The 52,167-nt window shown below is 41.4% G+C and carries 40 protein-coding genes and 2 pseudogenes; 25 read left to right on the top strand and 17 right to left on the bottom strand.

Going from position 1 to position 52,167, the window contains the following annotated elements:
- Positions 1 to 88 precede the first annotated feature (88 nt).
- The 8 genes from ACM0OR_RS17560 (at position 89) to ACM0OR_RS17525 (ending at position 7,356) form a co-directional block, all read left to right on the top strand.
- The gene (locus tag ACM0OR_RS17560; protein WP_414577736.1) at positions 89 to 1,732 is read left to right on the top strand and encodes an ABC1 kinase family protein; all 1,644 of its coding nucleotides are present in this window, start codon (positions 89 to 91) and stop codon (positions 1,730 to 1,732) included.
- Positions 1,733 to 1,944: 212 nt separating this feature from the next.
- Positions 1,945 to 2,925: an ATP-binding cassette domain-containing protein gene (locus tag ACM0OR_RS17555; protein ID WP_190696456.1), complete on the top strand. Its 981-nt coding sequence runs from the start codon at positions 1,945 to 1,947 to the stop codon at positions 2,923 to 2,925.
- A 29-nt stretch (positions 2,926 to 2,954) separates the two neighbouring features.
- Positions 2,955 to 3,743 carry an ABC transporter permease gene (locus tag ACM0OR_RS17550; RefSeq protein WP_414577733.1) on the top strand — a complete coding sequence of 263 codons (789 nt, stop codon included), beginning with the start codon at positions 2,955 to 2,957 and terminating at the stop codon, positions 3,741 to 3,743.
- A 276-nt stretch (positions 3,744 to 4,019) separates the two neighbouring features.
- Positions 4,020 to 4,340, top strand: coding sequence for a hypothetical protein (locus tag ACM0OR_RS17545; RefSeq protein WP_190696466.1), 321 nt, complete (start codon positions 4,020 to 4,022; stop codon positions 4,338 to 4,340).
- Between the two features lie 121 nt (positions 4,341 to 4,461).
- Complete coding sequence (locus ACM0OR_RS17540; protein WP_323265565.1) at positions 4,462 to 4,812, top strand: YtxH domain-containing protein; 351 nt, start codon at positions 4,462 to 4,464, stop codon at positions 4,810 to 4,812.
- 138 nt (positions 4,813 to 4,950) lie between these two features.
- Positions 4,951 to 5,493 carry a DUF948 domain-containing protein gene (locus ACM0OR_RS17535; RefSeq protein ID WP_414577732.1) on the top strand — a complete coding sequence of 181 codons (543 nt, stop codon included), beginning with the start codon at positions 4,951 to 4,953 and terminating at the stop codon, positions 5,491 to 5,493.
- 302 nt (positions 5,494 to 5,795) lie between these two features.
- Entirely contained in the window at positions 5,796 to 6,605 is an 810-nt protein-coding gene (locus ACM0OR_RS17530; protein WP_190696476.1) for a TPM domain-containing protein, read from the top strand.
- A 127-nt stretch (positions 6,606 to 6,732) separates the two neighbouring features.
- A complete protein-coding gene (locus ACM0OR_RS17525) occupies positions 6,733 to 7,356 on the top strand; it encodes a precorrin-8X methylmutase (protein WP_190696478.1) in 624 nt (207 codons plus the stop codon).
- Between the two features lie 10 nt (positions 7,357 to 7,366).
- Here ACM0OR_RS17525 and ACM0OR_RS17520 read toward each other — a convergent pair whose 3' ends face one another.
- From ACM0OR_RS17520 to ACM0OR_RS17490, 7 genes and pseudogenes are all read right to left on the bottom strand, one after another.
- Positions 7,367 to 8,173: a pentapeptide repeat-containing protein gene (locus ACM0OR_RS17520; protein WP_414577730.1), complete on the bottom strand. Its 807-nt coding sequence runs from the start codon at positions 8,171 to 8,173 to the stop codon at positions 7,367 to 7,369.
- Between the two features lie 152 nt (positions 8,174 to 8,325).
- Positions 8,326 to 8,967 (bottom strand): hypothetical protein, encoded by a 642-nt coding sequence (locus tag ACM0OR_RS17515; RefSeq protein ID WP_190696482.1) that lies wholly within the window; start codon positions 8,965 to 8,967, stop codon positions 8,326 to 8,328.
- A 386-nt stretch (positions 8,968 to 9,353) separates the two neighbouring features.
- A complete protein-coding gene (locus ACM0OR_RS17510) occupies positions 9,354 to 11,993 on the bottom strand; it encodes an EAL domain-containing protein (protein WP_414577729.1) in 2,640 nt (879 codons plus the stop codon).
- Between the two features lie 507 nt (positions 11,994 to 12,500).
- Positions 12,501 to 13,082, bottom strand: a complete 582-nt coding sequence (locus ACM0OR_RS17505) for a YdeI/OmpD-associated family protein (protein ID WP_414577727.1) — start codon at positions 13,080 to 13,082, stop codon at positions 12,501 to 12,503.
- A gap of 166 nt (positions 13,083 to 13,248) precedes the next feature.
- Positions 13,249 to 18,669, bottom strand: a complete 5,421-nt coding sequence (locus ACM0OR_RS17500) for an AAA family ATPase (protein WP_414577726.1) — start codon at positions 18,667 to 18,669, stop codon at positions 13,249 to 13,251.
- Positions 18,670 to 19,124: 455 nt separating this feature from the next.
- Positions 19,125 to 19,274, bottom strand: a pseudogene (locus ACM0OR_RS17495) (colanic acid biosynthesis glycosyltransferase WcaL); the annotation flags it as partial.
- An 84-nt stretch (positions 19,275 to 19,358) separates the two neighbouring features.
- A complete protein-coding gene (locus ACM0OR_RS17490; RefSeq protein ID WP_414577725.1) occupies positions 19,359 to 20,231 on the bottom strand; it encodes a class I SAM-dependent DNA methyltransferase in 873 nt (290 codons plus the stop codon).
- A gap of 225 nt (positions 20,232 to 20,456) precedes the next feature.
- Here ACM0OR_RS17490 and ACM0OR_RS17485 point away from each other — a divergent pair.
- The 7 genes and pseudogenes from ACM0OR_RS17485 to ACM0OR_RS17455 all read left to right on the top strand — a co-directional run.
- A pseudogene (locus ACM0OR_RS17485) lies at positions 20,457 to 20,804 on the top strand (hypothetical protein); the annotation flags it as partial.
- 849 nt (positions 20,805 to 21,653) lie between these two features.
- Positions 21,654 to 22,946 carry a glycosyltransferase family protein gene (locus ACM0OR_RS17480; RefSeq protein WP_414577723.1) on the top strand — a complete coding sequence of 431 codons (1,293 nt, stop codon included), beginning with the start codon at positions 21,654 to 21,656 and terminating at the stop codon, positions 22,944 to 22,946.
- A gap of 61 nt (positions 22,947 to 23,007) precedes the next feature.
- Positions 23,008 to 24,261: a glycosyltransferase gene (locus tag ACM0OR_RS17475; RefSeq protein WP_414577735.1), complete on the top strand. Its 1,254-nt coding sequence runs from the start codon at positions 23,008 to 23,010 to the stop codon at positions 24,259 to 24,261.
- Between the two features lie 2 nt (positions 24,262 to 24,263).
- The gene (locus tag ACM0OR_RS17470) at positions 24,264 to 25,424 is read left to right on the top strand and encodes a glycosyltransferase family 4 protein (RefSeq protein WP_414577722.1); all 1,161 of its coding nucleotides are present in this window, start codon (positions 24,264 to 24,266) and stop codon (positions 25,422 to 25,424) included.
- Complete coding sequence (locus ACM0OR_RS17465) at positions 25,425 to 27,227, top strand: ABC transporter ATP-binding protein (RefSeq protein WP_414577720.1); 1,803 nt, start codon at positions 25,425 to 25,427, stop codon at positions 27,225 to 27,227.
- Positions 27,228 to 27,294: 67 nt separating this feature from the next.
- Entirely contained in the window at positions 27,295 to 28,275 is a 981-nt protein-coding gene (locus tag ACM0OR_RS17460) for a phosphotransferase (protein WP_414577718.1), read from the top strand.
- Positions 28,276 to 28,446: 171 nt separating this feature from the next.
- Positions 28,447 to 28,989, top strand: coding sequence for an iron uptake porin (locus ACM0OR_RS17455; RefSeq protein WP_414577716.1), 543 nt, complete (start codon positions 28,447 to 28,449; stop codon positions 28,987 to 28,989).
- A gap of 125 nt (positions 28,990 to 29,114) precedes the next feature.
- Here ACM0OR_RS17455 and ACM0OR_RS17450 read toward each other — a convergent pair whose 3' ends face one another.
- From ACM0OR_RS17450 to ACM0OR_RS17425, 6 genes are all read right to left on the bottom strand, one after another.
- Positions 29,115 to 29,588, bottom strand: a complete 474-nt coding sequence (locus ACM0OR_RS17450) for a PepSY-like domain-containing protein (RefSeq protein ID WP_414577714.1) — start codon at positions 29,586 to 29,588, stop codon at positions 29,115 to 29,117.
- Entirely contained in the window at positions 29,588 to 31,198 is a 1,611-nt protein-coding gene (locus ACM0OR_RS17445) for an ATP-binding protein (protein ID WP_414577712.1), read from the bottom strand. The genes ACM0OR_RS17450 and ACM0OR_RS17445 overlap by 1 nt, the downstream gene beginning before the upstream one ends.
- Before the next feature lie 330 nt (positions 31,199 to 31,528).
- Positions 31,529 to 32,197 (bottom strand): response regulator transcription factor, encoded by a 669-nt coding sequence (locus ACM0OR_RS17440; protein WP_414577710.1) that lies wholly within the window; start codon positions 32,195 to 32,197, stop codon positions 31,529 to 31,531.
- Positions 32,198 to 32,359: 162 nt separating this feature from the next.
- A complete protein-coding gene (locus ACM0OR_RS17435; protein WP_414577708.1) occupies positions 32,360 to 33,286 on the bottom strand; it encodes a carbohydrate ABC transporter permease in 927 nt (308 codons plus the stop codon).
- A gap of 79 nt (positions 33,287 to 33,365) precedes the next feature.
- Positions 33,366 to 36,710 (bottom strand): EAL domain-containing protein, encoded by a 3,345-nt coding sequence (locus ACM0OR_RS17430; protein WP_414577706.1) that lies wholly within the window; start codon positions 36,708 to 36,710, stop codon positions 33,366 to 33,368.
- Between the two features lie 78 nt (positions 36,711 to 36,788).
- Positions 36,789 to 37,265 (bottom strand): MarR family transcriptional regulator, encoded by a 477-nt coding sequence (locus ACM0OR_RS17425; protein ID WP_242039451.1) that lies wholly within the window; start codon positions 37,263 to 37,265, stop codon positions 36,789 to 36,791.
- Positions 37,266 to 37,493: 228 nt separating this feature from the next.
- On the opposite strand from ACM0OR_RS17425, the gene ACM0OR_RS17420 reads away from it, so the two are divergent.
- The 5 genes from ACM0OR_RS17420 to ACM0OR_RS17400 all read left to right on the top strand — a co-directional run bounded on the left by ACM0OR_RS17420 (position 37,494) and on the right by ACM0OR_RS17400 (position 44,176).
- The gene (locus ACM0OR_RS17420) at positions 37,494 to 38,729 is read left to right on the top strand and encodes a bifunctional sterol desaturase/short chain dehydrogenase (RefSeq protein WP_414577703.1); all 1,236 of its coding nucleotides are present in this window, start codon (positions 37,494 to 37,496) and stop codon (positions 38,727 to 38,729) included.
- Positions 38,730 to 39,477: 748 nt separating this feature from the next.
- Positions 39,478 to 39,978, top strand: a complete 501-nt coding sequence (locus ACM0OR_RS17415) for a DUF6174 domain-containing protein (protein WP_414577701.1) — start codon at positions 39,478 to 39,480, stop codon at positions 39,976 to 39,978.
- A 166-nt stretch (positions 39,979 to 40,144) separates the two neighbouring features.
- Complete coding sequence (locus ACM0OR_RS17410; protein WP_414577699.1) at positions 40,145 to 41,032, top strand: hypothetical protein; 888 nt, start codon at positions 40,145 to 40,147, stop codon at positions 41,030 to 41,032.
- Between the two features lie 175 nt (positions 41,033 to 41,207).
- Positions 41,208 to 42,680, top strand: a complete 1,473-nt coding sequence (locus ACM0OR_RS17405) for a TldD/PmbA family protein (RefSeq protein ID WP_414577697.1) — start codon at positions 41,208 to 41,210, stop codon at positions 42,678 to 42,680.
- 155 nt (positions 42,681 to 42,835) lie between these two features.
- The gene (locus ACM0OR_RS17400) at positions 42,836 to 44,176 is read left to right on the top strand and encodes a TldD/PmbA family protein (protein WP_414577695.1); all 1,341 of its coding nucleotides are present in this window, start codon (positions 42,836 to 42,838) and stop codon (positions 44,174 to 44,176) included.
- A 33-nt stretch (positions 44,177 to 44,209) separates the two neighbouring features.
- Here ACM0OR_RS17400 and ACM0OR_RS17395 read toward each other — a convergent pair whose 3' ends face one another.
- From ACM0OR_RS17395 to ACM0OR_RS17385, 3 genes are all read right to left on the bottom strand, one after another.
- Complete coding sequence (locus ACM0OR_RS17395) at positions 44,210 to 44,347, bottom strand: hypothetical protein (RefSeq protein WP_323265588.1); 138 nt, start codon at positions 44,345 to 44,347, stop codon at positions 44,210 to 44,212.
- A gap of 323 nt (positions 44,348 to 44,670) precedes the next feature.
- Entirely contained in the window at positions 44,671 to 45,213 is a 543-nt protein-coding gene (locus tag ACM0OR_RS17390) for an AbfB domain-containing protein (RefSeq protein WP_190708060.1), read from the bottom strand.
- A gap of 148 nt (positions 45,214 to 45,361) precedes the next feature.
- Positions 45,362 to 45,865 (bottom strand): RICIN domain-containing protein, encoded by a 504-nt coding sequence (locus ACM0OR_RS17385; RefSeq protein ID WP_414577692.1) that lies wholly within the window; start codon positions 45,863 to 45,865, stop codon positions 45,362 to 45,364.
- Positions 45,866 to 45,902: 37 nt separating this feature from the next.
- On the opposite strand from ACM0OR_RS17385, the gene ACM0OR_RS17380 reads away from it, so the two are divergent.
- The gene (locus ACM0OR_RS17380) at positions 45,903 to 46,109 is read left to right on the top strand and encodes a hypothetical protein (protein WP_414577690.1); all 207 of its coding nucleotides are present in this window, start codon (positions 45,903 to 45,905) and stop codon (positions 46,107 to 46,109) included.
- Positions 46,110 to 46,534: 425 nt separating this feature from the next.
- Positions 46,535 to 47,671, top strand: coding sequence for a glycerophosphodiester phosphodiesterase family protein (locus ACM0OR_RS17375; protein ID WP_414577688.1), 1,137 nt, complete (start codon positions 46,535 to 46,537; stop codon positions 47,669 to 47,671).
- An 87-nt stretch (positions 47,672 to 47,758) separates the two neighbouring features.
- Here the strand turns inward: ACM0OR_RS17375 and ACM0OR_RS17370 are convergent, their stop codons facing one another.
- Entirely contained in the window at positions 47,759 to 48,556 is a 798-nt protein-coding gene (locus ACM0OR_RS17370) for a DUF928 domain-containing protein (RefSeq protein WP_323265591.1), read from the bottom strand.
- 459 nt (positions 48,557 to 49,015) lie between these two features.
- On the opposite strand from ACM0OR_RS17370, the gene ACM0OR_RS17365 reads away from it, so the two are divergent.
- The 3 genes from ACM0OR_RS17365 to ACM0OR_RS17355 all read left to right on the top strand — a co-directional run bounded on the left by ACM0OR_RS17365 (position 49,016) and on the right by ACM0OR_RS17355 (position 51,934).
- Entirely contained in the window at positions 49,016 to 50,704 is a 1,689-nt protein-coding gene (locus tag ACM0OR_RS17365; protein ID WP_414577686.1) for a CHASE2 domain-containing protein, read from the top strand.
- 138 nt (positions 50,705 to 50,842) lie between these two features.
- The gene (locus ACM0OR_RS17360) at positions 50,843 to 51,145 is read left to right on the top strand and encodes a MarR family transcriptional regulator (RefSeq protein WP_414577684.1); all 303 of its coding nucleotides are present in this window, start codon (positions 50,843 to 50,845) and stop codon (positions 51,143 to 51,145) included.
- A 24-nt stretch (positions 51,146 to 51,169) separates the two neighbouring features.
- On the top strand, positions 51,170 to 51,934 hold the full coding sequence (locus ACM0OR_RS17355; protein ID WP_323265594.1) for a MinD/ParA family protein: 765 nt from the start codon (positions 51,170 to 51,172) through the stop codon (positions 51,932 to 51,934).
- Positions 51,935 to 52,167: the final 233 nt, after the last annotated feature.

Below are 52,167 nucleotides of genomic sequence, written 5' to 3'. Positions count from 1 at the left end.
AATCCCAATCCCCAATCCCAATCCCCAATCCCAATCCCCAATCCCAATCCCCAATTCCAATCCCCAATCCCAATCCCCAATCCCCAAAATGTTCCTCACCTATACTGTTCCGCGCCAAAGAGAAATTATTGAAGTTGTTCTCCGCAATGGCTGGGATTATATGCGGCGGCTGTTGACAGGCGGCAAAGCTGATGAACCCCAGCTACCCACCCCGGCTGTATTGAAAAATATTTTGGTGGATTTGGGGCCTGTTTATGTCAAACTCGGTCAGCTACTTTCTACCCGGCCAGATTTACTGAGTGCAGCTTATATTGAAGAACTTTCCACTCTCCAAGATGAAGTACCGCCTGTACCTTGGGCAGAAATTGAAATAGTCATCCGCAAACAACTAAAACAACCCCTGGAAGAAACTTTCAAGCACATTAATAACGTCGCAGTAGCGGCGGGATCAATTGCTCAGACCCATCGCGCTACATTAATGGATGGTCGAGAAGTTGCTTTGAAGGTACAGCGTCCGGGGATTGATGTCACAGTTGTGCAAGATATCGCCTTAATTCAAGGGATTGCTGATTTGGTGGCGCGGACTGATTTTGGGCAAAACTACGAAATCAAATCTATCGCTGAAGAATTTACCAAAGCTTTAGAAGCTGAATTAGATTTTACACGAGAAGCTGGTTTTACAGACCAACTGCGACGTAATTTATCGCACAGTCGTTGGTTTGATCCCCAACAAATTGTCGTTGCGGAAATTTACTGGCAATTAACTACAGAAAAATTAATGGTGATGGAGTGGCTAGACGGAGTGCCAATACTGTCAGCTAATTTAACCAACAGCAATGGTAAAGACCCGATCGCCGAACGCAAAGCTGTCACCACACTACTATTTCGCGCTTTCTTTCAACAGTTATATGTTGATGGCTTTTTTCATGCTGATCCCCATCCTGGTAATATCTTTTATCTGAGCGATGGCCGTGTTGCCTTATTAGATTGTGGGATGGTGGGCAGACTTGATCCCCGGACGCAGCAGATATTGACAGAAATGCTGTTGGCAATTGTGGATTTGGATGCGGGGAGGTGCGCTCAATTGACTCTGCAATTGTCAGATTCTGCACAACCAGTCATTGTGGCGCGGTTAGAAAGTGATTATGACCGGATGCTGCGTAAGTATCATAACGTCAGTTTGACGGAGATGAATTTTAGTCAAATCTTTTATGAAATTTTGCAAGTTGCCCGCAATAATAAAATTCGCTTACCCGGTAACATGGGCTTGTACGCCAAAACCTTGGCGAATTTAGAAGGAGTAGCGCGTACCTTTAATCCAGAGGTAAATTTATTTGAAGAAATACAGCCTTTAATTACAGACTTATTTCGGCGGCAATTACTGGGTGATAATCCAGTGCGATCGCTCCTGAGAACAGCCTTAGATATTAAAAGTCTCTCTTTACAATCTCCCCGGCAAATCGAACTGTTATTAGACCGGGTAACATCGGAAACTCTACGCTGGAATTTCTCACTACACGGTTTAGACGGCGTGCGGCGGACAATGGACGATGCTGCTAACCGTCTTTCTTTTAGTATTCTAGTAGGTTCACTGATTATGGGTGCAGCAATTATTTCCAGCAAAGCCCAAACGACACAGCTATCTTTTGTCAGCAGCGTTTTATTTGCAGCTGCCAGCTTATTAGGATTATGGCTGATTATTAGTATATTGCGATCGGGTCGTTTAAAGTGACAGGTGACAGGTGACAGGGAACACAAAAGAAACTTCTTGAAGTTTTACCTAGTAGTCTGTCAAGAAATAATTAACGAATAGATATTCTGTAGAGACGGCGATAAATCGCGTCTCTCCAACCGTCAAACTAGGTTGGACACACCACTAGCTGCTGAAAAATCAAATAAGATTACTCTCTACCACACCGTGACAAGTGGTTTTAACATTTAGATATGTCAATCATCATTGCCGAAAACCTCAGTAAATCCTATCCAGTGGCGGTAAAAGAACCAGGGATTAAAGGCACAATCAACCACTTTTTCCGCCGCACCTACCGTTCTATCAACGCAGTTCAGGATGTTTCCTTTGAAATTACCCCAGGTGAAGTAGTTGGTTTCTTAGGGCCAAATGGTGCTGGTAAAACCACCACACTTAAAATGCTCACCGGACTTATTCACCCTTCTAGCGGTACAGTGAGGGTAGCTGGCTATGTACCCTTTTTGCGCCAAGCAGCATTTTTGCAAAAAATTACCTTGGTAATGGGGCAAAAACAACAACTACTCTGGGACTTACCCGCACTAGATTCTTTAAAAATTAACGCGGCTGTCTACGATATTCCTGATAAAGAATTCCGTCATCGGGTAGGGGAATTAACAGAAATGCTGGCTTTAGAGGGGAAACTTAACCAGCCTGTGCGAAAACTGTCTTTGGGCGAACGCATGAAAGCAGAATTACTAGCAGCACTTCTACACCGTCCCCATGTATTGTTTTTAGATGAACCTACGCTAGGTTTAGATGTCAATGCTCAGGTAGCAGTACGGGATTTTTTGCGTGAGTACAATCAGCGTTATCAAGCAACTGTGCTGTTAACTAGCCATTACATGGCAGATATCACCGCTTTATGTGAACGAGTGTTGCTGATTCACCAAGGTAAACTCATGTATGACGGTAGCTTAGATAGACTGCTAGAACGTTTTGCTCCCTACCGAGAAGTTTACGTAGAGTTAGCCCAACCTCTATCCCTAGAAAAACTCACAGTCTATGGTGATGTGCAACATTTAGAAGGGCGTGCTGTGTGTTTCATGGTGCAACAAGAGGCACTTACCCGCACGGTGTCTCAGATTTTAACAGAATTGGAAGTCATAGATTTAAAAGTCACTGAACCGCCAGTTGAAGAAGTTATTGGACGCGTTTTTCAGGCGGGAATCGTGTAAAAAATTAACATTTAAACATTAAAATTTAAATGAAAAAAGTTATTAGAAAAGCTCTAACTTTACTTACAGTTTACTACGCCTATATGGTGGAGTATCGGGCAGAACTGATTTTATGGGTTCTATCTGGTTCTTTACCAATTATTCTCATGGGAGTTTGGATAAAAGCTTCGCAAGGTGGGCAGTTTGGTTTATCCTCTATTGATTTTGCCCGCTACTTCCTCACAGTTTTTGTGGTTAGACAAATATCCGTTGTCTGGGTAATTTTTGAATTTGAAAAGGAAGTTGTAGAAGGTAAATTGTCACCTAAATTATTACAACCTTTAGATCCTGTATGGCATCATGTCGCTTCCCATCTTTCTGAAAGGGTGGCTCGCATACCCTTTGCATTAATATTAATATCCCTGTTTTTTTTCCTGTATCCACAGTCATTTTGGTTGCCGAATTTAGTCCAGTTAATTTTATTTACCTTGGCTGTTAGCTTGGCTTTCATTTTAAGGTTTGTTATTCAATACACCTTTGCTATGTTCGCATTTTGGACAGAAAGGGCTAATGCTATTGAAACTTTTTGGTTTCTATTTTATTTATTTTTATCTGGTTTAATTGCACCTTTAGAAGTATTTCCTCAACCTGTGAGGGAAATAGTTTTATTTACACCTTTTCCCTACTTAATTGATTTTCCCGCAAGTATTTTGGTCGGGCTACCTGTAGATTTAGCACGAGGATTTTGGTCACTACTAGGCTGGATATTTATATTTTTAGGTGCAAATCGCTGGTTATGGCGTGCGGGATTGAAAAGATATTCTGGAATGGGCGCATGAGTCAACTGCCCCAGCGAAAAGGCTGACCAAAGAAAAAAAGGATACAAGCCCCTAAATTTATTTATGGACACGAAAAAGTGCAAAGAAACATTAATTCAAGCCCCCGGATTTATCCGTGGGGTCTTCAATTTTTAATTTTTAATTTTTAATTTTTAATTCCCCGCAGGGGTTGACGGGGCTTGTAAGAGTTATCGCTGTTTTCAAACAGTTATTATCAGAGTAGAGCCAAGTCAAGCACACATCTTAATTATTCGCTGACATTGGTGAAGGTCAACAATGGTGACAGTGGTTGTTGTAATGAATACGCTTATTTCATTAATGCTGCTCTACGTAGCTTGGCGAGTGTGGCAACTAAAACAAAAGATAGCATTTATAGGCGATCGCCTCACGGAATACGAACGCTGCACCCATGACTTACTATATAAAGCACCGGAAAATATCTACCTAGGACAAAATAGCATTCAGCAATTACGCCAGAGTAACCAAGTTTTACAGTTGCAAATCCAACAAATAAGGCAAATTATTAGCATACTTTTGCTAGGACGGCAAACTTGGCGGCGTTATTTTCGTAAAATGGATTTCATCTCTAGAAAATAAGAGATGAAAGCAACAGTGATTGCTAAGGTATTGCCACAATAGATAAATTAGATAAAACCATTGAGGTTTTGCAAGGAAAGCAAACCCACCTAAAATGGGTGTAAGGAGAAAAAGAGTAAAAATGTCTAATAACCGTTCTGGAGTATTTATTGGTGGATTGATGTTAGGAGCTACTATCGGTGCTTTAGCAGGATTACTTGCAGCTCCACGCACAGGACGCGAAACTCGTAAAATTTTGAAAAAATCTGCCGATGCGATTCCTGAATTGGCAGAAGATTTATCAACAAGTGTACAAATTCAAGCTGACCGCCTTTCTGCCAGTGCTTTGCGAAATTGGGATGAAACTTTAGATAGGCTGAGAGAAGCCATAGCTGCTGGTGTAGATGCTAGTGAGCGTGAAAGTCAAATCTTAAAACGTCAACAGGCTACCCCAGACTCAGACTCTTTCGCCCAAGACTTGGAACGCTCATAATGGTGATGTTGATATTGGTATAGCATATACAGCAGGTGTCGTTTTCGTTAAGCACAAGAGTAGAGTAGACAAGGTAGCGGTTTTTATCCCAATGCCCAATGCCCATTTTGTATTTTAAATTTTGTATTTTTTATTATTGTGGTTGACCCCCTGTTTTGGTTGGGACTTTCTATTCTTCTAGTCGCTGTCAGTCTGACGGCTGTGTTAGTGGCGGCGTTACCAGCTTTGCAGGAATTAGCAAGGGCAGCTCGCAGTGCCGAAAAGTTATTTGATATGCTATCGAGGGAATTGCCCCCTACCTTAGAAGCTATCCGCACTACAGGGATAGAAATTACAGATTTGACTGACGATGTTAGTCAAGGTGTTAAAAGTGCCGGTCAAGTCGTGAAACAAGTTGACCAAAGCCTAGAGGGCGCGAAAAAACAAGCTCAAAACCTGCAATTAAGTACGCGTAGTATTGTGGTGGGCGTAAAAACTGCCTGGAAAACCTTTACTCGTCAAAAAATCACAAAGCGCACAGTGGAACGGTTATCAATAACTGAACAATCTTCCCTCACAATCAGAGAAAGAGAAACACTCAAGTCAGAAACTCGCCGCTCTAAAGCAGAAGCCTACCGCGTTCATGACGGCTACAACGGTTCTTCTACTAGGCAGAACAGTCTTGATGATGAAGAATACTAAGGGGCTAGAGATGACAGGTGACAGGTGACAGGTGAAAAGAAAGCAGGGGCAGCAGGGGCAGCAGGGGCAGCAGGGGGAGAAAAATACAATGCCCAATAATGCCCACTCACAACTCATCACTCACAACCGGCTAAACGCCGCGCTACCGCTAACAGCACTCATTACTCAGCACTCACAAAGAAGCTTTGCTTTATTGCCTAAGATTAGAGTAAAGTAAACAAGTGTAACAAAGTATCACTTTTCTAATACTCTTTTAAAGCAACTTGTTCACTTCTACTGTTGATATTTGTATAAAAACGTCCATGCAGTCCTGTTTTTGGCGACGAATCTTAGTATCTATTACAGTATTTTTCTTGGCTGGGTCACTGTGGGTTATGCACTCTTCCCCAGCTTTGGCTTACGACAATCCCGAATTGTTACCTAATTATTTCACTCCAGTTGTAGACTTAGCTAAAACTCTTCCTGACCCCCAAGAGGAAAAGCTAGTCGAGGAAATTTCGCAATTTGAGACTGATACTGGTTGGAAACTGCGGGTATTAACTCAATATGACCGCACTCCTGGTAGAGCAGTCATCAATTATTGGGGTTTGGATGATAAAAGTATTCTTTTGGTTGCAGACTCCCGTGGTGGGAACATCCTCAGCTTTAGTGTTGGTGATGCAGTTTATGAACTTCTCCCCCGCACTTTCTGGATAGAACTACAAACCCGCTTTGGTAATTTGTATTTTGTGCGGGATGAAGGGGAAGACCAAGCCATTTTACAAGCTTTAAATTCCGTAAAAGGCTGTTTACTCAAGGGGGGCTGCACCGTTGTTCCTGGTCTACCTAGGGAACAGTGGATTTTAACTTTAATTACTTCGGTTATTGGTGGAATTATTTGTGGATTTGCAGGTCAACCCCGCACCAAAGGACAAGTTTTTGCTTGGCAATGGGCGTTAATTTTCTCGCCATTGTGGGGTATTTTGTTCCTTGCTTTTGGTATTGGCCCAGTGGTAACACGCACTAGTGATTGGTTACCTTTAGTTCGGAATATCTCCGGTTTTCTTATTGGTGTGTTGGTTGCTTACTTGTCACCTGTTTTCAGTCGTCCATCTTCTAGTGCTGAGTCTTGAGAGTGCTGAGTAATGAGTGCTGAGTGAGTAATTCTTTAATTTTGAATTTTGAATTGATTAGTCACCTCTTACCTAGCGATCGCACTAGCTGATAAGCTGAAGGCTAGTTTCTCAGAATTGAATAGCAATGGAATGGCACGTAACCGATGCTCAAAGTCTAGCAATCATTGATGGTGAAATTGGTGATCATGTTTTCTCTCCGGCAGAATATGAAATTGTCCGGCGAGTAATTTATGCTACTGCTGACTTTGAGTACAAATCTTTAATTCGATTTTCTGAGCGGGCTTTGCAAGCTGGGGCTGCTGCATTAGCGGCACGTACTGCTATTGTGGTTGATGTGCCAATGGTGCAAACAGGTATTGCCTACGAAATTCAAAATACCTTTGCTAACCCGGTGTATTCTAGTACGGATACTTCAACCCGTCCCCAAACAGAAAAAACTAGTGCCGCTTGGGGTGTTGAAACTCTAGCCAAACGTTATCCAGAAGGCATATTTATTGTTGGTCAAGCCCAAACAGCATTAACAACACTGGTAGATTTAATTGAAGCCGAAGAAATTAACCCGGCTTTGCTGATTGCTACTCCGGTGGGATTTGTAGATGTAGATGATGCTAAAAGACGCTTGCAAGATTCCCTTGTCCCCAATATCACTATTGATAGCTGTAAAGGTAATGCAGTTGTTGCAGCTGCGATCGCTGATGGGCTGATAGACTTAGCATGGCAAGCCTATGGGCAGAATAGAATTGACTAATGACTAATGATTAATCGTGTTTTCTCCCATCGGGCATAATTGCATTTTGAAAATTCACGCCAATTAGGTTTGCACCAGTCAAATTTGCACCTCTGAGGTTAGCGTCTCTCAGATTCGCACCTGCCAAGTTAGCCTTTTTTAGATTTGCCCATCCCAAATCAGCACCAGTTAAGTCAGCTTCAGCTAAGTTAGCTCTAAATAAGTATGAACTACTCAAATGAGCTTTGTGGAGACGGGCTTTTTCTAGGTTAGCTTTGTAGAGATAAGCTCCTACTAAGTCTGCTGCATACAAGTTGGCTTCACTTAGATTAGTCTCTATTAAGTTAGCTTCAATCAGATTAGCAAAACAAAGATGAGCGCGGTTTAGCTGTGCTGCATCTAAATCAGCATCTCTTAAGTTAGCACCGGTGAAGTCAGTTCCAATCAGGTTAGCATTAATAATAGTAGCCCCCCTCAGATCCGCTTCACTCAAGTTAGAGCCAATGAGGGTAGTATGGCTCAGATTGGCTTGGGTAAGTATAGCCTGGCTCAAGTTCGCCACACTCAAATGAGCCGCACTTAGATTAGCTTCGCTAAGTTTGGCTTGATAAAGATTGGCACTACTGAGATTAGCATAGCTGAGGTTGGCACGCACGAGTAAAGCATGACTTAAATCAACTCTGCTAAAGTTTACCCCTTGGAGGTTTGCCCCTCGGAGGTTATGTTTTTGCAGGTTGGCGGTACTGAGGTCTGGTTCAATTTGGGGATTTGTTGTTCTCCACTCAATCCATCGGACTGCACCAGCTTGCAACAAAGCTAGATGCTCTATATTTGCCATTTGCTCTCCTTTCAGAAACTTCAAAATTTTAACTACAACTATCCTGCATCTAAGACGACTATCCGATTCTTCTCCTTCTACTCCCCCTGCTCCTCCTGCTCACTCAGATCCCCCTGCTCACTCAGCGATTGGTTATTTTTTTGGGAAGTCCCTTATTCCTGGCGACCAATCTGGGAACTATTCCGCCCAGCTACACTTTCAATTGCTGCTTTAGCACCAGCTGCACCAGCAAGGATATCGCGTTCGTATCCACCCAAGTAGAGCCGGCCAAAGCTCCCCACAGCTTGCACTTCCAAGATATTAATCATTGCTGCTTTTTCTGCTTCATTAGCAGCTAGGGCAGCATAAGCAGCAGGTTCAACTTCTAAGACATATAATGTTTGTCCAGCTAATAGTAGCTGTCCTCGGCGCGTCCGATTGATGAGTTGTGCTTGGTAAGCATCTATATTGCGGATAATCTGGCTAGAAACAACACGAGGTTTAAGACATTCCTCTTTTTTGACTCCCAACATCGCCAAAATCGCTTGACCTGCGGCTCGTGTTTCTCCTTGAGAACCGGAATGTATTTCTAATAGACCATATAATCTTTCCACTACCTGCACTCCAGGACGAACGGAGGCAGCTTTGAGAGCTACATCTGTAATCCGATTAATTTCGATGCCAGGAGAGATTTCAATCCATAGAGACGTATCACCTGGTAGTGGTAAGAAACCTGGGGCTACTGTTCCTATATATGCTGCGTGTTGTGGTTGCAGGCTGTCGAGAAATACGAAACTGCGTAGTTCTATTCCCAAGGTGATGCTCTCCAGTCATGAAGGTAAAGTTATATTTCGCATAGGTAACTTTAAATTACCACAAGCCTGGATACTGTCTGAGTTTTTCCGTGATTGATAGCAGGTGACAGGTGACAGGGGAAAGCAAGGGAAAGCAGGGGGAGAAGTTATTCACTGCGTGACGCTAGCGCGTAACTTGCTTTGCTCACTACCGCGCTTCCTTCTCTAAGAGGGGATGCGCCCTAAGCGTAGCTATGCCGCAGGCTTTACGGAACACTGTGTGAACGCGTAGCGTATCCGTAGGGTTCACTCCGGAGGAGTACAGTTTTGAATTTTGACCCTTCACTTCGTTCGAGGGCAAGATTTTGAATTTTGAATTAATTTATATGCCCAATCCAAATTACGAATTACTCGTTTGCTTCGTTTTTACTATGAAGAAGTTCTGTGACTTTTTCCGCAGGTAGGGGTCTGTGGAAAAAGAAGCCCTGGACATCTTCACAGTTGATAGATTTTAAGAAATCCAATTCTTCTTGTTTTTCTACGCCTTCAGCGATGAGCTTTAACCCCAAACTTCTACCTAAAGTGACGATCGCCTTAACAATGTGGGCTACTCTAGTATCGGTTGTCAACTCTCGAATGAAGGAACTGTCAATTTTGAGGTTGTGGAGTGGTAAGAGTTGTAGGCGAGAGAGGGAGGAATGTCCTGTACCAAAGTCATCAATGGAAAGATGAACACCCATCTTTTCCAAATCATACAAAACCTTTTTAGTGAAATCTATATCCTCAATAGCTGTTGATTCTGTAATTTCTAACTCTAAAAATTGTGGTTCTAATCCAGTTTCTGACAAGGTGCGAGCAACAGTTGATACTAATCCAGGCTGGCGAAATTGCTTAGGAGATAAATTCACTGCAATTGTTAAATGAGGTAATCCTGCGTCTTGCCAAGCTCGATTTTGAAGGCAAGCTGTCCGTAATACCCATTCGCCAAGAGGAATAATTAATCCACTTTCTTCTGCTAAGGGAATAAAAACACTCGGTGCTACTACCCCCATATCTGGATGTTCCCAACGCAACAGTGCTTCCATCCCAGTAATTTTGTTGGTGTGAATGTTTACTTGGGGCTGATAGTAAACTGTAAATTCTTGCCGTTCTAGAGCATAGCGTAAGTTTTTTTCTAGATTTAAAATATCGGGAGTTTTTGAACTTAAGGATGTTGTGTAATACTGATAATTATTTCGCCCTTCATCTTTGGCATGATATAAAGCTGCATCTGCGTGTTGAATCAGAGTTTCAGCATCAGGACTATGCTCATCTAGCAAGGCGATGCCTAAGCTAGCACTTACGTAAAGTTCATGTCCTTCCAGATAAAAAACGCTCTCGAAAGAGTTTAAAATTCTCCAAGCTACCTGAGTCACTTCTTCTAGATAATTAATCCGGGGTAGCAGGATCGTAAATTCATCTCCTCCCCAACGGGCAACAGTGTCTCCACTTCTGAGGGATATTTCTAATCTTTGCGCTACACTTTGGAGCAGGCGATCGCCTAATGTATGACCTAATGTGTCATTAATCATTTTAAAGCGGTCAAGATCCAAAAACATCACTGCTAGACTTTCGCTATTACGTGTGGCGTTGGCTAGGGCTTTAGCCAGTAGTTGATCGAATAGCAAGCGGTTGGGTAATCCCGTTAATAAATCATGGAGGGCTTGGTAGCGAATTTGTTCTTCTACCTGCTGACGATGCCAAGCACCACTGATACTAGCTGCCATTGTCAATAGTGTAGATTCTTCATGCTTAGACCAAATACGCTCTTGGGTACAATCTGCCAAGCCGAGATAGCCCCAAAACTTTTCTTCTAAACGCAGGGGTACTAATAGCAGGGATTGAATTCCATCTCGCATCAGAAGTTCGCTTTCACTGGGGAAAAAGTCTCTAGTAATTCCATTAATTGACTGCCCGTTAGACAGGATGGTGTACCAACGTGATAGAGCAGGCGAGTTATAAGGCTGATTTTGCCAGTGATGCCGAGAAGATTCCAGGGGGGAGCGAGTCCATTCACATTGCAGACTCACAGCTATTTCCCCTGTCAGGGGATGAAAATGGTTTTTAAATAAATAAGCGCGATCTGCATCGGCTGCTATACCTAACACAGCCAAAGCTTTTTCAATTCCTGTTTCATAATCCATTTCTACGAGTAAGTAATTAGCTGCTTCTGCTACTGCTTGTAGCAAGCGATCGCGTTGGTAAAGTTCCAATTCAGCTTTTTTTTGCTCAGTAATATCTCTAGTAATGTAAGTTCTAATTAAATCGCTTTCTGGCAGAAAATGTACTGATTGTTCAAAAACTTCTTGACCAAATTTGATTTCCCGCACAAAAGAGTTAACTTTCTGTTTTTTTATCTCTGTTAGTATGCCTTCCAGAATAGGATGATGCTTTCCTAGTTCTCTTAATCGAGGAAATTTTAAAGTGGCGGCTGGATTCAGATAAATTAAATTACCCTCTAAATCTGTCTCAATAATGGGATTAGGAATGAGTTCTGGAAAAGAGGCTAGGCGAGCTAGTGCAGTGTCACTCGCTCCTTCAAAATCAGGATCTACTACTAAGGTTTGAAAAGGAGAAACAGGATGAGATTGGTCAGTCAGAAAATCAGATAGGTTTTCCGCATTGGCTGATTCATAAAAGGCTTGTTCGGAAAGGTTAGATATAGCGTAATACTTGGCCTGAGCTTGATTACTGCCGAAATGGATGATATCTCCATGTCTGAGATTATGGGAGATACATCTTTCTCCATTCACAATCAAACCATTAGTGCTTCCTTGTCCCTTGAAGTTACCATCAATAATCCGAAAGCCATATTGTTCAGTTCCAGGAACTGTTACCCGCAATAAAATTGCATGTTGTCTTGATACTGAGCGAGAAATAAGGACAATAGCATTGCCCTTATGCCGTCCTACAGAATATGTAGCTTCTTGCAGTAGGATAGTACGTTGTCCTTGCAAATCATGGACAACCAATAGGTGGCGTATTTTTTCTCGCTCGTTACTAGTCATGGCCAGTCCTCACACTCTGATGTCTTTGAATCTTGAAACCTAAAAAATATGACGATTTCAACAAGTTTTAACTTTCAAATTTTAGAAAAGCTATTTGCTCAAAGCAACGACAATTTGTGAGGAAACCAGTATTTTTTCAATAGGCTACCGTATAGAAATTAAGATGCTCATTTGCTAGCTAGTCTTAATCATTATAAATCCTGATAAATCTTGTTAATTTTTTCCCTTGACAACAGCAATAAGGGGAAACTTAATTTTAAATTTTTCCTAACCATTCATGATACTATATAATGAAATAAATTATACACAGTATATTTACTGCTTTTTAAGAATGAGTGTGATGATTCAACTACAAGTGTAGCCCCTGGCTGCAAGATTTTTTTAATATCACTGCGATGATATAAAATACAAATTTAGTTAGGTTTAATGTCAAAGCTTTTTCAGAAAAAAATTGGCATAGATAAATTTGGGTTGCCTAGCTTAAGAGAAAATAATTAACCAAGACATTTATAACTTAGGATTTTTATTTTGTGTTGCTGAATTTATAGTTTGCTCAATTCGCTTCATCCTTGTCTCTGGACGTTTAGCATTGGCAATCCAAGAGAGAATATTTTTTTTAGTTGAGTTGCTGAAGGCTGTAAAATATTGATTAGCGTCTGCATTTGCGGCTAATGCTTGCTGTAAATCATCTGGTATGATTAACGCTTCTATGGCATCTAAACTAGTCCATGAACCGTCTTGTTTGGCTGCTGTAATTTTTGCCAAACCAGCTTCAGTCATCAAACTTTGCTCGATGAGTTCTGCGATATATTGCTTATTTAATTTTGACCAGACACTTTTCGGTTTACGAGGCGTAAATATTTGCAGATAACGGTCTGCATCTAAGGATTTAACTTTACTGTCAATCCAACCAAAACATAATGCTTCTTTAACGGCTTCACTATATTTAATGCTGGGTTTACCACTTTTTACTTTGTAATAAATTAGCCATATACCAATATAATTTTGATGGTTATTCTCCAACCATTCCCGCCATGTTTGGCGATTTGGGGCATGAAAAGTTTCTAGTTGGTTATCGAAGTTTGGCATAAAGTTTCCCACAGTCTTTGCACCCCACAGGTCAGTTCGCTCTTCTGACGGAGACGCTACACAAACAAGTCGGAAAAACCGCCCATGTTCAGTTGTGGGGAAATTGCGTCTTCAAAACTGGATTAAGATCATTGCGATCGCCTCTAGACTACCCAAGGGCAATTCCCTAAGCAATTGGCAATGTTAATAAAAACTCAGTTCCCATACCTAGTGTAGAGTTAACCGCGATCGCTCCTCCATGTTTTTCCACGATAATTTGCTGGGCGATCGCTAATCCTAAACCTGTTCCTTTGCCTACTCCTTTGGTGGTAAACAGGTGATCGAAAATTCGTGCTTTGACTTCTTCTGGTATTCCGTTCCCATTATCACTGATGGCAATTTTTACCTGTTCACCTGCAACCGTTGTCTGAATTGTAATTCGATTGGGGTTGGCTTCAATCTCAGCAACACTACATCCCTGATTCGATTCATCCAACGCATCGATCGCATTGGCCAAAATATTCATAAATACCTGATTTAATTGACCGGGAAAACATTTCACGTGGGGGATCTTGCCGTAGTCGGTGATAACTTCAATGGCTGGGCGGTGTTCGTTGGCTTTGAGGCGATGACGTAAAATCAGTAGGGTACTATCGATACCGTCATGCAGGTTAAAGGGCTGTTTTTGGTCGCTGTCGGCGCGGGAGAAAGTACGCAAACTCTTGCTGATAGCTTTGATGCGATCGCCTCCGTCTTTCATCGCCTTGATTAATTTGGGCAAATCTTCCCGCAGATATTCCAAGTCAATCGCCTCTAGTTCATCTTCAATTTCACTACCGGGGTGGGGAAATTTATCGAGGTAGAGGTCAATCACTCCCAACAGGTCGTTAATATATTCTTGGGCTGCACCAATATTACCGACAATGCAGCCAACGGGATTATTGATTTCGTGAGCAACGCCTGCAACTAAGTTACCTAAAGCAGACATTTTTTCGTTCTGCACCATTTGCACTTGCGCTTGCTGAAGATCCTCTAAGGTATGTTGCACCTGTTGATAGAGACGAGCATTTTCGAGGGCGATTACGGCTTGGCTAGAGAGGAATTTGAGAACGAGGAGGCGATCGCTCGTAAACACGTTACTCGTAACTTGATTTTCGAGGTACAAAATGCCGATTAAATTACCCTGATTAATTAACGGCAAACATAGCACGCTCTTGGGCTGATGCTGATGGAAATAATTGCTGATCACACCCGGTAGATCAGTTTTTAAATCATGGATGACGACTGTTTCTAAAGTATTTTTAACGTAGTGAATCAGCTTTACGGGAACGGTAGGGTTGTTTTCAAGCGGAGTGGATTGTAAGGTAGTTTGCTCGAAGTTAGCTATCACTCGTACTTGCCATTCGCCTTTATGAAACAGTATCAAACCACAGTAATCAGCCCCAGAATTTTCCAGCATTGTCTGAGTCAATGTTTGCAGTAACTTATCTAATTGAATGGTGCTGGAGAGTGCCTGAGATACTTGCAGAAGCGCAGTAAAATCGAGCATATGGTTGATGTTAGTGCTAGAGGAACTCTGGTTACGGGTGGAGTGGCTGTCGTAACCAGAAGTAGAAATGCTAGTGAAGGTATCTAAAATGCTAAAGGGCTGAATAACTGGTTGTAGTATGGGGCGCAGTAGTTGAGGATAACGGGTTTCTAAATCATCAGTTTTGGCTAGGCTACCCCAATGAGCGTAGCAGTAATAGGCTTCCTGCATATAGCCTGCGGCGACTTTTTCCTTGCCCCAGTTGAGGTAGAATTTAGCAGCAAGTTCGTTAGCTAGAGCCGCGTCTTGGATGTAACCGTTGGTTTTGGCAAGGGCGATCGCTTGGTCATATAATTCTATTGCAGGTATTTTCTCCTCTAAAACTCGATGTTTTTCAGCTGCAACTAAATAGAATTTATGTTGATAATTTATGGGAGCATGACCTGCCCATTTTTGCATCTTTTGTTGATTGTTTGTAATCTTCTCTAAGTAATTAGATTGTTGATGGCTATCTAGTTTTTGATACACAGAAAGCATACTCAGGGATTGATAAAAATTCTTTAATGGCACAATCAATAAACCAGCCGCACCCTGTTCATACTCTTCAAATAGACTGGCGTATTCAACAGCTTGTTGGTCTGCGCCAAACAAATAAGCTAAAAATGATTTAGCTAGATAAACGTAACAAATGCCATTGGTGTTGCGACTTTGAATTAAAGAAGGAAGCGTGACTGTTTCGTCAAAAGATTCACCAACTAGCATTTGAGGATCATCAGCCTTAGCTCTTAAATTCATGACAGTTTGTCGCCATGTATTACCCCAAATCAAAGATACATCTTGTTTGATATCCTGCATCAAAGAGCAATACTTATTAGCTTCAGCTTCGGCAGATTCTAGATTTTCGCCTGTCCAAAATAAAAATTGAGCATAACAATTGGCACAATAACCAACATATTCTAAATCACCAGTTTCTAATCCACTCTTAAGACCTTCTAAGAATATGCCTAAAGTGGAGTTAATGTCATCTTGCCAATGTTTAATAAATAGCCCGAAAGTCAGATAAACTTTACTTTTCAATTCTTTGGCATTAAATTTATCCAAAATTGTCATAGCTAGCTGGCCGAATTGATAGCCATCTATAATTTCTGCCGATGCACACAAAAATAATCCATAAAGACTGTAGGCGATCGCAGATTGAGGAGAGTTACCATATTGAATACAGATATTCACCATCGTGAATATCTTTAAAGGTAACAGCATAGGTTTGGCAAGATAAATCGGGGCAAACAAACCACATAAAATTCTTAAAGCTGCACCTTGCTGTAAATCACTCAGTTCGGGTAAATTCACTAAGTCTTCAATCAAACGTTCCCCAAATAGCGACTTCAATCGACCATGTTCAGCGATGATGGTTTCCATATCGCCATCTTCGGGAAAATCAATACCTAGTAACCCTAAAACTTCTCTACCGATATTAATTGCTTCTATGAGTTTGTTTTGAGCAGTATAAGCTTGAATTTGAATTTCGTAAGCTTTAATTTTATCTAAGGTATGTTTGGCGTTTATAAGTATTTCTTTAACTAGAAATTCGGAAGTAGGAAAATTCGTGTTTAAATATGCCGATTCTGCTACCAAATTATACAAACTCAGGGTGAGTTCATATTGATTTTGCCAACTATCAGATTCTAGGAGCTTTATTGCCGTATTTAAATAATCGACAGCAACGACATAAGCAGTAGCAACTTTAGCTTTACGTCCAGCTATTAAATTTAACTTAACTAGCTGCTCTTTTTGCTCTGCTTCAGTGAAATAATCAATACCTACATTTAACTGATTAACAATATCAAAAATACGATTTTCTAATTCTGCTTCCGGAGTGGAATTTAAAAGTAGCTGACCAATTCTTAAATGAGTTGCTTTTTTTTGCTCTTGGGGAATTAGGGAATAAGCCGCTTGTTGGACACGATCATGTAAAAACTGATAACTGACTGTAACGTGGCGATGACCGACCGACGATCGGAGACTATCGCCTGGTATTTGATGTGAGCTAGATTGAAAAAACTTATATGTTTCACCAATGGGCAGAATTAACTCTTCTTGCAATGCCTTCCACAAGATTGTAGCCGTTTCTGCCTGAGATAGTTCAGACACGATCGCCAACGTATTTAAATCAAATTGATTACCAATACAAGCTGCTAACTTCAAGATATCCTGAGTATCTGGCGGCAGTTTTTGTAACTGCAATGCCATAAACTCGACTACATCATCTGTCAACGCCGCTTCTTGCACCTGGACAATATTACACTGCCAATGTCCGGCTGCTAAGTGAAAATAAATCAGTCCATCCTGATGCAATGCCTTAAGAAATTGCGTGGCAAAAAAGGGATTACCCTGGGTTTTTTGATCCACCAATTTTGTCAAAGGTTGCGCTAATGTTTCTGTACAATTGAGGGTATCGGCAATCAGTTGATTGAGACTGGTTTGGCTCAATGGTTGTAGAGTGATTGTGTTCAACTTTGCGCCTGTTTTCTGAATTGCCTCCAGGGTCAACATCAACGGATGTGCAGCAAATACTTCATGATCACGATATGCCCCAATCAGTAGTAAATAGCCTGTTTTTGACTCCGCCATTAATCCTTGTATGAAGTTAAGGGAGGCGGAGTCTGCCCATTGTAAATCATCCAAGAATATGACTAAAGGATGCTCAGGTGTCGTGAAAATGTGAATAAACTTCTGGAATAGCAATTTAAACCGATTTTGTGCCGCATTCCCAGATAACTCTAGTGCGGGGGGTTGTTGCCCAATCACCCGTTCTAATTCGGGAATCACGTCAATGATGACTTGTCCATTTTCGCCTACAGCCTCTAAAAGCTGGGTTTTCCAAGTCTGCAATTGCTCATCACTTTCACTCAACAATTGCCCCATCAAATCGCGGAATGCTTGCACAAAAGCCGAGAAGGGAGTGCTGCGATTAAATTGGTCAAACTTGCCTTTGACGAAATAGCCCCGTTTCTCGACGATGGGCTTATGAACTTCATTAACTACAGCAGTTTTCCCAATCCCAGAGAAACCAGCAACTAGCATTAGTTCTGATGTACCGTTGCTGACGCGATCAAATGCTTGGAGTAGTGTAGTAACTTCCTCCTCCCGACCATAGAGTTTTTCAGGTATCAAGAAGCGATCGCACACATCCCGCGTTGCAATCTCAAATTTCTCAATTATGCCTGTTTTTTGCAGTTGATGGAGACAAGTTACCAAATCATGCTGCAAACCCAATGCACTTTGATAACGATCCTCGGCGTTCTTGGCCATTAATTTCGCCACGATTTGTCCCATCACCAAGGGAAGTTCTGGCTGCAATTCACACACCGAGGGTGCAGGTTTAGCAATGTGACAATGCACTAGTTCCAAGGGATCATCTGATGGAAATGGTAACTTTCCTGTTAACAGTTCAAACAACGTCACACCCAAAGCATAAAAATCACTGCGATAATCTATCCCTCGGTTCATCCGTCCGGTTTGTTCGGGTGCAAGATAGGCGAGTGTCCCTTCTAAGACATTAGGGTGTTTAACTGCTTCAGTTTCCTTGGGTAGCAGTGAGGCGATGCTGAAATCAATCAGCTTAATTTCTTTGGTATGAGGATGAATGAGCAGGTTGGCGGGTTTGATGTCTTTGTGGATGACGCGGTGTTGATAGAGATCATGGAGAATATTTGTCAGTTGGATGGCGATCGCTAATATGTCTCCCAAAGACAAAGGGTGGGCTTGACTATATGCTCGCAGTGATACACCACCAAAATCTTCCATCACCAAGGCGTAGCTGTTACCATAGGTTTCTAGAGAAGTTGGGCGGACAATACCGGGAATATACAGATTTTTAGCGATCGTGTATTGATTGCGAAACTGCAATAGTTCACTGAAGCTAGGATAGTCCCGCCGGAGTAGCTTAATCACCACAGGTTGCTCTGAATTCTCTGCCAGTCGTATTCCACGATAGACAAGCGTTTTAGAGCCGTGATAAAGCTGCTCAATCAACTGATATCCAGACAGCAAAACGGTTGTATCTACGGTTGTATTCATGGACAACGACCTCATCTTACAGGTTAAACTGCATAGGATATATTAATGCTTAGTATGCCCATAATTTGATTAGGTCTAACGTTGTCTATCATCAAACAAGGCGAAGCAAAGAATGGTGTTCCTAATTAATAGGACGATTTTTACCTCACGTATACTGCTTCGCAGAATCCGCAGGATATAGGCAAAGAATAAAAGAATGATCCGCAGAAAGAGGATGAACACAGCGCAAAGTTTACTGTGAAACCTGGGTCAATTCTTGTAGTAGTGAATCTGCTTTTTTGATAGATGGTAAATCAAGTTTGTGTTGTGGTAACATCTGGGCATAGCGGTTATTCAGAAAGTTATTGAGTTTTCTATCCCACTTTTTTAATAATCTTTTTAATGGCTTATTTTCATTGCCAAAGCTGAGTTGACGAACTAAAGGTTTAATAATCGTTGGATTAAATAGGATAACTCGGATGAACCTTACCTGTATAATTCTTAGGTAAACCATTCACAGGATAAATATAAACCTCATGTCCACGGTCAATCAAACCCGTAATTTGATGAAGAATAAAAGCCTCAGATAAAACAGGAAACCGCCAAACAATAAAAACCACCTTCATAGTAAAACCTCCGCGTCAATCCGCGTCAGCTAAACTCTTATGTATGAGTCATTTTGCTATTTTTGCCAAAATTTTTGTAGGTTCTTATTTTGGCAAAGGTGTTGCCTGAGATAACTGCCAAAGTTGGATGGAATAACACAGATGGTTTTCAAAAATAGCTCGTGCTGCTAATCCCTCAGCAATTGGCTTTTCTAGCCAACGGTTAAACGCCCAACGACCGAGTGCGTGTAATGGTGGGAGTGCGATCGCCACAACATCAGCAATATATTTAACTGTAGTCAGCCCAAAAGTACGGAAATTATCAACACACAAGTCAATCGTTGGTGCAATATGGGTTGAAATGTCTTCAGTCTTGATTAACTTGAATCCAGACTGTTCTAACGCCGCTTGGAGTTCGCTGGCGACATGACAATTAGAAAAAATACCTTCTCGGTATTCGGCATCAAAACGCATCATATCTGCAAGCAGCAGGTAGCCACCACTATCCAATAAACGAGCCGCACCTTGAGCTAAATCGAGAGCAGCAATATATTGACTGCTTTCGCTAAATAAGATGAGGTCGTAGGAGTTTGAGGTGTGAAAATCTTCAAATCTCGTTAAGTAGAAAGGTACTTGGCCATTGGTATTTTGAATAAATATCTCTTGCTGGACTGCATCAGGTGCTAATCCCTCAACAATAAAACCGCGATCGCACAAATACGCTGCATTACCACCAATCCCACAGCCGACATCCAGCACAGTTTTTACACCCTCTGGGATAAAACTCAAAAGTTTAGCTGTATATGCTAACTGCGCCACACGCAGGCGAGTCAGAGTTAATTCTTCACCGCTTCTAGGTAGTGGCTCCCAATACCCGTAATGAAGATAGGAAGAACCTGTAAGCCCCATATAGTAATCTATCGCTGCATTTTGGTAGCGAGTCGCTTTTGGAATATTGATGAGTTTTGGTTTTTGCATTTATAAATTGGTAGAAACAGTTACACATTCATGCTTAATATTCCAAGCGATATCAGTTTGTTAATTTTGTCGTTTGATTAACTAACGTATTACTGGAAATTTCTGCGTAATACTAAATTTGGCGTTGCATAAATGCGGGATGAATCAGTTAAACACAGGTATTTCTCTATACTTCAAGTAATGAAGTAATAATCTAATGTAGTAGATCCTAATTCATCCCTCTATTATGCAACGCCTTACCCCGATACTAGGCTTAACTTTGAATTTGGCATCGACAAGCTTTTAGATTATCAAAATAATTGGACAGAATTAGAAGCCAATGATAACCCATTTGCAACTGTAGTCATGGCGCATTTAAAAACGCAGCAAACAAGTAAAAAGCTAGGAGAACGTAAAACTTGGAAATTTAGCTTAATTCGCAGATTGTATGAATTAGGATTACAGGAGAGGGATATTCTTAACCTGTACCGATTTATTGATTGGGTTATGATTTTACCAAAAGCTTTGGAAGGAGAATTTCGGCAAGAGTTAAAGCAATTTGAGCAGGAGCGGACTATGAGCTACATTACCACAGACTGAGGTAGTTTTTGATGGAAATAAAGAATTGTATTAGCTAACTCGTTTTTAACACCGTATGGTTTTTATCTACTAAAAACAGGTCAGGTTGAAAGTTAATTGCGGCTGAGAGAATTAATTGCGATCGCAATTTCACTATCTCTTCAATGCCCATGCCCAGGTACTTTACCAGTGAAGTTGGAATACATATGCCAGAAACATCCGGTTGATGTTCTGTTGCTGATACATATAATTACTGATTTACATAAGTTCTTTATGAAACTTGTATGAGAAACTTTTCATCAAGCTGTTAAGCATACTTAACAGTATTTTCCCAGTTCAAACCAGGGGTAATCACTATTTGTCTATGAAGCGAATAGGCGAGATTAGACCTCTGGTGCTGGTTTCATGAGAAATTTCTCATATTTTCTTAATTACCTTCTCATAAAGATTTGATTAAACTTGATTTAAGTCAAAGTTAAATAAGACTCAGTATTAATTCACTCGTACCCAGGAGATAAGCCGATTAAAAGAGTAAAAAGATTAAAAATGAAGTTAAATAGATATTAACCTAATAATCTTATGTTTAACACGCAATTTAATCGATTTTTGCCATATTTCTGATACTCAAGCCGTTGATTAATCAAATCACTATTGCTACTCCTCTTCACATTTGTATCCACAAACTAAGTATTTATACTAAGTGGCTGATAGCAATTCCCACTGAGGTGAGGTACACCAACAAACAATTAACCGCCGATAGAAGAGGATAAACGCAGCGAAAAGTATGATTAGGGTTTTCTTAGAGTCGTTAGTTTATTGGCAAAATTTTGAATTTTCTCAACTCCATAAATATGGTATGTTCTGATGAACAACTTGTTACCCCATTCTGGAGAAATCACCAGAACATCGGCTAGTATCGTGTCTTCGGAGGCTAGTAGTTTATCTAGTAATACTCGTAAGTGGCGCATTGCTTTATATTCCCACGACACAATGGGGCTAGGACACAAACGCCGTAATTTGTTGATTGCTCAAACTTTAGGATTTTCACCCCTACAAACCGATATTTTAATGATTAGTGGCATTCAAGATGCCAGCAATCTACCAACACCCCCAGGTGTAGATTGTTTGACTCTTCCGGCTTTGCATAAAAACATTGATGGGCAATATCAGGCACGAAAATTGAATCTATCATTGCAGGAAATTATTACACTGCGATCGCAAGTTATCCTCACCACCATCAAAACATTTAAACCTGATATTTTCATTGTGGATAATGTACCGCGAGGAGCAGTCAGAGAGCTAGATCCCACCTTAGATTACTTGCGTAGGGAAGGGAAAACTCACTGCATTCTAGGTTTGCGGGATATCTTAGATGAACCTGCTTCCGTGCGTCGAGATTGGAAACGAGCCGCTAACGAAGAGGCGATTCAAACCTATTATGATCAAGTTTGGGTATATGGCGATCGCAACATCTACGATCTAGCCAAAGAATATCGCTTCCACCCCAAAACCGTTGCTAAATTCCGCTACACAGGCTATCTTGACCAACGTAGCCGCCTCAAACATCTGAATTTAGACACCGTTCAATCATTTAAAGCCCTCAATCTACCATCTGAACGCTTAGTATTATGCTTAGTAGGCGGGGGACAAGACGGAGCGATGTTAGCCGAAACATTTGCCCATGCTGAACTACCACCAGACATGAACGGTATTATCTTAACAGGCCCCTTCATGCCGCGAGAAGTTAGGCAAAAACTTCACAACTATGCAGCGCAACGTGACAATTTGCGTGTGTTGGAATATTTAGCCGAGCCGACAATGTTACTACATCAAGCCGAGCGCGTGATTGCGATGGGTGGTTACAATACCACTTGTGAATTGTTGTCATTTGGCAAGCGATCGCTCATTTTACCTCGTGTCAAACCCCGAAAAGAACAATTAATTCGGGCTGAACGGTTAAAAGAACTAGGCTTAATTGATTTCCTGCACCCAGATCAATTAACATCAGCTGCATTAACCAACTGGTTAAAACTTGACATTGAGCCACCTCCAGTCCGTAAATTCCTCGATCTCAAAGGACTAACCCGCATTCCCCAATTCGTCAATGAAATCCTTATGTCTACTCATCAAGCATCCCCACAAGCAAAAGCTTCTTGAACAGTCATTTGTCAAACGCAAAAATCCCACCTCCTCAATTACGAATTACGAATTACGAATTATGTCCATGCGTGTCGCTTATGTTCTCAAACGTTATCCCCGCTATTCTGAAACCTTTGTTGTTAATGAAATTTTGGCTCATGAAGCGGCTGGCATAGATATAAAAATTTTCGCTTTAAGACCACCATCAGACACGCACTTTCAAAATATTATTTCCCAGGTGCGTGCGCCTGTCACTTACATTCGCAAGCCACTTCAAGGACGGGTGAGCGATTCCCTCAATAGTCTCGCACCTACAGCCGCTAGCTATTTTTGGGCGGAATTACAAGAAGCAAGTCAAGTTATCCCTGATTTTTGGTCAAAATTGGCATTTGCTCAAGGTGAGAAAGCTAGCACTGTCTACCAAGCTGCATGGTTAGCACGAGAAGTAAAACTCAAAGGTATTACGCATTTGCACGCTCATTTCGGCACTGTAGCCACTAGCGTAGCTCGCCTAGCATCCCACTTTACAGGCGTTCCCTATACTTTCACCGCTCATGCTAAAGATATCTTTCATGAAAGCGTGGAATTTGCGGATATGGAACGTAAGCTAAAGGATGCAGCTAGTGTAGTGACTGTCAGTGACTATAATCTCAAATATCTGGAGAAAATATACAATCTAGCTGCAAACCAAGTTCAACGCATCTATAACGGGTTAGATTTGCGACAGTTACGATATTCTTCTCCGGCTGAACGTCCACCATTAATTATCTCAGTTGGTCGGTTAATTGAGAAGAAAGGGCTATCTGTTTTAATAGATGCTTGTGCGATTCTCAAGCAGAAAAATTATGAGTTTCAGTGTCAAATCGTTGGTACTGGTGCTTTAGAATCAACTTTGCGGCAGCAGATTCAGGATTTAGGATTGCAATCTTGTGTGCAAATTGTCGGTGCGCGTCCCCAAAATGAGGTGTTTGATTTGGTACAGCAGGCTGCTGTGTTTGCCGCGCCTTATGTGATTGGTAAAGATGGTAATCGGGATGGTTTACCTACGGTTTTACTGGAAGCTATGGCTCTGGGAACTCCCTGTGTTAGTACGGTGGTGACGGGTATCCCTGAAGTCGTGCGTGATGGGGAGACTGGGTTGATTGTAGGGCAATATGATGCGGAGGAATTAGCCACTGCTCTTGGGCAACTTCTGAAAGATCCGGCTTTGCGGGTGAGGTTGTCTACTCAGGCTAGGGAGTTGATTGAGTCGGAGTTTGATATTTGTCGTAATACGGCGGTTTTGAGGGAGTTATTTTTCACGCAGAGACGCGGAGGCGCGGAGGAGGTATGAAGGTGAGAGTTGCTTATGTTTGTGCTGATGCGGGGATTCCTGTTTTTGGGCAGAAGGGTTGCTCTATTCATGTGCAGGAGGTGATCCGGGCTTTAAAAGGGCAAGGTGGACAGGTTACATTGTTTGCTACTCGGATTGGGGGAGAGTTACCGGCAGATTTGGCTGATGTGGTGGTGCATCAACTTCCACCTGTTCCTAAGTTAGAACGGGCGATTCGTGAGCAGGTTGCTTTGGGGATGAATCCGGATTTACGGTTGAGTTTGGAGAAGTTTGGCTCTTTTGATTTGATTTATGAGCGTTATTCTCTCTGGAGTTATGGCGCGATGGAATATGCCCAAGCGATGGGTGTTCCTGGTTTGTTGGAGGTTAATTCGCCTCTGATTATCGAACAGGCACAGCATCGGGGTTTGATTGATCGTGAAAGTGCGGAAGCTGTGGCGCGTCGGGTGTTTTCAGCCGCTACAGGATTGATTGCTGTTTCCGATGCGGTGAAAAGTTACTTGCTGGATTATGTGGATGGTAGCAAGGTTCATGTGATTCCTAATGGTGTTAATCCTCATCGCTTTTCTAATCTGCGTTCTGCAAGTCAATCAGATAGTTTTACAGTGGGTTTTGTCGGTACTTTGAAACCTTGGCATGGATTGCCCATCCTGACGGAAGCTTTTAGTCTACTGCATCAACGTGTTCCCCATGCCAAACTCTTGATTGTTGGTGATGGCCCGGAACGGGAAACTCTGGAAGTTGAATTAGTTGCACGGGGATTAGATGTTCATACTCAATTTACAGGTGCGGTGAATCCTGATAAAATTCCTCAGTTATTAGCTGCAATGGATGTGGCTGTCGCACCCTACGCCGCACAATCTGATTTTTACTTCTCGCCGTTGAAAGTGTATGAATACATGGCGGCTGGTTTACCTGTAGTTGTTAGTCAGATTGGACAATTGACAGACTTGATTGATCCGGGGGTGAATGGTATGCTTTGCCCTCCTGGTGATGCGATCGCTTTAGCTGACGCATTAGAACAATTATGGCGATCGCCTAATCTGCGTCACAGTTTAGGACAGGCGGCGCGTGAAACCGTGATAGCTCATCATACTTGGGATGCGATAGCTCAACAAATTCTGCATATAGCGTCTCCATTATCGGTGGAGGTGAAACGATAAATGCCAAAACCCAAAAAATTAGCTGTTCCCGGTTTGTGGGGAGTGCTGGCTTATTTCTGGCCTGATATTCGTCCCCAGTATGGACTACTTTTGGTTTCGGCGATCGCTTTAATTGCAGATGTCGGACTCCGGGTATTAGAACCTTGGCCGCTCAAGTTTGTCTTTGATTACGTTCTCCTGCGTGGCGAAAGGCTTAATACTCTTCCCCTGATTACTAGTCTAGAACCAATCACATTACTGACACTCTCAGCCGTTGCAGTCTTACTCATCACAGGCTTACGCGCCCTGGCTGCCTATTGGAGTACCGTGGGATTAGCCATAGTCGGTAGCCGAGTTATGGCGAAGGTGCGGAATCATTTATATTGTCATCTGCAAAATTTATCTTTGGCTTATCACACCAAAGCCCGTAGCGGTGATTTAATTATCCGTGTCAGTAGCGATGCTAGCCGTCTACAAGAGATTATGATTACGGCAGCATTACCCCTAATAGTCAGCATTCTCTCTCTATTTGGCATGATCGGGGTGATGTTTTGGATGAATCGCAGCCTCACCCTGCTTTCACTCATCACACTACCGTTCTTTTGGTTAGTTACAAACCGACTCAGCCAGCGCATCAAAGATTCCTCATTAAAGCAACGTCAACAAGAGGGTGCTGTAGCAGCGACGGCGGCTGAGTCTATTGCAGCGATTAAATTAGTGAAAGCCCTCTCCCTACAGGATGCTTTTGCACGGGTATTTGCTCAACAAAATCAGAGTAGTTTGAAAGAAAGCGTCAAAACCCAACGCCTAGCGGCTCACTTGGAACGTACCGTTGATGCGGTAATTGCAATGGGAACAGCAATCATTTTATGGTACGGCTCTTGGTTGGCTTTAAGAGATGCTTTAACCCCTGGGGATGTGCTGATATTCCTTACCTACCTGAAGAATGCCTTTAAGCCAGTGCAGAACTTCGCTAAGTATACTGGACGACTAGCTAAAGCTGCGGCTTCTGGTGAGCGTATTTTAGATGTGTTAAATCAGAAACCAGATATCAGTGATTTACCGGTTGCCTTCCCCGCCCCAATTTTCCGGGGTGCGGTGCGTTTTGATCACGTCCACTTTGCCTATGACTCAGGACGCGTTTTACTGGAAGACATCAATTTAGACATTCAATCGGGACAGCAAATAGCGATTGTGGGGACTTCTGGTGGTGGTAAATCGACGTTAGTGAGTTTATTATTACGGCTTTATGATCCCACATCTGGGCGGGTGATGATTGATGGGCGGGATATTCGAGAATATACATTGGCATCATTCCGTTCCCAAATTAGTGTAGTTTTGCAAGATAGTCTCTTGTTTGCTGCAAGTATTAGAGAAAACATTGCTTACGGGATTGCTGGGGTGTCTGATGCGGAAATTGAAGAGGCGGCGCGTTTAGCTCATGCTCATGATTTTATCCAAGCTTTACCGCAAGGATATGACACCCTGGTGGGGGAAAGAGGCGCAACTCTTTCGGGGGGACAAAGACAACGGATTGCGATCGCTCGTGCTGCTATTCGTCAAGCTCCTATCTTGATTTTAGATGAGCCTACTACGGGGTTAGATAAGGAGAGTGAGAAGGCTGTAATTGATGCGTTGCAAAGGTTGTCTGCACATCGCACGACTTTTTTGATTACTCATGATCTAGATTTTGCTACTCGTGCAGATATGATTGTTTATCTGGAAAATGGGCGGATAGTGGAACAAGGTTCTCATCTGGAATTGATGCACAAACATGGGCGTTATGCGGCTTTGTATGAGGTGCAGGCTTCTTTGAGGGTTTAGAGAGGGGAGATAAGAGAATTTTTTTAACGCGGAGGGGCGCGGAGGTATGCGCGGAGGTACGCCGAGTATGGATTTTAGTGATGGGAAGATGCCTTTTTTGGCGGATGCGGTTGATCGGGTGCGGGTGGAGGAGTGTTTTGAGGGGTGTTTGGACATAGCTAAAAATTGTCGTGTGCAGAATGTCCGGGTGATTCGTCATAAGTTGGGGCGGCGTTGTTTGATTGAATATGAGTTGATTGATGATGCGGGGGAAGTCATTACGTTAATTGGGAAGGTGAGGGCTAAGGGAACTGATTTTCATAGTTATCAGTTACAGAAATCTCTCTGGGAATCTGGATTTGGTGATGATAGTCCTGATGGGATTTCTGTCCCTGAAACTGTGGGTGTGATTCCTGAATGGCAAATGTGGTTGCAGCGTAAGGTTGAGGGGGTGACTGCTACTCAAATGCTCTCACAAACTAACGGTATTTTACCTGCAAAACTCATTGCTGAAGCTGCTTATAAATTGCACCAAGCTAATATTCTTCCTCGTCGTTCTCATAGGATGTCAGATGAATTAAGAATTTTGCATGAACGGATTCCATTAGTTATGGAACAATATTCACAATGGCAAGCACGTTTAGAACGCATATTAGCAGCTAGTGATGATTTAGGAGAAAACACGCCAGAACCAAAAATTTGTGGGATTCATCGTGATTTTTATCCTGATCAAGTCATTATTAATAATTCTCGTTTGTATCTACTTGACCTAGATTTATATTGTGCAGGTAATCCGGCAGTTGATATCGGTAATTTCATCGCTCATCTGCAAGAATACAGTCTGCGTAATTTTGGTAATTCCCAATTATTACAAGAGTATGAAAATGCTCTAACTACAAGATTTATTCAGCTTACAGGCGATGAACTTTTACCTGCAATTAAAACCTATACTACCCTAACATTAGTCCGACATATTTACATAAGCACCCAATTTCTTGAACGTCGTCCTTGTACCGAAGCATTATTAAATCTCTGCGAACAGCAACTCAATATAACTCGTAATTCGTAATTAATTATATAGCGTTTCCTAATCTGCTGAGGTACTGAGTAGTACACCACTAATAAAATAGAGGAAACTCCGCGCCCCTCTGCGTTAGAAAACATTAGTTATGTACCTCACGTAACTAGGAATCGCTATAAATTTAGTGACGCAGATTTTGATTTTCAGGAGATATAATTAATGGGTTCAATTTTTTGTCAGCAAATACACCTGAGTTGTTTAATCATTGCAATTATTTTTAGTAGTATAGCTAAAGTTAGTGCAACAACTATTCCAGTAGGAGAAAATAGTAAATTAAATAAAATTATATTAGTTTCTCAATTAACGGATATTACCCGTGATAGTTGGGCATTTCAGGCACTACAAGCATTAATTGAGCAATATGATTGTGTTAGTCAGGAGAATACTGACAATCAAAGCATGACTAGATATGAATTTGCCACTAAATTAAATGCTTGTATTCTCAAGATAAATAATAGTAACTTTGATAAATTTAATCGAGAAACGTTAACTACAATCCAAAAACTACAAACAGAATTTTCTGCGGAATTAGCAATTTTTAGCAACCGCATAAATTTATTAGAAAACAAGATATCTGCATTAGAAACACAACAGTTTTCGCCCCAAGTTGAGCTAGAGGGAGAGATTATCTTTGCTGTGAGTGGAGTCGCTGGTGGGAAAAAAATTTATATTGGTACAGTTCGGACAACTTTTACCTTCTAAGTATCAGTAAGTGGAAGAAGTCCGAGGAGTAGATAGAGATGAGGTAAAATTTCTACCTCACCACTCCTAACTCACCACTCCTATCTCCTAACTCAGCACTCAGCACTCCTAACTCAGCACTCCTATTAATCCTCATATAAATCAACTTGAAGATTACCATTACTATCAAGATATAATTCTTCTTCGAGTTCTCCGTCAGTAATATCTACTTCATAAAATATGCCTTTAGGCGTAATTTCAATTTCATATTTTGTGACAATAAATCCAGGGCGTTTTTCCTTGATGCGTTCTAATACAATAGGAGGAAATTCTTTCTCCGTCACATAGTATTCCGTTTCTAGCCATTCCCCGGTTGCGGAAAATTCTGCTTCGTATTGGATATTATCTTCAGTAAAAACTGCCTCATAACCGTAATCATGTCTTTGCCAGGTATGAGGAATATCAGGATATTTCGCTTGGAAAGCTGCTTTTACGGATGGAGGAACTACTATGGATTTTGGCTGATTTGGGGAATAGTAACAAGCTAATAAAAATGTTAAGAGAGATAAACTAATAACACTGCAAATAATTGATTTAATTGCTGTAATTTTCACTGACATTATTGAATTAATGTTCTTATTTGGGGTGATTCCAACGGTAAGGTAATTGTGAAGACAGATCCTGCTCCTAGTTCACTTTCTAGGGTAATTTGTCCGCCGTGTGCTTCAGCAATGACTTGCACAATGGATAATCCTAACCCAGCACCATCAGAACGACGGCGACTGTTTGCAGCACGAGCAAAACGCTGAAAAATTCTCTGTTGATCAGCTGGTGCAACACCTACTCCTGTGTCACGTACCCAAAAGCTGATTTTACCCCGGTGAATCATTGAACCCAGAGCAATTGTATCAGTGTTGTTTGTATGTTGAGTAGCATTTTGTGCCAAATTCATCATAGCCTGAGTCAGACGTTGACGGTCTCCAACAATTTTACCTCTGGCAACAGCTTCAAGTCGCCATTTGCGATCGCCAAGCCCTTTAACTTTAGCAAATAATTCTTCAGTGAAAATGCTAACATCAACTGTTTCTAACTGCAAAAAATCTGGACGCTCCGCCTTTGCTAGTAACATCAAATCATTGACAAAGCGGTTCATCCGTTCTAACTCATCCATTACTATAGATAGAGTTTCTTGTATTTCCTGCGGTTCATTACCCATCAATTCTAAATGACCACGAATGATAGTAATAGGTGTGCGCAGTTCGTGTCCAGCATCGTTAATAAAATTGTGTTGACTGGTAAAAGCTTCTTGCAACCTATCCATCATGTCATTAAAAGTAGCTCCTAATTCTGCTAGTTCTCCACTACCATCTATAGTGATGCGTTGATTTAAATCTGTTTCAGTAATTGTGCGAGCCGTCTGAGTTAGTAAGCGCAAAGGTGCAAGAATTTTTCCCGCAGCAAACCAAGCTAAAACTAAAGCAAATAGCACAACAACTACACTCACCTGAACAATCACTGCTAAAGCTTCTAACACTTCTCCACGTTCCCCAGCCGTGGTGTGAGCAACGACTAACACTCCCATGACTTCGCCGTCAATTTTTACAGGTTGAGCCTGATAAAGGATACTATCAACTTCACTCCCAAGGATGACCTTTTCTCCTTGCGCTGGTTTTGTTAACCTTGCCCAATCTAGAATGATTTTTGCATCTCTATCCATTTCTTTTGGTCTAGCTCTAGGACTTGATTTATAAAATCTTTCGTCCATTAATGCAATCAAAAAGGCATCATCTTCTGGGAGTTGATTGGCTAAGAAAGCATCAAAAAAATTTCTTAACTCTGTTTTTGTCTTTGGGGGCTTCCGTAGACGGGTATCATTGTTTCTAAGTTTATCAATAACTTCAAGAATTTCTTCATCCAGAGGCTCAGAATTGTTACTTTTACCCCTAATTAATTGCTCAAATATTTCTATCTTTTCTCTTGCTTCATCATTTACACGCTGATCAACTTGTGCATATAAAGCCTGACGAATTGCAGGAATAAAAACCAGAAAAATCACAAATAAAATTATCGCATACCAGGCCAAAATCCTTGTACGCGTAGCCCAAAAAAAGCCTCGACGATGTTTTATATATGTTTTCGCTATTGTAGTTTGATTGTTCAGCACTAATCTCAGACTGTCGGGATTAAATAGAGAAACTTGAGATTTGTCTCTCTTTGGTTGTTTCCCCATATAAACTATAAATTTGTGGGTTTTATACGTGTTAAAAATTGGGATTTGAAATATTAAATCTAAAAGCCCAATCTTTACATCCAAAATTCCGGTCATATAGGGAACACACACATCTTACGACAGAATTTATATTCTGTAGATCAGGCGAAAAGGTTACAATCGAACCTATAGCGTTTATTCATCACATCGGGTATATCATAGCCGCCTCCTTGCTTCCGGGGAGGCGGTTAGGGGCGGAGTTATTGTACCCCACTCAACCGATAAACACTGTATGTTTATTAGTTTCTAATTATCAGATGAAAAAATCATGAAGCTTTGATGAGAAAATTCTCATGTTCGCAGACGATAACCCATACCTCTGACAGTTTCAATTAGGTCACTACCTAATTTTTTGCGTAAATAACCCACATAAACATCAACAATATTTGAGCCTGGGTCATAGTCATAACCCCATACCCTATCCAATAATTGTTCACGACTCAAAACTTGCCCAGGATGGCGAAGGAAGGTTTCTGCAAGCGTAAATTCCCTTGCGGGTAACTCTACTATGTTTTGACCCACTTTTACTTTACGCGATCGCAAGTCTAAAACCACATCCCCAAACTTCAGTACCATCTCTTCGGTAGCTTGACTGTTACCACTATTACGCAACCTAGCTTTTATCCGTACTAACAATTCTTCAAACCGGAAAGGCTTAGTTACATAGTCATCTGCACCAGTTTCAAAGCCTACGACTTTATCTTGAATGTCATCACGGGCAGTTAAAATAATGACTGGAAAATTTTCTCCTTGTCCACGTAGTTCTGCCAATACATCTAAGCCATCTTTCCCAGGAAGCCCCAAATCCAAAATCATTAAATCAAAACAGCTACTTAAAGCCATATTAGTGGCAGAATGGGCATCAACGGCTAAAGACGTTATAAAGCCATGAGAACGCAATCCTTTCTCAATAAAAGCCGCTATGCGGGGTTCATCTTCCACAATGAGAATTCGATTCATCCGATGCAACCTATGGTGATGGTTCTAAAGGTAAGACAACCATAAAACTAGAACCTGTTCCCAATCCCCTGACCTATCCCCTGACCTATCACCTGACATATCCCCTGTCACCTGTCACCTGTCACCTGTCACCTGTCACCTATCCCCTATCACCTGTCACCTTCAAACCAGACTATCCCCCCCTGATTGACTAATTACTAATCGTAAAACTGATAAACCTAAAATAATCAAAAATAGCACTAATCCGATTGTACAAGCATAGGTAATTTCTAAATTACTAAATGCTTGTTCATAGAGATAATAAACAATTGTTTTGGAACTATTAAGAGGGCCACCTTGAGTCATAATAAAAACTTCTTCAAATACCTTAGTCGCGGAAATGGCTGAAATGACTGCGACTAATGCTAAGTAAGGCTTCATTAAAGGTACAGTAATATCCCAATGTTTGCGAATACCATCTGAACCATCAATAGCGGCAGCTTCATATACATCTGCTGGAATTGATTGCAACCCAGCTAAATAAATCACCATGTAATAACCTAGTCCTTTCCAAATGGTGACAGCCATAACACTAGCTAGAGTAATGGGTACGATGCCGAAAATTTTCGCCGAACTAGTCAGCCAGGGAATACCCTCTGGGAACAGACCTAACATTTTGAGGAATTGATTTAGTAACCCATTTTCTGCATATAGCCACTTCCAAGCTATCCCCGCAACGACCATAGAAATAACTACTGGCGTATAATATGCTGCTCGAAACCAATTAATTCCTCGTAATTTTTGATTAACTAAAATTGCCAATCCTAAAGGAAAAATAACTAGAATGGGAACTACACCAACAAGATAAAAAAACGTATTTTCTAAAGTTTTCCAAAAAACGGCATCTTGCCACAAACGGAGGAAGTTTTTAATTCCTATCCATTGGGGTGGTAGGCTGAGGTCTTCGTAGCTAGTAAAGCTGAGGTAAAAAGCTTGTAGTGCAGGCCAGAATACAGTTAAGCCCAGCAGAATCAAAGCCGGCAGTAAAAATAAATAAGGAGTTAGTTGCCGTTTGATGACTATCCAATCTTTAGACGTTAATTGTTTCATAAAATATTTATATTCGCTGATTACACCAGCCTGGGAAGGCAAACTAGTTGGGCATCTCTTCATCAATAAATGGTATCAGCTATTCTAATTTTTCTACGGCTTGCTGTATAGTAATCAGACTCTTCTCCCCCTGCTCCCCCTGTACTGTCAGCGATTGATTCCCCTTTACCTCCGCAAATTTTTTGATCAGTAGTGTCTCAATTTCATGGGCAGCTAAAGGGTGAGAAAATAAATAACCTTGACCAAATTCACATCCAAGTTGCTGTAACCGTTGGAGTTGCTGCTGTGTTTCAATACCTTCTGCCACAACTGCCAATCCCAGTTGATTGCTGAGTGTGATGATAGTTTTGACGACTTGATAATTTCTCTGCCCCTCCTCCATTTGGTTAATAAAGGAACGATCAATTTTCAAGGTGTCGGCTGGTAATCGATGCAGATAATTGAGTGATGAATATCCAGTACCAAAATCATCAATGCTGATTTGGATTCCTAGTGTTTTTAACTGCTCTAATACGATGATTGTCTCAGTTATATTCTCAATCAGAATACTCTCAGTAATTTCTAGAGTGAGACAATTACCGTCTAAACCAACTTGAGTCAGAATTTCTTCTACATCCCTAACTAAAGTAGCTTTGCAGATATCTTGAACTGAAAGATTCACACTTACCTTGAGAGCTAATTTACTATCAAACTGAGTTTGCCAATTTCTTAGTTGTTGACAAGAGGTTTGGAGTACCCAATGATCTAGAGGGACAATCAGACCTGTTTCTTCAGCTACGGGAATAAATTCTGTAGGAGAAACAAAGCCGCGAGTTGGGTGTTGCCAGCGTACTAATGCTTCAACACCGATCAAATTATTGTTATTGAGATCAATAATTGGTTGATAGTAAACGATAAATTCTTGTCGTTCCAGTGCTTTTCGCAGGTCACTTTCTAAATTGAGTCGTTTCAGTGCCTGGATGTGCATCTGGGTATCAAAAATTTTATAGCAGCTTTTCCCTTGAGCCTTAGCTCGATACATGGCAAGATCAGAATCTCGCAGTAAATCTGAGGCTTGATGATAACGGGCTGTTCCTAATACTATGCCAATGCTCGTGGTGATAAATACTTCATGTCCGTTAAGCATTAATGGAGTTTGAAATTCTGCTAAAATCCGCTTGGCAACCATGACGGCTTCTTCAATGTTTTCTACGCGTTCAAGTAGAATCACAAACTCGTCACCACCTAAGCGAGCGGCCAGATCCATGAGACGAATTTTGGATTTTAGCTTCTGGGCAATGATATTTAGAAGTTGATCTCCGGCTAAATGTCCCAAGCTGTCATTAATGATTTTAAATCGATCCATATCGAGAAACAAAACCGCGAAATGATAGTTTTCAAGTCGCTTGGTGCGCTTAATAGCTGATTCCAATCGCTCCATGAGCAACTTACGATTAGGTAAGTTAGTTAGAGAATCATGTAGCGCGTTGTAAAGTAGTTGTGCTTCTGCATCTTTGCGTTCACTAATATCGGTGATTGTGCCAACATACCCTGTGATTTTTCCGGCAATATCGGATTCGGCTACAGCTTGTCCAAACACCCAAGTCACAGTGCCATCAGGTTTTTGAAATCGATACTCTAGCTGAAAAGGACGATGTTCTCTGGCGGCAGAATACCACTCAATAAAAACTTTGTCTTTGTCGTCGGGATGAATACCTGTCACCCATCCAAACTGGATGGCTGTTTCAGAAGTTAACCCAGCAATCTTGCACCAGCGTTCATTGACGTAAAGGCAATTTCCTTGCACATCGGTACGAAAAATGCCCACTGGAGCGGCGGCGGCTAAAGAAGCATACCGTTGTTGACTTTGGCGGAGGTGTGCTTCTGTTTGTTGTCGTTCTGCTAGTTCAGTTTGCAGTTGTTGGTAAGCAGTAGCTTGTTGAATCGCGATCGCCATTTGGGTAGAAAGCTGTTCTAATAAAGCTGTTTCTTCGGCTTCCCACTGTCGAGGGGCTTGGCTTTCAACGACATTCAGCAATCCCCACAGTTTATCACTGTTGATAATTGGCACTAAAATTTTAGCTCTAGTCTGTAAACGTTCTAGTAGTTGACGGTGACAATCGCTCATCTGTGTAGTGTGTATATCAGACACAACTCGAATTCGTTCTTGGCGATATATCTCAACCCAATTAGCCGCGAAACAAGAATCGTGAATTTGTTTGCCCAGATAAGAAACATGACCATTGGCTACCGATTCCGCAACCACAACCATGCTCCAGTCTGGTTGAAATTGCCAGATGTTGACGCGATCGCAGTGTAAAAGCGATCGCACTTGTATAACTGTCGTGTCAAGAATATCTTGCAGGTGCAGAGAAGACCGAATTTGGGTAGCAATAGTTGCAATTAACTTTTCCCGTTCGGCTTTGGCCTGGAGTTTAGCTGTCCGTTCTTGGATTTGCTGCTCTAATTCGGCGTTACGATTTTGCAGCAGTTCTAATTTCTCTGTTTCTAAGCAAGATATCCGATGTTCTAAGACTCCAACTAATTGATTTAACTCTAGAGGATTGAGGACTTTCAGAATACTAGTCTGGGTAACGATACCTAACAACTCGCCTTGCTTACCAATCACCACTAAGCGTTTGACCAAGTATTGCTGCATAATCTGTTGCACAATCCACAGCGAGTCTTGAGGACTGACTGAGAACACGGGTGTACTCATGACAACCTGTGCTTGTAAATTCTCAAAATTTAGTTTCAAGGCTTGAAACTGGACGATATCTCGCTCTGTGACAATGCCAACTGGTAATTGTATGAGTTTACCTTCTTTGTCTTGAAATCTTTCTTCTACAAGCACTACCGAACTTACCTGATGTTCTGCCATCAAGCAAGTTATAGCTAGCATAGAAACACTGGGATCAGCACAAATCACTTCCGAAGTCATGACATCGGCGACGACACGGAGGTGCAGCAAGTCTATGGGGCGGGACAATTGCCGCAAGCTTTCATGGGTGAGTATGCCGACGATTTGGTTCTGCTCGTCAACTAGTGGTAGGTGGCGAATCTGATATTGCTGGAGTAAATTGACGGCAAAGAACAGATCAGTAAATGCAGATTGCGGCAAGGAAATGACTGGATGTGCCATCACCTCACCAATTGTGAGATTTTCTAGCGATCGCTTTTGAGAACTGAGGCGAACTACATCTCGTTCCGTAAAAATGCCTAATAACTTATTGTCTTCTACAATCAACACGCAGCTCGAACGCGCCTCTAGGTATAAGGCGGCAAGTTCAGTATCTGCCTCTTGAGAAGATGAACATACAGCACGAATCCCACTCATTTGGGCGATCACTGCTACCACAGATGTATTTGGTGAAACTATTAGTGGGTTACGAACAATGGCAGATTCCAGATCAGCTTCTGTTAAAGCAGTCGATGATATGAACATTCGTGCAATGGTATGTAAAATTTCTTAACTTATCATGTTTATCATGCCCATCACATCAATGTACTTAACATATCGACATTAAGTAGAGAGTTCCGTTTCTTCAAAGACTTTTTTCAGGAGAGTCAAACTGTGTTCAATGTGTGATATCTGTTCTGGTGTGAGATCCTGTAAAATTTCAGCGATATGACCGCGAGTTTTTTCTTGGGATTGCTCTAACATCTGCTTTCCCTCTGGTGTTAAATTGAGAACTACTCGCCGCCGTTCTTGAGGATTGTCAGTACGTTGCACCAACAGGCGTTGTACTAGTCGTTCGATTGTCGTTGATGCTGTAGCACAGGTGACACCAAGATGATCTGCCACCTCAGATAATGAAGCACCAGGACGACGTTTGAGAAATGCTAGCGATCGCAATTGTGGTATAGAAATAGAATCAGGACTGTGAGTTCGCATATCAGTCCGGATAAACCGCATCAATAATGGAATCGTATCCATAACCCTGGCGGCACATTTTTGGGATTCGTTGAGGTTGGGCATGGGGCGTGGGGCATGGGGCATGGGGCATGGGGCATGGGGTATGGGTTATGAGGTATGGGACATAGAGTCAATATCTTATTCTCTGCTTCTCTACTTTTCCCAGTCCCTGGCGAGTGAGTTACGTCGTTCCCTGCAAAAGTGCAGTCCCCAATCCCAATCCCCAATTAATTTTAGTTTGCCTTATAACTTGCCCTTAATCTATCCTGATCAGAATATGAAAAAAGATTAAGACGAGTGGTGAGCAAAAAAATGCTAGAGAGCTTGACTGAAATTGCGGCCAAATTACAAATTAATTGGGTACTGCTAAATGCTGGCTTACAGTTTACTAGTTGGGGGTTATTTTCCTTATTGTTGGCGGAAATATTCAGAGACAGTTACCATGCGTTGTGTCATAAAGTCATTTGGCTAGGTAAATGGCACAACAAGCACCATATGGTATATCGACGGGATTTATCGATAGTTTCCTTAAAAGCTTATCAAGAATCCCAGCTTTACCATGACATTTTAGAATCAAGTCTGCTAGTAGTAGTATTAACAATTATTGCCCTCATTACCCAGAAAATAGGATTATGGCTGGGAGTAGTTTACGCCTGCACATTCTTGTTTGGTGCATCCCTACGATATTTCCAAGGGTCAATAGATACAGACTATAATCATCTACCAGGGCCTTTAGAGAAAAGCCCTTCAGTTTGGTGGGTGAATCGATCTTACCATTGGCGACACCATTTTGATGATGTCAATGCTTACTACAGTGGAGTATTTTCCTTGGTAGATAAGATATTGGGAACAGGACTTTCTTTAAAGGGTAAAACCATCGCTGTCACGGGTGCATCAGGTGCTTTAGGACAAGCGTTAACGGCAGAGTTGCTCAAGCATAATGCTAAAGTTGTGGCATTAACCACTAACCCAGATAAATTACCAACCGATAATGGTTTGAAAATAATTCCCTGGGAATTAGGTAATGAAGCAGAACTCAAAGTAAGTTTAGAAAAAGTAGATATTTTGATTATCAACCACGGTGTTAATGTCTACGGCAATCGGACATCACAAGCCATTAACTCTTCATATGAAGTCAATACTTTTTCTGCTCTCAGGTTGATGGATATATTTTTGACAACAGTCACAGGGCCACAAGCAAAAGCCACTAAGGAAATCTGGGTGAATACGTCTGAGGCTGAGGTATCCCCAGCACTGAGTCCACTTTATGAACTCAGCAAACGCACTTTAGGAAATTTAGTAACTCTTAAACGCTTGGATGGCGATTGCATAATTCGTAAATTAATTTTAGGGCCTTTTAAAAGCCAACTTAATCCTTATGGTGTGATGTCAGCACACCAAGTAGCTCGCGCTATTTTATTTTTAGCCCGCCGCGATTTCCGTAATATTATTGTGACGATCAATCCTTTGACTTATTTACTTTTTCCTATCAAAGAAGTGAGCAGCTGGTTATACTACCGAATTTTCAGCAAGACACTTCAGAGTTAAGATACAGCAAATCTTATTTCATTTGTGAGCATGGAGAGACTTCAGAAACCCCTGATTCCAAAAAACAGGGGTTCTGGATTGCTATAAACTCCCTGTGTCAACCCAATTGAAAATATAAAATTAAAAAATTCCAATCAGTGGAGGCTTGTACCCAAAATTAATTAAGTAAAAATAATTTTTCTTAATTTTTACTTAAAACTGGTAAAGATATCAAAGTTATGCAGCTAAAAGGCTAGTTTTAAAACAGCAAATCTAAAATCATGTAAGTATTTTTAATCAAAAAATAAGATGAATTTAAACAACTACATAAAAAATATAACTCTGACTTTTCACGTTATGTGAAAAAACTAACGCGAAACCTAACCCCCTAACCCCCTTCCCTAGTAGGGAAGGGGGAAAATTTAAAACCTCTCCCCTACAAAGAGCTACGGTGTACACACATCTTTGTGCTAGGTGCAAAATGTGATTTGATCCCCCCTAACCCCCCTTGAAAAAGGGGGGAACTAGAATCAAAGTCCCCCTTTTTAAGGGGGATTTAGGGGGATCAAAACGATGCAGGATAAGTTGATCAGACTTGTGTGTATACCGTAGCCTACAAAGAGAGAGGTACTCTAGCGAGTTCGCTCTTCTCTGCGAGAGGCTGCGCCAAAGCGTTCTCGTAGAGTAGTCGCTCCGCGTCTTTGGAGAGGGGTTTTCCAGATTCCCTAAAACTTAATTAGTTGTAAAATTCTAACAGCAAAGGATTGATATGCGTCTACCCATGATTATTAGTGCAGGATTGCTGCTTTCTTTAAGTGTGAATTTGCCCGTGATGTCTCAATCTACTGTAGAAATAGCACAGTTATCATTTAGTAAGAACCTTAACTTAGAATTAAGACGATTAAAGTTTAATCGTCGGTTATGGAACAGCCAAAATATTTCTAACTATCGCTATACATTTAGTAATGGTTGCTTTTGTATACCAGATGCTAGAGGCCCAGTAGTTATTGAAGTTCGTAATGGACAAACAGTTTCTATTACTTCTGTTGCTACTAATCAACCAGTTGATCCGCAATTTTTCAGACAATACAGTACAATTCCCAAACTTTTTAATGTGATTCAGGATGCTATTCAACGTCAAGCATCTAGCTTAACTGTGCAGTACAATGCTGCATATGGCTATCCTACTCAAATTAATGTTGATTACAACAGTCAAATAGCCGATGAAGAAATATATCTCACAATTGAGAATTTTGAAATAATTCAGTAATCAGAAGTCAGAAATCAGAATCATATCCTGACTTCTGATTTCTGAACCTAATCAGCAGATTATAAAATGTAAAGCTATTTTTTAGCTGTTTTTTAATAATTAATGAAGATTTGTTGTACAGTATTTCCATAAACTTAATTGGTAGAAATAGTAGCTCATAAAACCTATGAATAGACCAATTCGGATTCTGTTACAAACCACGATTCACACGCATGAAGATGACTGGAGTATTTTTCGATTTTCTCTATTACAAGAATATTTAACATCTATTAAAGATGAAACAGGTAAACCATTATTTGCAGTTACAGGACGCGATCGCCTATCAGATGCAGCCGGGGATGATCCGATTTTAAGTAGTCTAGATCAATCAGATTTTGATGAACTTTGGTTATTTGCGCTAGATGTCGGCGATGGTTTAACAGCAAAAGATATTGCTGGTATTAATGCTTTTAGAAAGCGGGGTGGGGGAATTCTCACAACACGAGATCATCAAGATATGGGTTGTTCTATGTGTGGACTAGTAGATATAGGTGATCTCCACTATTTCAACACTCAAAATCCCGATCCTGACGATTCTCGTTGGAGTCGTGATGATCCACACACCACTTATATTTCCTGGCCGAATTATCATTCGGGAGCGAATGGCGACTATCAAAAAATCATTCCTGTCGAACCTGTTCATCCGCTATTGCAAAATCCTCATTCACCTACTGGGTTGATTGAATTTTTCCCAGCCCATCCCCATGAGGGCGGTATTGGAGTCAAATCGGATTTAGATGCGCGTGTAATTGCATTAGGTCAAAGTCTAGTCACAGGGCGGACATTCAATTTAGTGGTGGCGATGGAGCATTACACAGACGCACAGGGAAAACGACTAGGGCGAGCGATCGCTAATTCTAGTTTCCATCACTTTGTTGATTACAATTGGGATATTGCCAAAGGTTGTCCTTCATTTGTAGATGAACCACCAGGAACGGGTATGAAAACCGAACCACAAGCTTTAGAAGATATCAAAACCTATGTGCGTAATGCCGCTTTGTGGTTAGCAGAGTAAGTCAGTTTTGCATTTTAGCTATCTCTCTTACCCTAAACCCCTACACCCTATTTTCAAAATAGTACGGTCATTCCCCAAAATTCGGTCAAGATAGCCCTTGGGTAAATTTGCTAGAGTTAACACACCGGGATTTTTTCAGTCAAATCTCTGATAACGCCAGTAGACGAGGCTATTCATGCTTACAAGTACGCTACTTCTCTCTAATCAACTCCCCAACCTCCAATACTCTTCCACACCAGAGCGATTCGATGAAACTTGGGAAGCACCCTTAGCTACCCTTCTGGGTTTAGGACGCGCTGCTGGTGCTGACTTTATAGAATTATTTTTAGAACGCCGCAACTACATTAGTAGTTTGGCAGAAGACGATACAATTACCAGCATTTCACCCAGTCTATCTACAGGTGCGGGAGTCAGAGTATTTCGTGGCAAAGCCGACTGCTACGTCAGCACCAATGATTTATCATTTTCTGGCTTAAAAGCGGCATTAGAAAAAGGGCTATCTATCTTAGGCTTACAACTACCAACCTCTAACGCCTTCATCCCAGAAATTAACCTCGAATTATTTAGAGATTACGCTACCAAACGCGGTAAGGATGGCTGGCTACCTCTATGCAGTTCTATCCGGGAAATGGGCGAAATCCTCCTTGATGGTACTGCCTACTTGAATCGCAAAGCCAGCCATGTGCAGTCCCGCCGTGCCAGCTATTTCCGCGATTGGCAAGAAGTATTAGTGGCAGCCAGCGATGGCACTTTTGCCCGTGATATTCGCCTAACTCAATCAGTCGGTTTTAACCTGCTGTGTGCTGACGGTGCAAATCGTACCTCCATAGGTGAACGGGCTGGTAATACCAGTGATGCCAACTTCCTGAGAACGTGGGACTATCAACAATCCGCCGAGCAAATTGCCGAATCTGCTGGCAAAATGCTCTACGCCGATTATGTGGATTCAGGTAATTACCCCATCATCATGGCGAATCACTTTGGTGGTGTAATTTTCCATGAAGCCTGCGGACACCTGCTAGAAACTACCCAAATCGAGCGTAAAACTTCCCCCTTTGCCGATAAAAAAGGCGAAAAAATTGCCCACGAAAGTTTGACAGCTTGGGATGAAGGCCGCGCAGATAATGCCTTCGGGACAATCGACATGGATGACGAAGGTATGCCTGCTCAAAGAACCCTATTAATTGAAAAAGGTGTTCTCAAGAACTTCCTAGCAGATAGAACTGGTTCTTGGCGTACTTCCCACCCCAGAACAGGTAGTGGTCGCCGCCAAAATTATACCTTCGCTGCGGCTAGCCGGATGCGTAATACTTATATCGCTCCCGGTGACTACAAGGTAGAAGATTTATTTGCCTCTGTAGATAAAGGTATTTACTGCAAAAAGATGGGCGGTGGTAGTGTTGGGGCTACTGGTCAATTTAACTTTAGTGTGGATGAAGCCTATTTGATTGAAAATGGCAAAATTACCAAGCCACTCAAGGGTGCTACCCTCATTGGTGAAGCCAAGGAGATTATGAACAAAATTTCCATGTGTTCCCAAGATTTGGAAATTGCCCCTGGTTTCTGTGGTTCTGTCAGTGGTAGTATCTACACCACCGTAGGACAACCCCACATCAAAGTTGATTCTATTACCGTCGGTGGACGCTAAAGAATTTTAGATTTGCAATTTGTTCGTAGTCCAATATTTGTAGGGTGCGTTAACAGAGTAACGCACCAATTATTGATCTGAATCATGGTGCGTTACGGCTTGCGCCTAACACACCCTACTACCGACAAACTTATCAATTTGAATTTTGAATTTTTATGCCCAACATTACTGAAATAGCAAGTTACGCCAAGGAAAATGCAGAAAAGCTTGGCATCAAAAAATTTGACATTTATGGCTCAACTGTAGATGAAACCAGTGTGCAAGTTGACCAAGGTGAGCCAAAACAAGTTAAAGCTTCCAATCGCTCTGGTGTGACTGTCCGTGTTTGGAATGAAGATAATACAATCGGTATCACTAGCACCACTGATGTAGATCCCCAAGGATTGGAATTGGCTTTAAAAACGGCTTACGAAGCCAGTTTCTTTGGTGTTAAAGAACACGTCCCCGATTTTAGTCCAGAGGCTACTGTACCACTAGCGAAAACACTTGATGAAAAAGCACCTCAAGCACCCGTATCAGAACTTATAGAAAAACTGCTGGTGGCTGAAAAAGGATTACTAGCTACTCATGCAGCAATTATAGGAGTACCTTATAACGGTTTGGCACAAAGAGATATTGATAGGTTCTATCTCAATAGTGATGGTGCTTTGAGAAAAGATTCTCTTTCTGTATCTTCGGTTTATCTGTATAGTAAAACCGAGGAAGAAGGCAAAAAACCCCGCAGCGCAGGGGCTTATAGAGTCAATCGCAGGTTAGAAAATTTAGACATTGATGGTTGTATCCAGGAAACTGCTGAAAAAACTATCAGTCATTTGAACTACGAAAAAATTAAGACTGGTAAATATCAAGTAGTGTTCTCCCCGGAGGCTTTTTTAAGTCTTTTGGGTGCGTTTTCTAATTTGTTTAATGCCCAAAGTATTCTGGATAAACAAAGCTTATCTACTCCCGATGATTTGGGTAAACAAATTGCTACATCTTTAATTTCAGTCTATGATGATTCCTTGCATCCAGCTAATATAGGTGCAGAAACATTTGATGGGGAAGGTACACCAACTCGTCAAGTGAAGTTAATAGAAAATGGTGTTTTAACAAGTTTTCTGCACAGTGCTGGCACTGCTAAAAGACTGAATGCTCAACCCACTGGTAATGCTAGTATTGGTGCAAAGGTTAGCGTTAGTCCCAATTTCTATCATGTGTTTGCAGCCGGCAGTTCTGAGCAGGAATTGAGCTTAGAAACTGCTGAAAATGTGATTTTAGTTGATGAATTACACGCTCTCCATGCTGGTGTGAAATCTTTGCAAGGTTCATTTTCTTTGCCGTTTGATGGTTGGCTAATTAACAAAGGTGAGAAAACAAGTATTGAATCAGCAACGGTTGCTGGTGATTTTTTGGAACTTTTGAAGTCTATCATTCATGTAGAAAAGGAAGTGGAATTAACACCCGGTGGTGTTGCTCCTAGAATTTGGGTTGATGGACTCTCAATTACTGGTGAATAAACCTAGTTTGTAGTGAGGACTTTAGTCCTCTTTCTATCTCATTACCAGGGCAAACGCATCTAAATATTGACGAGCCTGAATCAGGTTGACATACTCACCGCCGTGAACGCACGGTGATTCTGGAGTAATGAGTAATAAGTAACAAGTAATGAGTAAATACCCATTTTTCATCCACTCATTACTCCTTACTCATTACTTTAAAGCCGTGCTGGAAACACGGGGTTCTCAACCCATTTTTCTGATAAAATACACCAAGACTCAAACTACATAAGGCTTTGAGAAAATTAAATCTCACTTATCATGAAAATGATAATCATTGTGAGGCAGCCGACGACTGCCTGAATTTTCACGGTCAGTTCTCCACTCTTCTAGCGTAGGTTTTCTCACAGTCAGGCTACACATCTCTTTAAATATATACAAGAGTGATAATGAGCAGTTCTCCACTCTTCTAGCGTAGGTTTTCTCACAGTCAGGCTACACCACTGAGTATTGCGCTACCGATAGAGAGGACTAGTGATACCAAATGTCGCGTCCTTTCTGAACAAATCACTACCGTCTGAGGGATCTATCCACAACTCAAAATTCTTGTGTCGTATGTAGTGTCCAGGAAAGTTGAGGGATTCAAATGACCAACTAGAAGCATCATTACCAAAGAGTGCAGATTTAATGCAAAATGTAGCATCTTCGCTAAAAAGCCTCTGATTGATTCTCCTTGCCAACTTCAGTTGAAAATTTTGGTGTCTCAAGAAGTGACCAGGAAAATTTACGGATTCAAATGAAGTGCAGTTCCTATTTGCCAATCCTGGAACAAGTTTGTAGGTTGCGTCTTTCCTTCCTAGTTCATCATTGATTGGCTCTAAGTAGCCTAAGAAATTTCTGTGGCGAATATAGCGATCGCCAAAGTTATACGACCTAAAAGACACCACTTCACCGTTGCTTTGGGAATAAACTGACGTAGATGATGTTAGCAATATCCCACAGACTGACAAACCTAAAGTTGAAACACTCAATAATTTTTTTAGCCAGTTAAATTTCATAGTTGCTCCTATTTTCTATTTACGTAATAGCAAAAAATAAATTATTCCAAATTTGCGGTTAGTAGGGTGGAATGGCACTTACTTAAAGTTAGTTGTTGCCTAGATTCACCTGATTAATGATTAGACTAAATATGCTTGTATTTCTCATTCAGTTGGCTCGAATAATTTTCCACATGACATTCGGTTGATTGATGCACTCCCATAGGGTGATTCTACCGCCATTGTCGAGAATGCCTCCGTGTTGGTGCAAGCATGAGCCGATGGCAGACTGAATCTTTACATACGATCCATCAACACGAACTTCACGCCACTTTTGAGAAGATGATCCTGTACAAGTCGATTGGATGATATCAGTACCATTTGCTGACAGTCCATTTTTCACAGTCAAGCAGAGGTCGCTATGTTTAAAACGGAGAACAAAATAACCATTGTCTGCCCATCCCCGCGTTAATTGAACGTTTGGTTGATTGATGCACTGCCATTGTGTGACCAGTCCTCCGATGTTTCTAATTCCCCCATGCTGGTGTACACACTTGCCACTATGCTTCGCTTGTATGTAGTAGCGTTGCTCTGTAAGGCTTGCAGAGACCGTTGGTGCTAGTGTTGCACTTAATGTGCCAATCACAAACAAACTTACTATGGCACGTTTCATAATGTGAATACCCCTGCTGATCACTAACTAAAGGTAAATGCCACAATATATGTTTATTCAAGAGAAAATTTCTAAAATATACAATCTGAAACATTATGACAACTTTAATCTAGTTAGAGTCGAGGAGAACATTACTGTTCCACCCCTCCCATCCGAAACCGTGCATGAAAGTTATCCCGATGAATCAGTAACATTGGCGGGTAATTCGATGAAACCAGAATTGGGGTGCAGAAGAGATAATTAAACTCGGATTGATTGAACCCGGTACAGTTCCATTGACTTCGATAAATTCTCCAGCATTAATCGTTACACTACCCGCATTGCCGTTTGCAGCACCCGAAGAATCGACTCGTCCACCATCACGAATTGTTAATCAATCTGTATTTAGATGAATCGCGTCTCTATATGAAGATTTTGTGATATGTGAATCCTATTAATTGATATTTAGGAAGAAGGGCTAAAGCCCTTACTACAAACATAGAAACCTGATTCTTCTGAATTGGTGAGAAATTTAAGACTTACATAATAGAAGTTTAATTAGATTTTAACGTTTGGTTTCTAATCTAATTCAAGTGTTTTTACTGAAACTTAGTCAGTAGCTCAAATTCATCAAGTAACTTAGCTACGTTAAGTCATCTATCTGTAACCAAATACTTGTGAGGAGAAATCATGCGGCATTTCTTGGGTGCTTTTTTGCTGGGAATGGCTACAATAACTGTTATGCCAACAGAAAGAGTCCTAGCTGGAACATTAACAGGTCAACCCCCTATTGTGATTGGACATCGAGGTGCTAGCGGTTATCGTCCTGAGCATACTTTAGCTGCTTATCAACTGGCGATTGAGATGGGGGCTGATTATATTGAACCTGATTTAGTCGCAACTAAAGATGGTTATTTGGTGGCGCGTCACGAAAATGAAATTTCTGGAACAACGAATATTGCCAGTCTTCCTGAATTTGCTGACCGTTTCACAACCAAAGTGATTGATGGACAAAATATCTCAGGCTGGTTTACAGAGGATTTTACTCTAGCTGAATTGAAAACTCTGCGGGCGATCGAAAGAATCCCTGCTATCCGTCCAGATAATACGGCTTTTGATGGATTGTTTGAAATTCCTACTTTGCAAGAAGTCATCGATTTAGCAAAGACACAAAGCGCAGCTTTGGGACGGACTATTGGTATTTATCCCGAAACTAAGCATCCTACTTATTTTGATTCTATTGGCTTGTCAATGGAAGAAATTTTAGTCAGCGTTTTAAATGCCAATGGCTACACTGATGAAGCTGCGCCAGTTTACATTCAATCTTTTGAAGTGAGCAATTTAAAAGACTTGAATACGTTAACTAACGTCTCTTTAGTACAACTGATTAACGGTGGTGGGAGACCCTATGACTTTACAGTCAGTGGAGATACACGTACTTATGCTGATTTAATTACACCGTTAGGTTTGGCAGAAATTGCTACCTATGCTAATGGGATTGGTGCTAACAAAAACTTAATTATTCCGAGAGTTGGGGGAAATTTGTCGTCTCCTACAACGTTAGTTGATGATGCTCATGCGGCTGGTTTGTTGGTTCACGCTTGGACATTTCGTGATGAAGATGTTTTCTTACCTGCGAATTTACAAGGTAATCCTGAAGAAGAGTATAGACTGTTTTATCAGACTGGTCTTGATGGGGTATTTAGCGATAACCCCGATACAGCATTTAAGGTGCGTTCTGCTTTAGTTCCTGAGCCTAGTGCTATGTTGGGATTAGGAATTTTGCCTCTGTTTGGATGCTTATTCCGTCGTCGCAATAAGAATTAAAAAGCTCTGTCTCTGTGTTAAAGAATTGATTTTTTACCACAGAGACACGTTCGCGGAGCGTCCCGCAGGGAAGACACAGAAAATAAGTTAATCGGCTTGGAGTGAAATTAAGGGACGGTTGGCGATCGCACTTAAGCCTGCTGATTTAAATAAGTCTACCCAATCACGAACTAAAGTAAAATCACTGGGTTTTTCTGTACGTAAATCAGCTAAGGCTTTTAAGGTATCATGCCAATAACCGTTTTCTGCATAGATCAATACCTGTTGCTTAGGTGTTGATGTCTGCAATTGTGCTGCGATCGCCGCGTCGGGTTTTACTCGTTCTATCCAACCACTGGCGACGGGATCACCACTGCGATCGCCTCCTGTAGCGTCGCATAATAAGGAAAATCGCCAGCGATATTTTTTACCTACTTCTAAGCCTGGAAAATCGTCAGGTAAGGCATAACTCATGATGCCGTTACTAGCTTTGAGAGGTAAGGTTTTTTCTAAGAGGATTTCGTCTCCTGATTCATTCCGTAGCAAAAAGGCTGCTTGTTGGGCGGAAGTTTCTGGAACATTGACAAAGAATGTCGGGCGATCGCTCAGGGTTAATTCGATGGGGATTTCTGTAGCTGACATCCCTGTGGGTTTGGCTGGTAAGACTGCACCGATGGCTTGGGGTGTGCATTGACCCCTTGCTGCGCCTGCTTCTAAATTCCGAGAACCCCTAATTCCTGGTACTTTGAATCTTAAAAGGGAACGACGACGGGGGGTAAATCTTGGTTGTGTTCTTTGGGAAATCAGGTTTGTGTTGCTGGGTGTTGCTGTGGCTGCTGTAGTCAACAACACTTGTGGAGCTAAAGTTAAACTTAGTGTGATTAATAGCAGGGTCTTTTTTAGCATAATTTTTTGATCATAGTCAGCCTTTGACAACAGCCTGTTAAGTGCAGTCACTGCTTGAAGCTGTTAAAGATTTAATGAGTTTTATTAACAACAATTATGTACTGGTGACTTTCTCATGACCGGGAAAGTTCCGATATTGCCATTACCTCAGTAGATATACCATAAAAACTTTCGGTAATTTATAAAAAAATAGTCAAATAAATGTTATAAAATTACCCAACTATGAATATGTTACTAGTTAACATTACTTAAAATATCTATCTAATTTAACATTTGGAGATTGTCGAAATTAATGAATATTTAGCACAATTGCAAAATCAAATACAGCTTCGTTACCAAAGGAAAATCTGAGCGTCAGTCCTAAATTCAGTGGAGAAATTTACTAAGCACGACTTTCTACGGCTAGCGAGGCAATCGGCAATATTTCACCCTAGCTGTATTTTAGGAGAAAACGCACAGATGGAAAATATCAAGTCAAAACTTAGGAGTTTTCCCAAAGCAGTATTAACTGTTGGTAGTACAGTAGTGCTGACTAGTTTGGTAATTACTGGGTTAATTGTAGGGTTGCGGAAGTTGGGTAGTTTGGAGGGAATGGAGTTAGGGGCTTTTGATCAGTTGATGCGATCGCGTCCTGATGAGGGGGTAGATAATCGGTTTTTGGTGGTGGGTGTTAATGATGTAGACATCCAAACCCGCAAAGAGTACCCGATTGAAGATGGAACATTAGCCCAGGCGTTGGCGAAATTAGAGGCGCAAGCACCGCGAGTCATCGGCATAGATATTTTAAGGGATGTCAAGCAAGGTAATGCCACTGGTCGAGCCGAATTAGTGAAATTGTTAACAGATAGCGATCGCATTATTGCCGTCTGTGCTATCAGTAAAGCTGACTCTCCCGGTATCCCAGCCGCACCGGGGATTCCCGAAGATCGGGTAGGCGTGGCAGATTTCCCTGTAGATCGCGGTGGGACTGTGCGCCAGGGGATGATATTAACGATTCCCCAAGCCTCGAAACTACCAGCACCTAACGAACATATTTGCAATTACGTCAGTGCGGAAAATCAACTACCTTCCTTAAGTTTTCAAGTAGCAACACGTTACTTAGCAGAAATGGGAATTGAACCAGAACTTAGCCCATCTGGTGAAATTAAACTGCGTGATACAGTTCTCAACCGCTTAACCCCCAACGCCGGTGGATATCATAAAGTTGATACCGGCGATTACCAAATGTTGTTGAATTACCGTTCTGGGAAAAATGCCGTCAAACAGGTATCTCTTAGTGATGTTTTAGCTGACAAAGTTGATCCAGCTTTAATTAAAGACAAGATTGTGCTGATTGGTTATACCGCCGCCATTGTCAAAGACACCTTTTACACACCTTACAGCGCAGGTGCAGCAGACAGCCAAAAAATGCCAGGGGTAGTAGTTCACGCCCAAAATGCAAGTCAGATATTGAGTGCAGTGCTAGATAAACGACCGTTATTATGGCATTGGAATGATTTGCAGGAAGGGTTGTGGGTATTTGCTTGGTCGTTGGTGGGTGGCTTTTTAGCTTGGCGGATTCGCAAACCCTGGTTATTAATTTTAGGTGGTGGAATTGCGATCGCTGTTTTACTCGGTGGTACTTATGCCATATTTCTCCAAGCTGGGTGGATACCCTTAATTCCGCCAGCAATGGGATTATTAGCCACAGCTGCTGGTGTAGTGTTGATTGATAGATATGCCGCAACAATTGTCAAAACAGTCAAAGGCTTCTTAAAAATTGACATTGATATTGATGAAGAAAAAAAGCATGAAGAAGTAGCCGCTATTACCGAAAGTGATTATTTTTTGGAATTGCAGCAAAAAGCTAAAGACTTGCGGAGTAGAGATAATCAACAGACATCTGATGTTGCGGAAAAATCACCCATTCCCAATCTCCGCCCCCCAGAAATTTTATCTCCAACAGTCACTGAATCAACCCCCACAACTACAGAAGTTGATTATTTACAACAAGTACGTGACAGACGCAACAAACGCACCCTACAAGAAAACGGTAATGATGTCGATAACTTAGAAGTAACACCAACACCAGTAGAAGAGCAAGAAGAAATAGAATACTGGCAAAAATTACAAAGCCGAGGTAAACATCTGAGAGAACATAAAAAATAAACTCATCACAAAAATCTCTTAACCTCTCATCCTCCGCGTCTCTGTCTTGAAAAGTTCAGATCGGAGGAAACCTCCGCTCCGACTTTTCGCTGCGCCTCTGCGTGAGACAAACCCACATCTTGCACTAGACGATTATCTATGATCACACCAGATTTTGAAGACTCAGCATCCCCAAAAACTCTAACTGAAATTGCGAATTTACCCGATGAACAACGCCAATTGATGAATTGGATAATTCGCCAGCAACAAGTAACCTTAGCTGAAATTGCCACCCATCAAGATATTTCTCATCAAGAAGCACAAGAGCAAATCCAAAATCTCATCTCTCAAGGATTTATTCAGATTGTAAATGATAGCGATACCACCTACTATAAACCTCATTTTGCTAGCCCCAAAAAACGTAACCTATCTCAAAATATTTGGGATAAATTAGAAACTTAATTCTTCCCCAAACCCTAAATAATCATGTCCAAAATTGTTTCCATCCACTCATTTCGAGGTGGTACAGGTAAATCAAATTCCACGGCTAATTTAGCTGGAATTGTCGCTCGTGCTGGTCATCGAGTCGGTATCATAGATACTGATATTCAATCCCCAGGTATTCACGTCCTGTTTGGTTTTGATGAGCAGAAAATGAAATATGCCCTCAATGATTATCTTTGGGGACGTTGTGCTATTGAAGAGACAGCTTATGACGTTACCTCAGTTTTAAATAAAGTTGTAAACAAGAACAGCCGGATTTATTTAATTCCATCCAGTATTAAAGCGAGAGATATCACTAGAGTTTTACGAGAAGGGTTTGATTTTAATTTGTTGAATGAAGGTTTTCAAGATTTACTCACTAGATTAAATTTAGACTATCTATTTATTGATACTCACCCAGGTTTAAATGAAGAAACCTTACTTTCTATTGCTATTTCTGACATTTTAGTATTAATTCTCAGACCCGATCGCCAGGATTTTCAAGGTACGGCTGTTACAGTGGAAGTAGCCCGTAAACTCGAAATACCAAAAATGCTGCTTTTAATTAATAAAGCTTTGCCAGCACTAGATTTTGATGCTTTACGTCAACAAGTAGAAAAAACTTATAACGCACCTGTGGCGGGGATTTTACCACTATCAGAAGAGTTGATTCAATTAGCTAGTAGCGATTTATTTTGTTTACGAAATCCAGAACATCCCTTTAGTCAAGTGATGGAAAAGGTAGCACAGATGATTATGCAAAAATGAAGGATTGGGGACTGGGGGGACAGTCGTCAATTATAGCGGTTTGCAGTTGAGTCTAATACAGACCTAACCCCCAACCCCTTCCCTACATTCTCTTCTCCCAAAGGGAGACGCTACGCGAACGAGAGGCTACGCCAACGCGCAGCGTGTCGGAGACAGGGAAGGGGAGTAAGCCTCAAAGCCTCTCTCCTTGTAGGCTACGGTGTACACACAAGTAGACCCAGAGCGAGTTTCCA

The organism is Anabaena sp. CCY 9402-a, from assembly GCF_963920945.1.
Lineage (GTDB): Bacteria > Cyanobacteriota > Cyanobacteriia > Cyanobacteriales > Nostocaceae > Trichormus > Trichormus minutissimus.
The sequence above is the reverse complement of the archived record's forward strand: the minus strand, read 5'-3'. Positions and strand labels throughout refer to the sequence as shown.

Excerpts from the sequence above, each read along its gene's own strand:
- ACM0OR_RS17450 (WP_414577714.1), bottom strand. The coding sequence starts at position 29,588 with ATGTCAGTGAAAATTACAGCAATTAAATCAATTATTTGCAGTGTTATT.
- ACM0OR_RS17375 (WP_414577688.1), top strand. The coding sequence starts at position 46,535 with ATGCGGCATTTCTTGGGTGCTTTTTTGCTGGGAATGGCTACAATAACT.
- ACM0OR_RS17410 (WP_414577699.1), top strand. The coding sequence starts at position 40,145 with ATGAATAGACCAATTCGGATTCTGTTACAAACCACGATTCACACGCAT.
- ACM0OR_RS17390 (WP_190708060.1), bottom strand. The coding sequence starts at position 45,213 with ATGAAATTTAACTGGCTAAAAAAATTATTGAGTGTTTCAACTTTAGGT.
- ACM0OR_RS17525 (WP_190696478.1), top strand. The coding sequence starts at position 6,733 with ATGGAATGGCACGTAACCGATGCTCAAAGTCTAGCAATCATTGATGGT.
- ACM0OR_RS17490 (WP_414577725.1), bottom strand. The coding sequence starts at position 20,231 with ATGCAAAAACCAAAACTCATCAATATTCCAAAAGCGACTCGCTACCAA.
- ACM0OR_RS17355 (WP_323265594.1), top strand. The coding sequence starts at position 51,170 with ATGTCCAAAATTGTTTCCATCCACTCATTTCGAGGTGGTACAGGTAAA.
- ACM0OR_RS17540 (WP_323265565.1), top strand. The coding sequence starts at position 4,462 with ATGTCTAATAACCGTTCTGGAGTATTTATTGGTGGATTGATGTTAGGA.
- ACM0OR_RS17435 (WP_414577708.1), bottom strand. The coding sequence starts at position 33,286 with ATGAAACAATTAACGTCTAAAGATTGGATAGTCATCAAACGGCAACTA.
- ACM0OR_RS17400 (WP_414577695.1), top strand. The coding sequence starts at position 42,836 with ATGCCCAACATTACTGAAATAGCAAGTTACGCCAAGGAAAATGCAGAA.
- ACM0OR_RS17430 (WP_414577706.1), bottom strand. The coding sequence starts at position 36,710 with ATGTTCATATCATCGACTGCTTTAACAGAAGCTGATCTGGAATCTGCC.
- ACM0OR_RS17550 (WP_414577733.1), top strand. The coding sequence starts at position 2,955 with ATGAAAAAAGTTATTAGAAAAGCTCTAACTTTACTTACAGTTTACTAC.
- ACM0OR_RS17370 (WP_323265591.1), bottom strand. The coding sequence starts at position 48,556 with ATGCTAAAAAAGACCCTGCTATTAATCACACTAAGTTTAACTTTAGCT.
- ACM0OR_RS17380 (WP_414577690.1), top strand. The coding sequence starts at position 45,903 with ATGCCACAATATATGTTTATTCAAGAGAAAATTTCTAAAATATACAAT.
- ACM0OR_RS17475 (WP_414577735.1), top strand. The coding sequence starts at position 23,008 with ATGTCCATGCGTGTCGCTTATGTTCTCAAACGTTATCCCCGCTATTCT.
- ACM0OR_RS17465 (WP_414577720.1), top strand. The coding sequence starts at position 25,425 with ATGCCAAAACCCAAAAAATTAGCTGTTCCCGGTTTGTGGGGAGTGCTG.
- ACM0OR_RS17560 (WP_414577736.1), top strand. The coding sequence starts at position 89 with ATGTTCCTCACCTATACTGTTCCGCGCCAAAGAGAAATTATTGAAGTT.
- ACM0OR_RS17440 (WP_414577710.1), bottom strand. The coding sequence starts at position 32,197 with ATGAATCGAATTCTCATTGTGGAAGATGAACCCCGCATAGCGGCTTTT.
- ACM0OR_RS17460 (WP_414577718.1), top strand. The coding sequence starts at position 27,295 with ATGGATTTTAGTGATGGGAAGATGCCTTTTTTGGCGGATGCGGTTGAT.
- ACM0OR_RS17500 (WP_414577726.1), bottom strand. The coding sequence starts at position 18,669 with ATGAATACAACCGTAGATACAACCGTTTTGCTGTCTGGATATCAGTTG.
- ACM0OR_RS17415 (WP_414577701.1), top strand. The coding sequence starts at position 39,478 with ATGCGTCTACCCATGATTATTAGTGCAGGATTGCTGCTTTCTTTAAGT.
- ACM0OR_RS17395 (WP_323265588.1), bottom strand. The coding sequence starts at position 44,347 with ATGAAAAATGGGTATTTACTCATTACTTGTTACTTATTACTCATTACT.
- ACM0OR_RS17480 (WP_414577723.1), top strand. The coding sequence starts at position 21,654 with ATGAACAACTTGTTACCCCATTCTGGAGAAATCACCAGAACATCGGCT.
- ACM0OR_RS17530 (WP_190696476.1), top strand. The coding sequence starts at position 5,796 with ATGCAGTCCTGTTTTTGGCGACGAATCTTAGTATCTATTACAGTATTT.
- ACM0OR_RS17545 (WP_190696466.1), top strand. The coding sequence starts at position 4,020 with ATGGTGACAGTGGTTGTTGTAATGAATACGCTTATTTCATTAATGCTG.
- ACM0OR_RS17385 (WP_414577692.1), bottom strand. The coding sequence starts at position 45,865 with ATGAAACGTGCCATAGTAAGTTTGTTTGTGATTGGCACATTAAGTGCA.
- ACM0OR_RS17505 (WP_414577727.1), bottom strand. The coding sequence starts at position 13,082 with ATGCCAAACTTCGATAACCAACTAGAAACTTTTCATGCCCCAAATCGC.
- ACM0OR_RS17365 (WP_414577686.1), top strand. The coding sequence starts at position 49,016 with ATGGAAAATATCAAGTCAAAACTTAGGAGTTTTCCCAAAGCAGTATTA.
- ACM0OR_RS17555 (WP_190696456.1), top strand. The coding sequence starts at position 1,945 with ATGTCAATCATCATTGCCGAAAACCTCAGTAAATCCTATCCAGTGGCG.
- ACM0OR_RS17360 (WP_414577684.1), top strand. The coding sequence starts at position 50,843 with ATGATCACACCAGATTTTGAAGACTCAGCATCCCCAAAAACTCTAACT.
- ACM0OR_RS17520 (WP_414577730.1), bottom strand. The coding sequence starts at position 8,173 with ATGGCAAATATAGAGCATCTAGCTTTGTTGCAAGCTGGTGCAGTCCGA.
- ACM0OR_RS17455 (WP_414577716.1), top strand. The coding sequence starts at position 28,447 with ATGGGTTCAATTTTTTGTCAGCAAATACACCTGAGTTGTTTAATCATT.
- ACM0OR_RS17425 (WP_242039451.1), bottom strand. The coding sequence starts at position 37,265 with ATGCCCCATGCCCCACGCCCCATGCCCAACCTCAACGAATCCCAAAAA.
- ACM0OR_RS17510 (WP_414577729.1), bottom strand. The coding sequence starts at position 11,993 with ATGACTAGTAACGAGCGAGAAAAAATACGCCACCTATTGGTTGTCCAT.
- ACM0OR_RS17445 (WP_414577712.1), bottom strand. The coding sequence starts at position 31,198 with ATGGGGAAACAACCAAAGAGAGACAAATCTCAAGTTTCTCTATTTAAT.
- ACM0OR_RS17405 (WP_414577697.1), top strand. The coding sequence starts at position 41,208 with ATGCTTACAAGTACGCTACTTCTCTCTAATCAACTCCCCAACCTCCAA.
- ACM0OR_RS17420 (WP_414577703.1), top strand. The coding sequence starts at position 37,494 with ATGCTAGAGAGCTTGACTGAAATTGCGGCCAAATTACAAATTAATTGG.